This window comes from Streptomyces flavochromogenes (genome assembly GCF_000717595.1).
Classification (GTDB): domain Bacteria; phylum Actinomycetota; class Actinomycetes; order Streptomycetales; family Streptomycetaceae; genus Streptomyces; species Streptomyces flavochromogenes.
The window spans coordinates 57,282-112,380 of record NZ_JNZO01000010.1; the positions used below are offsets into that span (position 1 = coordinate 57,282).

A 55,099-nucleotide genomic window follows, 5' to 3' on the forward strand; every position below is an offset into this window, starting at 1 on the left:
GCCGGTGGGCGCGCCGGCCCGCTGCGACGGGGGCTGCGGCGTCAGGCGCTCCGGCGCCGCCCTCGCACGATGCGACAGCCAGTCGGGTAGTAGGGCGCGAGGTCTTCCCGTTACCGACCGTCGGCCCGGTGCCGGTCGGGGAGGAACTGCGCGGCGTCCTCGACCTGGTCCCTGGTCGGGGGTCGTGGGCCGCTTCGGCGGCCCAGAGCGGGGTGGTGCGACATACGGACGGCAGGCATCCGTCACGGTCGGCGTCGTCCCGGCCTCCGGTGCTCCTCCGCGGCCGATGCCTCGGCCCGGCCCTCCTGCTGGAGGCGACGGCCTTCCCCCCGAAGCCGCGGATCGCCCAGCGCCTTGCCGTCGGACTCCTTCATGAGTCCCCGTATCCGCGTGAGGGTGGCTTTCACGATGCCCATGCGATGAGCCCTCTTCCTCTTGCCGTGCGCCGCCGTGGCCGGACGAGTCGGTGGCCGGGTCAGTCGGTGGCGAGAATGATCGCGTACACGAGGAAGAACAGGGCGAACAGGACGACCATCGCCCAGATGATCACGAGGGGGCCTGTCGCCCAGCCGCGCCGCGGTGGGCGGTAGGGGCCGGTACCCGTGCTCGTGCCCGATTCCGCGGGCGGTGTCGTGCCCGGCCGGTTCTCACTCTCGGAGAGGTCACGGGGGTCCGGGTCGGGGTTGCTGGGTCTGCTCATGACGCTCATCTCCCGGCAGTCGCAGGAGGAACGTACGAACGGCACGCGGTCGACGGTGCTCGTCCATACGCACCATGCCCTGCGCCTAGCCGCCACCGAGGTGTCCCAAACGGTCCTTCGGGGTGTTTGCCGGAGGGGCTCCTCCGGCGCCGCCACGGGCTTGTGGCCCACCACGCCCGGCGCGTCGGCACCGACACGTCACGTTTCCGCCGCCAGGACATGGGCAAACCGTACAAAACAACCAATTGGTGAAACTCCCGAGGGCAAGCACGTCCCGGGAGCCGAGCCCGAAAGGCAGCAACCGATGGGTGTCGTAAAGGCCGCGTACATGCAGGTCAGGGGACTCATGAAGGAGTCCGACGGCAAGGCTCTGCAGGATGCCTCCCTGCGAGCGGAAGGGCGCCGAATGCGCGACGCGGGCCGATCGGCGCGCGAGCGCCGTCTGCCGCGGCCCCCCGGCTAGGCGCTGACCGGACGGATCCTCGCACCTCCCGGCCCACGCACGGGTCGGGCCGCTCTCTGCGCCGTTCGGCGGACAAGCGGGACTCGCGGCGAGGAAGACGGGGGAGTCGGGGAAGTCGGGGAAGGAGACGACGGACAGCAGGTGCCCCCACCGCCGTCGTGGAAGGAGCGAGCACCGTGGACGATGCCGGAGCGACCAGCGGGAGCCGGACATTCCGTGAAGGCGGAACAGAGGAGAGACACCCCGACCCCACGTCGTTCGTCTCGCTCCGGATCAACGGGAACACGCACGAACTGCGGCTCGACAACCGCACGACCCTCCTGGACACCCTGCGCGAGCACCTCGACCTCACGGGCGCGAAGAAGGGCTGCGACCACGGCCAGTGCGGCGCCTGCACCGTCCTCGTGGGTGGTCGGCGGATCAACAGCTGCCTGGTGCTCGCCGTCACCTGCGACGAGCCGGTCACCACGATCGAGGGCCTCGCGGACCACGACCGCCTCCACCCCCTTCAGGAGGCGTTCGTGGCCCGCGACGCCCTGCAGTGCGGCTACTGCACACCCGGCCAGATCTGCTCCGCCGTGGCGATGCTGGACGAGGCAGCCGCCGGGCACCCCTCACACGTCACACCGCCGGGCCGCCCGGGCGCCGGCGACCCCGAGCTCCTCACACCGGAGGAGATCCGCGAGCGGATGAGCGGCAACATCTGCCGCTGCGGTGCCTACGCGAACATCGTGGACGCCATCCAGGAGGCCGCCCGGTGAAGCCGTTCGGATACCTCCGCGCCGACCGCACCGACCAGGCGCTCGCCGCGTACGCGGCGCACCCCGGCGCCCAGTACGTCGCCGGCGGAACCAACCTCGTCGACCTCATGAAGCTGGGAGTGGCCACCCCGCCGTTCCTCGTCGACATCAGCCGGCTGCCGCTGGACGGCGTCGACGAGACCGCGGACGGCGGCCTGCGCATCGGGGCGACCGTCCGCAACAGCGACCTGGCCGCCCATCCGCTCGTACGGACCCGCTACACCGCGCTGTCGCAGGCACTCCTCGCGGGAGCCTCCGCGCAACTGCGCAACGCCGCCACCACCGGCGGCAACCTGCTCCAGCGCACCCGCTGCCCGTACTTCCAGGACACCTCGAAACCCTGCAACAAACGCGCGCCGGGCACGGGCTGCCCCGCTCGCGAGGGCGTCCACCGGGACCTGGCGGTGCTCGGCCATTCCGCGCGGTGTGTCGCGACCCACCCCTCGGACATGGCGGTCGCGCTCGCAGCCCTCGACGCCCAAGTGCACCTCCTCGGCCTCGACGGCGAGCGCACCGTCCCCCTCACCGAGTTCCACCGCCTGCCCGGAGACACGCCGGAGCACGACACCGTGGTCCGGCCCGGTGAACTCGTCACGGCGGTGACGCTTCCGCCGCCCGCCGGAGCCCACAGCGCCTACCGGAAGGCCCGCGACCGCGCCTCGTACGCCTTCGCGCTCGTCTCCGTCGCCGCGGCCCTCACCGTCGAGGAGGGAGCCGTCCGCCACGCCGCCCTCGCCTTCGGCGGGGTCGCGCACGCACCGTGGCGGGCCCGTGCCGCCGAGGAGGTCCTCCGGGGAGAGCCCGCCACGGAGGAGACGTACGCACGCGCCGTCGATGCCGAGCTCGCCGCGGCCGACCCGTTGCGCGACAACGCCTTCAAGGTGCCGCTCGCGCGCGGTCTCGCCGTCCGCGTACTCACCGATCTCGCGTTCCGCCCCTGAGGAGCCGGCCACCGCCATGCCCACGAACTCCCCGCCCCAGGTCCCTGCCGCGCCCGAGGAAGACACCGCGGAGCGACGTGACGCCGCCGACCGTCGTGACCCCGATGCCCGTCGGGACGCCGGGCAGAAGGTGACCGGCACGGCGCGCTACGCCGCCGAGCACACCCCGCCCGGCTGCCTCCACGCCGTCCCCGTGCCCGCCACCGTCGCGCGGGGCGAGGTGACCGCCGTCCACGCCGACGAGCTTCTGCGACGGCCGGGCGTCCAGGCCGTGCTCAGCCACACGAACGCGCCCCGTCTCGGCGAGGCCGAGGACCCGACGCTGGCGCTGCTCCAGACCGCTCGCGTCCCGCACCGGGGCTGGTACGTCGCCCTCGTGGTCGCCGACACCCTGGAGAACGCCCGCGCCGCCGCCGACGACCTGCGGATCGAGTACGCCACCGAGGAGCACGACCCGGGCCCGCCCGCCGGCCACCCCGGCCTCTACGCACCCGAGGAGGCCAACGGCGGCCATCCGGGCCTGCGCGAGCGCGGGGACTTCGACGCGGCCTTCGCCACGTCGGCCGTGCGCGTCGACGCCACGTACACCATGACCGCCCAGCACAACCATCCGATGGAGCCGCACGCCGCTACCGCGTGGTGGGAGGACGACGCGCTGACCGTGTACGACTCCAGCCAGGGGGCGACGAAGGTACGAGACGTCCTCGCGCAGCTGTTCCAGATGCCCCGGCACCGCGTCACGGTCGTCTCCGCGTACGTCGGCGGCGGCTTCGGCTCCAAAGGCACCCCGAGGCCCCAGGCCGTCCTCGCCTCGATGGCCGCCCTGCACCTCGGACGGCCCGTGAAGCTGGCACTCCCGCGCCGCGAACTCGCCGCCGTCGTCGGCCACCGCGCCCCCACGGTCCAGCGCGTCCGCATCGGCGCCGACAGCGACGGCGTGATCAGCGCCCTCGCCCACGAGGTCGTCACCCAGACCTCCACGGTCAAGGAGTTCGTCGAGCAGGCGGCCGTCCCCGCGCGCACCATGTACACCTCGCCGCACAGCCGGACGAGCCACCACGTGGTGGCCCTGGACGTGCCGACGCCCTCGTGGATGCGTGCCCCGGGCGAGGCCTCCGGCATGTACGCCCTCGAAGCGGCCATGGACGAGCTCGCCGTCGCCACGGGCGTCGACCCGGTCGAACTCCGGCTGCGCAACGAACCCGACACCGAACCCGACAGCGGCAGGCCGTTCAGCAGCAGGGGCCTCCCGGAATGCCTTCGGCAGGGCGCACGGCTCTTCGGCTGGGAGGGCCGCGACCCCCGGCCCGGAGTACGACGGGCGGGCGACCGACTGACCGGCACCGGAGTGGCCGCGTCGACCTACCCGTACCTCCTGAGCCCCTCGTCGGCCTCCGCGCACGCCGCGCCGGACGGAACGCACCTCGTACGGCTCGCCGCCACCGACATCGGGACCGGGGCACGGACCGTCCTCGCCCGGATCGCCGCCGAGGCGCTCGACGTCCCGCCGGCCTCGGTACGCGTGGAGCTCGGGAGCAGCGCGCTGCCGAGGGCCCCGCTGGCGGGCGGCTCGTCGGGCACCTCATCCTGGGGCTGGGCCGTCCACAAGGCCTGCACGGCGCTGGCCGGCATGGTGCGCGCACACTCCGGCCCGCTCCCGCCCGAAGGTCTCACCGCCCGGGCGGACACCGCCGAGGAGGCAGGCCGGGAATCCCCGTACGCACGGCACGCGTTCGGTGCGCAGTTCGCGGAGGTCGACGTGGACACCGTGACGGGGGAGGTACGGGTCCGCCGCCTGCTCGGGGTCTTCGCGACGGGCCGGGTACTCAGCCGACGCACCGCGCGCTCCCAGTTCATCGGCGGTATGACCATGGGGCTGGGCATGGCGCTGACCGAGAGCAGCACGCTCGACCCCGCGTTCGGCGACTTCGCGGAACGGGACCTGGCCTCGTACCACGTCCCCGTCTGCGCCGACGTGCCGGCGCTCGAAGCACACTGGATCGACGAGGAGGATCCCCACCTCAACGCCATGGGCAGCAAGGGGATCGGGGAGATCGGCATCGTGGGGACGGCGGCCGCGATCGCGAACGCCGTGCACCACGCGGTGGGCGTACGGCTGCGGGACCTGCCCCTGACCCCGGACCGGCTTCTTCCGCATCTGCGCGCCTGATCAGATAGGCGTTCCGTCGATCGGCGTGGCCGCGTCGATGGCGGCCCGGGATGCCTACGCTCGTCGTATGACCGAGAGTGAGATCCAGCTCAAGGCAATCGCGGCGCTCACGGCCCTGCGTGGGGGAGTCGCCCAGGACTACGTCTCCGACCTGCTCGGTGAGGTCATTCCGACGCGGTTCCTGGTTCCCGACACCGACGATGCGGTGGAAGTCGGAGCGGCGGTTCTGACCCAGCTCACGGGCCCGGTCAGCGCTCTGGTCCGCGGGTTCATCCTCGCCTTCGAGACAGTGGCAGACGCGTACGACCAGACGGAGTCCGGAGAGCCCACCGAACAGATCTTGCAGGCCCTGGCCCTGGAAATCGCCAGTGAGGCCGACTGATCGACCTCGGCCCACGGAGGCCTCGGGGCCACGGAGGCGGCGCGCGGCTACCTGCCGCTGTTCGTCTCCGGGTGGGCCCCCGGGCCTTGATGGCGCGGGGCCAGGGGTGTGGGGGAGAGGCTGGACGTCTCCTCGCCGGCTTCGAGGAGGGTGTCCGCGGCGCCGACGACGAGAGGGTCGGGTTCCCCCACCGCCTCGGGGTCCTTGCTCGTGTAGTCGAGGCGCCAGAGGAGGCTGCGCATGGCCTCCAGACGTCCGCGGCGCTTGTCGTTGCTCTTGACGACCGTCCAGGGAGCGTGCTCCGTGTCCGTCGTCCTGAACATGTCGACCTTGGCGGTGGTGTAGTCGTCCCAGCGGTCCAGCGACGCCAGGTCGGTGGGGGAGAGCTTCCACTGCCGCACCGGGTCGACCTGCCGGATCGCGAACCGGGTGCGCTGCTCGGATCGCGACACCGAGAACCAGAACTTCACCAGGTGGATGCCGTCGTCGACCAGCATGCGCTCGAACACCGGGCACTGGCGAAGGAACAGCGCGTACTCGTCGTCCGAGCAGAACCCCATGACGCGCTCGACACCTGCCCGGTTGTACCAGGAGCGATCGAAGAAGACGATCTCGCCGGGGCCGGGGAGGTGGGCGACGTAGCGCTGGAAATACCATTGCCCGGCTTCCCGCTCCGTCGGCTTGTCCAGAGCGACGATCCGGGCGCCCCGAGGGTTCAGGCGCTCCGTGAACCGCCGGATGGTGCCGCCCTTGCCGGCGGCGTCGCGGCCCTCACACACGACGACCACCCGCGCGCCGGTGTCCTTGGCCCACCGCTGCAGTTTCAGCAGCTCGATCTGCAGGATCCGCTTGGCCCGCTCGTACTCGCCCCGCCGCAGCTTGCGGTCGTAGGGGTAGTTCTCCCGCCAGGTACGGATCGGGGCGCCCTCGGCGCTGAGGAGAACGGGCTGCTCGGGATTGGTGTCGTCCACGCTCAGGCCACTGAGCAGATCCGCCCGGTCCCCGTCCCGGTCTTCGGCGCCGCTGATTCCCGTCACACCATTCACCTCGTCGTCCTGTCGTCGGCTGCGGACCGGGCGCCCTGTCGCCAGGACCGGCCTTCTCCACAGTGCTCCTGCCCCCGATCATGAAGGAGCGTCGGCCGAGTCGGCGGTGTTCGCCGAGTCCCCGCCGCGAGTCCACCCGCTCGTCGGTGAGCGACGGCGCCGCGGCAGCGGGAAGAGGACGCTCCTGAGGACACCGGCGACCGTCGCCACCGAGACCCGGACCGACGGCGAGCCGGGTTGCGAACGGGTGGTCTGCCGGTGACGGGGTAGGCGCGTAAGCGGACGGCACTCGCCCCGGACCTCCGGGTCGCGAAGTTCGGACGAACCCGTGAACGGACCTCATCCTCCCGAACAAGCCATCGGCAGCGCCAAGGCCGATGCGTGTGAGATCAAGGAGAAGGCACACCGATGAATCATCAGCCCCGAGGCGACGAACCCACGCCGCGACCCGAGGAACTGCGCAAGAGGGTCGCGCACACCCGTGAGAAGCTCGGACAGACCGTGGACGCGCTGGCCGCCAAGGCCGACGTGAAGTCCCAGGCCATGGAGAAGGCGGCCGATCTCAGGACCCATGCCGTCGCGAAGACCGCCACCGTCACCGGTCACCTCCGCGAGACCGCGGAGCACGCCGCCCAGCTCGCGAAGGACAAGACACCCGACCCGGCTGTGGAGAAGGCGGCTCACGCCGCCGCGCAGCTGAAGAGTACGGCCGCCCGTGCGGGGCAGCTCGCCGCCGAGCGGACACCCGACCTCGTCACCGACAAGGTCGGCCAGGGGGCGGCCGCAGCGCGGGCCTACCGGACCCCGCTGCTCGTGGGGGCCGCCGTGCTCGGCGTCCTCCTGCTCGTGCGCCGGAGCCGGAGGCACCGGTGAAGACCGCCACACTCGCTTACCGCCCGATAGGCCTGGCGTTCGGATTCGCCGGCGGCCTCCTGGCCCGTGCCGCCTTCAACCAGATGTGGAAGTGGGCCGGGCACGAGGACGACGCCCCGGGCGCGATGGACGAGGAACGCACGTGGCGAGAGATTCTGCTCGCGGCAGCCCTGCAAGGAGCGATCTTCGCCGTGGTCAAGGCCGCAGTCGACCGCGCCGGAGCCACCTCGGTCCGGCGCCTGACCGGGACCTGGCCCAGCTGATGTCCGGGTGCTGCCGTCAGGCCCGACGACGACGGCACCCGTCCCGATGGACCGTGGTCTCGCAGCTCTCCCGCGAGAGACGGGCACGCGCGGCATGGCGCCGGCCCAGACGGCTGCGTCGGGCGGTAACCGCCACCAGAGGAAGGTGAGCCCGTATGAACACCCAGCAGGATCCCGGTCGGACGGATCGGCGCGACGAGGCAGACGGGCGCTACGACCCGGACGAGCCGGAAGAGGCGGACGAGCCACTTCCCCGCGACCCGCAGAACCAGCAGGCGGAGCAGGGAGAGGATCCTCTGGCCATACCCGTACCGGACTGGCCCGACTCCGCGGCGCCCGAGACCGACGTGGCGGGAACCGGACACCGGGGCGACGCCGACGAGGCGACGCACGAGAACGCCGACGTCGACGAACCAGTGGACTGACGCGGTCGAGTGTTCCCGCTTCCGTCCTCGGCCCCTCCCGTACCTCGCCCGCTTTCGACCCCGCGTGGACCCGCCCCCGGCGACCCGGCCCGTTCAGGCCGGGTCGCCGGGCAGAGAGAGGGAAGCCGTCGGCTCCGTCGCGGGTGCTTCCCAGGGCGCGGGCGTGATCTGGTCCGTCCACGCGGCCAGCGCCTCGCCGTCCACGCAGATGATCCCGCACGTGGCGGCGTAGTCGACGGCCGGCGCGGTGAAGGAGCTCGTGGTCACGACGACGGCCACGTCCGCCTCGTGGATGGTGAAGCAGGTGCCGCCGAACCGTTGGAGATCCTGGGAACCGACGTGGTTGTCCGGTGCGTAGTGCTTGCACTGCAGGACGACCCGTCGGCCGTCCACGGTGACCGCGATGACATCGGCGCCCAGATCGCCCGCTCCGCCCACCACTTCCACGGGGGTACAGCCGTCCCGGGCGCAGAGCGCCGCCACCGTGTGCTCGAAGCCGTCGGCGTCGACTGCCGTGTGGTCCAGGGCCCCGCCGTCGATGTCGGGTGCGGCCGGGGCGGGGATCAGGTCGTCCCGACGGCCGTGAAGCCCGCGCCCGCGGACGCGTACGGACGCCATGCCCCGCTTGGCGGTCGACAGTCCGACGGACAGTACTCCCAGGGCGCCGAGTGCAACGAGAACGGCGGCGGCGACCCCCGACCCGCGGCTTTCCGCCGTCTGGGCCGCTTTGAAGAAGAGCGTCAGACCGGCGACGCATATCGCCACGAGCCCCACGGCCAGCACCAGATCGCGCCAGACACCCCTGGTGCCTCTGCCGACGGCACCTCTGTCCACACTGGTCGCCTTCATTCGAACCCCTCCCTCGCTCACATGCCGACGGACCGTTTGTCCCGGCGCGAGGCCTCGAAACGTGGCTGACGTGGGAAGGCCGTCGTCCGCGCTCGTTCAGAGGCAGGTATCCGTGGGACCGGACGCCCGAGGAGGGCGAGGCGTACGTCTTCGTCCGGACCCCGGCCCCGTCCGGCCGTCGGCCGTGTCACGTGTGAAGGTGCCCGTCACCATCGAAGGCGGGTTGGGGTCCCGCGAACCCGGGGGTGACGTGCGGGCGTGGCCTGCTTGACCGGCCCCTCTCCCACCTGCAAAGTCGGGATGCGGCACCTGTACCGGCGCCGCCCGATCCTGTCGGCCGACCCACCCGTCCACCGGCACACCCTCACGTCCGGGAGCGGCTGATTCGATGGTCCTCGACCTGATTGTGATCGGCACGGCCATCAGCCTGGGTCCCCTGCACAACAGCGCCTTCATTCTGCTGCTGTCGTCGCGGCGCGGTGTGCGCAAGGGGCTGGCGTTCCTGTTGTCGTGGCTGGCCAACCTCGTCGCGGTGATCGCCTGTGTGGTGTTGCTGACCGGTGGTCAGCCCCCCGCTCACAACAGCGCGCCGTCGAATGGTGTGATCGTCGCGAAACTCGTCATCGGCGTCGCCATGGTGCTGTACGGCGCGCACCGGCACCGCCGACCGCGCCCTCCGCACGGCCCGCCACGCTGGGCCGCCCGGATCGACGACGCGTCCGTGGTCACCGCGGCCGCCCTCGCCTGGCTGCTGCAGCCGTGGGGGCTGGTCGGCCTCGGCGCCGCGACCGCCGTCGACGCGAACCTCTCCACCCTCGACGACTGGCTCGCCCTGAGTGGCTACTGCCTGCTGGCCACGCTCAGCCTCGTCGTGATGGAGATGTACGCGGTCTGGGCGCCCGAGGCCGCGAACGCCCGGCTGAACGCCCTGCGGAGCTGGCTGGAGCAGCACCAGGAGCAGCTGATCGTCACCCTCTCCCTGCTCGTCGGCCTGTGGGTCGTGGCCCGGAGCATCTACGAGCTGGTCGCCTGACACGTACGACCGCGGCGGTGAAGCGGTACGCCACGCAGGGGGCAGGCGAGGACGCGCACCGGAGGGAAGCCGGGGGGTCTCAGCGAGCCGCTCGGCGTGCGGCGTTCGCCTGCCACTCGCGGCCGATCGATCGCATCAGGGCCGGGTACACGCCCAGGTATCGGAAGGGCTTGATGCCGAGCATGTACAGGGAGCCGAGGCGGCCGTTGGGCTTGACCAGGACGGCCATCTGGCCGCGGTAGCCGCCGTTCCCGTCGGGGACCCAGCCGATGTGCATCACCCCGTGCATGGTCGAGTTGGCGTACTCGGCGGCCCACTCGTCGTGGGTCTGGAAGACCGAGGTGAACGGGGCCGAATCGAGGTCGGGCCCCCGAGGCCCCTCGCGGAGGTCGTCCGGCAGCCGGTCGCACAGCGTCGCCACCCGGCCGCCGACGCCCGAGTCCGGCTTGTCCCAGCCGAGCAGTGCGCCGAGCTTCCAGCGCACCGCGAACAGGAAGCGGCCCACGGGGTTTCCACCGTCCGGACCCTCCGTGCCGCCGGCCATCTGCTCGACCAGGTGGTGCAGGTCGTCGGCGCCTCCCGGCGTCGGCAGCGCCCACAGGTCCTCGAGCCGGAAGTCGGGGGCGATCTCGTGGATCCGCCAGGGGCGGGAGGTGTGGTCGGTCGAGGGCAGGCGCAGAGCGTTCATCACGGACCCCTGTCTATACGGTGGCGTATAGATCGAGCATAGCGCCATGTGTACGGCGCCGTATACTCGGCTCGAAGCGACAAGAGGAGAGGTGCGGCATGGGCGCGATTCGTACGCCGCGGGGCAAGTGGATCGAGGAGGGGCTGCGAATGCTCGCCGCCGGCGGGCCCGACGCCGTCCGGGTCGAGGTCCTCGCCCAGGCACTCGGAGTCAGCAAGGGCGGCTTCTACGGCTACTTCCGCAATCGCGCCGCCCTCCTCGACGAGATGCTCGACGCCTGGGAGCGCGGGGTCACCGAGGACGTCATCGATCAGGTCGAGAGCGATGGGGGTGACGCCCGGGAACGGCTCGGGCGGCTCTTCGCCGTCGTGGGAGCGGCCGAGGCGCCCGTGACCAGCGCGGGCGTCGAGCTCGCCATCCGGGACTGGGCCCGGCGCGACGAAGGCGTCGCGGACCGTCTCCGCCGCGCCGACAACCGGCGCATGGACTATCTCCGCAAGCTCTACGGGGCCTTCTGTCCCGACGAGGCCGATGTCGAGGCCCGCTGCCTGATCACCTTCTCCCTCCGTGTCGGTGACCACCTCATTGCCGCCGACGACGGCCCGCGCACCCGCGCGGAGGTCCTCGCCGCGGTCAGGGAGCGTTTGCTGGCCCCGCCCGGCCTTCCCGGGGGTGCGTCCGCCGAGCGGTGAGCCGCCGGCGCCCCACCGAGAGCCTCGGCTCGCCCGCCGTGGGAGCGCCGAGGTGACGTCGTCGGCCCCGGGTCACGCCGAGGAGGTGCGTCCACCACCGCCTCGGGTTCAAGGCGATGGCGAATCGTGGCGGGAATCAGTCCAGTGTGTGGCCGGCCGGACGCGGCGCCCTGCCGGCGTGTCCTGGCAGCATGGCTCCATGACCGAGGGGAATTCCGGAGATGTCGTGGTGCGCCGTGCGCACGAGTCGGATTCGGACGCGCTGATCGCGATCGACTCGGTGGCATCCGAAGGCGACACCGGACGGCGGGCGAGTATCAGAAGGTGGTGCCCGCCAGGGTCTGCTCGTCGTGGCGGAGGACGCCTCCGGCCCGCTCGGCTACTGCGTGGTGGAGTACACGTTCTTCGATCAGGGATTCGTCACCATGCTGATGGTCGTTCCGTCGGCCCGAGGCAAGGGTGTCGGGTACCGCTTGCTGGAGTCCGCCGCTGTCTCCTGCACGACGTCGAAGTTGTTCACGTCGACCAATGTCACCAACCAGCCGATGCAGCGTCTGCTCCAGCGGGCCGGATGGAGCCCGATGGGGCTACTGCACGGTCTGGACGAGGGCGATCCCGAGCTGTTCTACCTCTGTCGTACGCCGGTCGGGGAATGATTCCCGCGGCGAGGGCACCGGCTGCCGTATCGACGGGCCGACGACCGGCGCGGTCCCCATGCCGGCCATGCTGGGACAGGATGCCCCCGCCAACGACGGCTTCGGAAAAGAAGACTTGAAGGAATATGTAGATCGGTCTACTGTTCGCGGCATGGGGTTGAAGGGTGCAGAGACGCGCGTCCGCATGCTCGATGCGACGCAGACGCTGATCGAGGCCGGGGGGTACCACGCTGCCGGACTCAACCAGGTGATCGCGGCCAGTGGTGCGCCCCGCGGTTCGTTGTACTTCCACTTCCCCGGAGGCAAGGACCAGTTGGTCGGCGCGTCCGTCCGGCGGGCCGGAGGCATGATCGGTGAAGCCCTGGAGGGTCTGGCCGACTCCAGCGCGTCGGTGGCGGAGTTCGCCGACGCGGTGCTGCGGCATCTGGGGGACCGTCTGGAGGAGTCCGGGTGGCGCAAGGGGTGCCCCGTGGCCACGGTCGCGCTGGAGATCGCCGCCACCAGCGACCCGCTGCAGGAGGTGTGCTCGGAGGTGTACGCCTCTTGGGAGGATGCCCTGCGTGCACGGCTGGCCGGCCGCCCTGACGCCGACGACCTCGCGGTCGTGATCCTGGCCCTCGTGGAGGGTGCGCTCCTGCTGGCCCGGACACATCGCAGCAGGGAGCCGCTGGACCGGGTCGCCCGCCGGATCGGCGTCCTACTGGGCTGACATGCACGGCCCGCCGCCGATCGGCGGGCCTTTCCTTGGCCCAAAAATATGTAGACCGATCTATTAAGGATGCTCATGGACGCGATCGTCTTCGGCGCGACCGGCTTTGTCGGCCGCTCCCTCGTCGCCGAGCTGCTCAGGCGCGGGCAGCGGGTGGCAGCAGCCGTACGCAACGACTCACTCACCCCCTGGCTGATCTCCCAGGGCGTCGACATCGGCGGCCTCGACATCGTCGCCGCCGACATCACCCGACCGCTGACGGAGCTGCCCGAGGCCCGAGACGTCTACAACGCCGCGGCGCGCTTCGCCTTCGGGCTCGGGGAGGCGGAGGCGCGGGCGACCAACGTCACCGGGGCGCTCAACGTGCTGGAATGGGCTGCCGCCCTGCCCGGGCTGCGTCGGCTGGTGCACATCAGCGGATACCGGGTGAGCGCGGCCGAAGGCCACCCCGACTACGCCCGCCTGGGAGCATACGAGGCGTCGAAGATCGAGGGCGACCTCGCGGTGCGCGCCCGCGCCGCGGCCCTGTCGGTCCCGCTGAGCATCGCCAATCCGAGCACCGTGATCGGCCCGGGCCAGTACATCGGCCTGGCCACCCTCGTCGAAGACCTGTGGAAGGGGCGGCTCCCGGCGCTGCCCGGTGGTCCCGACACGTTCCTGCCGATCACCACGATCGACTACCTCGTACGGTTCCTGGCGGAGATCCCCGCATCACCCGCGGGCGAGCACTACTGGGTGCTCGACGACGAGACACCCCTCCTGCCCGAGCTGATCGGCACGATGGCCGACCACATGGGCGTACGAGCACCGCGCCGGTCCATTCCCGCCGGCCTCCTGCGACGTCTGCCACGCACACTGACCGGCGCCGACCCCGAGACGCTGTCCTTCCTGTCGGCCGACCGCTACCCGACGGCCTCCGCCCGGACCTTCGCCGCGAACGCGGCCCTGAAGACGCCCCCGGCCGCCGATGCCCTGCGTGCCTGGGCCGACGACCTGGTGGCCGCCCGCTTCGGCACCACAACGCCCTGGCTCAGGCCGTACGGCTTCCGCCGCACCGAGGCCGGGACCACGACCTGGGTCGCCGGAGAGAGGCGCAACCCTGAGCACGTCCTACTGCACGGACTGCCGATGAACGCCGACCTCTGGGCGCCCGTCGCCGCCCACCTCCCCGGCCCCGTGCTCGCTCCCGACCTGCCGGGGCTCGGACGCTCGGCCGCCACCTACGAGCCGGTCGACGCGTGGCTGGCCGATCTGCTGAGCACGGTGCAGACCCGTCCGGCCTTGGTCGCCCATTCCCTGGCCTGCGGACCTGCGCTCCGCTTCGCCGTGGACCACCCGGACCGCATCAGCCGCCTCGTCCTCGTCTCGCCCTCGTTCCTCCAGGCGCCCGCGTCCGGGCCGACCCGCTCGCGCCTGGCCGCACCGATACTGCGCGGCATGTCCGCCACCCGGCTGGCGCGGGCACTCGGCGTCCCCGAAGGACCGGAAGTGGCCAGCGCGGCAGCGGACTTGCGTCGTCCCGGAGCTGCCCGCCGGGTGACCGTGGCCGTGCGCGCGGACATCGCCGAGCGCCAGCGGTCCCGAGCCCTGCTGGAGCGCCTGACCACTCCGGTCCAGATCGTCGTGGGCTCGGCCGACGCACTGACCGTGGCCGTCGACTGCCCGGTGGCCGAGATCAGCGGCGCGGGGCACTACCCCCAGCTGACTCACGCTCCCCAAGTCGCCCACCACCTGAGCACTCTCTCCGCTACGGCCGGAGGGTGACCATGCCGGTGGGGTGCGGGGGAGCGGCTGAGGGCGCGGGCGATGCCGGCACAGGCGGGAAAATGGCCGGCCGCGCCCACTTCGAACTCCTCCGCGACCGCGTCCTGCTCTCCTCCTGAACAGGCTGCTCAGGACTCATCGTCGATCAGTCCGAAATTCTCCGGGAACTCCTCCAGGAACTCACGACGGACCGGGTCGGTCTCGGCGGCTGCCAACTCACCGACGAGCTCGCTCAGTTCCAGTCGCTGATCAAGAGGAAGGGCACCGACCACATGAGCGACGCCCTCCATCAGCCTGACCGCGTCGTCCTGATCCATCTGCTCGTCTTCGCTGCCGTCGATGAACCACAGGACATCGATCAAAGCCTCGGCCAAGGAACGGGTCAGGGACGAGTACGAGGACGTCATGAAGGGCTCTCCCAGAGAGGCAACGGCGCAGTCCGGCCATCTCACCACACACCACTGACACCGCTGACATCACTGTCCGGAGTCACCACAAGAAGTGGACCAAGGCCACCCCGGACCACAAATCGGGGATCTCCCTGATGGTGCAGCCGGGCGCGGCCGACGACGATGCACCTCATGGTCCTCCCCACCCTGCCGACGCCGACCGGGTCGCATCCGGTCGGCACCACGTCGGTGTACCTCGAGGACGTCTCCCGCCCGGACCCGTGGGTCGAGGACGTGCCGACGCGCGAGCTGATGATCTCGCTCTGGTACCCGACCGCACGTGTGTCCGGTCCGCGCGCCCGCTATCTGACCCGGACCGAGTCGGAGGAAATCCTGGCCGGCAAGCAGGTGGCCATCGCGGCGGACGCGCTGAGTACGGTGCGCACCCATGCCTTCCCTGACGCTCCGCTCGACCCCGGGCTGCGGGAACTGCCGCTGATCATTCTCTCGCCCGGGTTCACGAGGCCCCGCGCCACGCTCACTTCGGTCGGAGAGGACCTGGCCAGCCACGGCTATGTCGCGGCCGTGATCGACCACACCTACGAGACGGCGGCCACCACCTTTCCGGACGGTCGGGTGGCCGCCTTCGCCCTCGGCGGGTTTCCTCGCACGCCCGAGTTCTGGCGCAAGGTGAAGACCGGCCGTGCCCGCGACGCCTCCTTCGTGCTGGACCGGCTGCTCGACAGCAACCCGCCGTGGGCAGGCGCCGCCCGGCTGGCCGCGGACCGGATCGGCATGGCCGGGCACTCCGCGGGCGGCGCGGCCACCATCGCGGCGATGCTCGCGGACGAACGCATCCGGGCGGGCAGCAACGTGGACGGCAGCACCGACCCTCTGATTCCGGACACCGGCCTCGACCGCCCGTTCCTGTTCCTCGGCCGAGACGGCCAGTACGCTCCCGGCGACGGACCTGCCGCCGCCACCTGGGCCCGGGACTGGCCGCTCCTGACCGGCTGGAAGCGGTGGCTGGTCGTGGCGGGCGCCAAGCACCACTCGTTCACCGATCTCGGCCTGCTGGCCGACCAGTTCGGTATGCCGCTCGGCTCGGCCACCCCGGGACTGCGCACGATGGCGATCACCCGCGCGTACCTGCGCGCCTTCTTCGACCAGCACCTGCGCGACGCCGGGCGAGCGCCGGTCGACGACCTGAGCGCGGACCACCCCGAGGTGCGAATCTGCCTGCCGCTCGACCAGCCGGCCGACGGGGGCAGGGTGACGCCCGGAGGCGCGTAGCGACAGCCCAGCGCCGTGCGAAGCGCCTGCCGGCAGAGGCGCCGGAAGAGACCGCCGACGGAGGCGCGGCAAGGGAGGAGAAGAAAGGAGCGGGTCCGAGGGCGTAGCCTGCCCCCGGACCCTGTGGATGCCGCTCACATCACACGCCGGCACACTTGAGGACCCGGGTCATTCGTCATTGCGTCGCGTCCTGCCTTTGGACCACCGCCGATCGAGCTCGGCGGACCAGATTCGAACTGGCATTTCGACGCACCAGGGCCCGGGCCCGGTCGATCCGGCGATGAGCGGCGCATGCTGAGTCTGGAGCAATAGTCTGAGATTGACCGCGGCCTGCCTCTGCCTGGTTGGGCCATCCCGGCAGGAAGTGCCGGGAGGAGGACTCGAACCTCCACTGGAACCGCGGATGTCACGACAAGGCTCAGCTTCAGCTTTGCGCTCCTCGCGCACCCCGACCGCTGTCTGCGGCCGGGGAGTCTGTGGTGCCCCGGCTATCCGAAGAGGTAGCCGAAGACGGCGTCGCCGACCCGCTGGTCGGTGACCTCGGAGCTGTTCGCCTCCTCGCGGGCGAACTTCACCGCCTGCTGGAGCCTTTCCACCCGCTCCAGCAGTTCGTTGACACGACGGGCCGGGAGCGCGCCCGAGAACTTCACGGTGGTCCAGTACCCGACCGGCACGTCCTCGTAGTAGACCTCCACCTGCGCCGGGTGCTTGTCGGTGGCCTCGGCCTTGACGTGGTTGCGCGGCACCTTCTTCGTACGGACGGTACGGACGACCTCGGTCTTCCACGCGTCGGTCGACGGGTCCTGCGTCCAGGACTCGGCGGCGTCCAGCACCGGAAGCTTGCGGACGAAGGTGTTGATGTCCGTCAGCTGCTTCTCCAGGAAGAGCAGATAGGCGACGGGCACCTGTTCCACCAACACCCGGCCGTCGACCGTGACGTCGGCGCGCGCCTCGCAGTTCGCCCAGTCCTTGGTGGCCGTCACATCGAAGAGCCGGGTCAGCGCCCGCGCGGTGTCGCGCAGCGCGTCCTCGGCCTTCACCTGCACCAGCGTCGACTCGGGCGGCAGCTGCTCGCCCTCCTCGTCCTTGGGCTGGTAGGTACGGGAGATGCCGGCGAGCAACGCGGGCTTCTGCAGGCCGTGGTGGGCCGCCGTCAGGTCCTGGTGCGCCCTGGACTTGACGCCCTTCTCCACTGCGATGATCTGATTGAGTTTCGTCGCCACGTCGACGACCCTAGAACGAGCACCGAGGGTCGATCGAACGATTTTCCCCTTCGAGGTTCCGGAAGCCGGGCGCCGTCCCGCCGAAATCGCCGGATTGTCAGCCCTCGTCCGTAGGCTGGGCCCACGCGCACACGCGGCGGCTGGGTCCGGCCCGGTCGCGCGGACCGTGGTGGCGCGTGACAGTGGAGTGGGGATGCGACAAGGTTCCGGAGACCCGGGGAAGCCGGGGGACGACGCCGACGGGTTGTTCAGCATGGGCGACCTCGCCGCCGCCGCGACGCCGACCGAAGCCGCGGACGATCGGCGGTTCCATGACGGGCCACAGGCGCGCAGGCTGCTCGACGTCAAGGAGATCCACGCCGAGCCGGCCGCCGCGGACTCGTTGCGAGGGCGGCAGATCATCGCGCGCTTTCCCGAGGCCCGTCTCATCGAGACGGACTCCCACTGGCGCATTCCGCACCTGCACGGAAACGAAGGAAACGTGGACCGATGGGTCAGGGTCAAGCGCGAGACCCTCGTCCTGGGCGAGCGGAAGTCCTTCGGCATCCGGCCCAACGGACGCTCCGCCGACTGGATCGCCCCGGGACTTTCCAACGGCTGCGCCATGGCTTGTGCGTACTGCTATGTCCCGAGGCGCAAGGGGTTCGCGAACCCGATCACCGTTTTCACCAATGTCGAGCGCGTCCTGGGCGGCCTGGGCCGCCACATCGCGGGGATGGGGCGCAAGGAGGAACCCAACCAATGCGATGCGCACGCCTGGGTGTACGACATCGGGGAGAACGGCGACTGCTCGGTCGACGACCTCATCAGTGACAACACCGCCGACCTGATCCGCGCCTTCCGACGCTGGCCCACGGCCAAGGCGTCGTTCGCCACCAAGTTCGTCAACCCCGACCTGCTACGGCTCGATCCCCAGGGCCGTACCCGGATCCGGTTCTCCGTCATGCCGCCCGACGACTCCCGGCTCCTCGACATCCGGACGAGCCCGGTCCCGGACCGTCTCGCCGCCGCTGCGGATTTCCTCGACGCCGGGTACGAGGTGCACTTCAACCTCTCGCCGGTCGTGATCCGCCCCGGCTGGGAACAGGCCTGGGCCGACCTGCTCCGGGCCATGGACGACGTACTCCCGCAGCGGGTGAAGGACCAGGCGGCGGCGGAGATCATCCTGCTGACCCACAACGAGGACCTTCACCAGGTCAATCTCGGCTGGCACCCGCGCGCGGAGGACGTCCTGTGGCGTCAGGACATCCAGCAGCCGAAGCGCTCCGAGAACGGCAGCTGGAACGTGCGCTACCGCAATGCCACCAAGGCGCAGGCCGTCGACGCGCTCTCCCGCTTGATCGAGGAGCGAGCCCCCTGGATGCGGGTGCGCTACGCCTTCTGACCTTCGGCTCACCCTCCGCGCGATCTGAGGGAGGGCCGACGCCCGCGCCGTGTGTCCGCGGCGCTCGACCCGGGATCGCCGCGGATTCGCGACCGGATCTGTGCGGGGGAGAGCGGCGCGGGCCGCAGGCTGGCTCGGCGTGCGCGGAGCCCGGACGGCTGCTGCCACGCAAGTCGGGCGTCTCCGCTGCGGGAGGTGCATCGTGTCGAATGCGTCGACGGAATCGCTGCAGCCGCTCCCGCGGGCACCGACGGCGAGAGCGTCGGCCGCGTCCGCCTACGGGTGCGAGCCGCCCCAGGGGTCGGCCCCTGAGGCATCGACTCCCGTAACAGCGGAGCCCGTCGTAATCCCCCCCCGCATCCCTCCGCCACGCCACCCGTACGGCGGACCCGCCGCGCGGTGGGGGCGGCTCTCGTAGCGTCGGGCCTGGACCTGAACGCCGTAGCACCTGGGAGAAGTCGTTGGCGAATGAGTCGATGGAGAAGCCGCCACGGAGGCATGGCTCTATGGCTACCCGCTGGTGACGGCGGCCATGACGAAGGGCACCATGACGGCGGTTCCTGCCCGGGACGACGCTCGCCGCGAGGCACCGGTCAACCACCGTCGTCGGGCAGCGCAAGAACGGCCGCTCCGCCGGCCCGTTCCTGATCGCCGGCCCTTCCTGGTCGGGACCCGCACCCTCCGGCCTGACCCTGCTGAAATCGCCCACCGCGGTGAACTGGTCCTCCCGCGGTACGCGACCGGCGGCCCCTCGGACTTCGCGGCCGTCAACCGGCTCCAAGACGGCACGCGGCTGATCCCCCTGTCCGAGTGGACTTGCAACCCTGACGACTACTCCCCGCCCGCCGACGCCGACACCACCACCGCGCCCGTCGACAAGGTGCACGCGCTGAGCGGCCGCGAGTACTTCACCCTCCTCAACCGGATGATGGTGGACAACCCTCCCGACCCCGCCGATGCCCCATACCTCGGCAGACTCGCCAAACTCGGCATCGCACCCGGAGCCGTCCTGGACGATTTGTCCTCCGATGAGCTCGCCGCTTGTCCTCCGATGAGCTCGCCGCACTGGACGAGGGGGCGCGGCAGGGACCGGAGACCCTGCGCGGTCTGCTTGCCGAAGCGGAGTCCGCGAAGGACGGCGGGTGGGCCGTGCACCGAGGCCTGAGCGACTACGGAACCGACTTCGCCAAGCGGGCTGTCATCACCCGGTTCGGTTACGGAGCCGACCTCGACGCCGACGCCCTGTAGCCGCACGCCACCACCGACGCCGACGGCCGGCCTCTCGACGGTGCCCAGACCTACGTACTGCACTTCGACGCCGGGAACACCCCGCCGGTGGACGGCTTCTGGTCGCTCACGATGATGAACGAGCGTCAGTTCTTCGTCGACAATCCGCTGAACCGGTACGCGATCGGCGACCGCAGCGACATGCGCACCAATCCGGACGGCTCACTGGACATCTACGTCCAGCATGCCGATCCCGGACCCGACCGCCAGGCCAACCGGCTCCCCGCGCCCGAGGGCGGCTTCAACGTCTTCCTGCGCCTCTACTGGCCCCATCAGTCCGCCCTCACCCGGCGACTGGACCCCGCCGGGACTGCAACGCACCAGCTGAGACCCCGGTCGAGATCAGCTCAGCAAGGCATCCGCAGAGCCCGGGTGCCGTGAATCCGCGTCCGGATGACTGCTCTGCGTCCCTCCTGCGTGGGGCTTGTCAGTGAGCGCGCCGTGTTCCGGGATGCGGGGGACTGCGCCGGAGCCGAAGGTGGTGGCATGGAGATCATCGTGGTGCAGGAACTGCGCAAGGAGATGTCTGATGGCGACGGGTCTGGCGATCCGATCGCACGCATCGAGGCGGTCCATGCCGTGCCTGTAGACCCGGGCGACCGCACCCTGTGCGGAAGGCCGGCAGAAGACATGGAACGCCTGTCCGACCAGCCCAGTGGCCCGGATGCGCCGTGGGTGCCGTCCAGCAAACAGGACTTGCGCTGCCCCGGCTGCGCCGACGCGCTCCGTAACGGGTGATCGCCCGCATCGCGGCGTAGCCGACGCTTTCTGAGGCCGACCGGGGCCGGCCCAGGCGGCGACGCGGACCGGAGCGCGACGACCGAGCCCGTATCGCACCGTCCTCGGCACGGGCAAGAGGAAGCCGTCCCTGGCTCAAGCAGGGGGAAGCCCCGCCGATCACCTCGGCGGGGCCCCCACGGCCTGGAGCACCGTGGTCGGCAGCAGTGAAGAGCGGCATGGCGTTATGGGCGCCGCCCGCGAACGCGGCGCCGGCACAGCCGCCCTGCACCCCCAGCTCGTCTTCCCGCCTGTCCCCGGCACCCGTACGCCCCGAGACGTCCGTCAAGGGGCTCTTCCTCGCGTCGGCGTCCCCGTACCCGGTCGGTGGGGGTGCCGGAGCCCCGGGATGCCGATCGGCCTGGCCGGCCCAGCGTCGCCATCTGCCGACCGTGCTGCCCCCTTGTTCCCGTGCGTCCGTCGGCGACTCCCACCGGCTGTGCAACGCCACCGCGGACCACGGGCCGCGCAGCACCACCGCACCACGGGCCGCGTACGCCGAGGCGCTCGCCGTCGTCACGCCCTACGGTGGGACGCATGCGGCTCCTGCTCACGTCGGACACCCACCTCCCCATCCGCGCCGCGGCACTCCCGGAAGCCCTCATGACCGCCGTCGACGACGCCGAGGCCGTCATCCACGCCGGGGACTGGATCGACGAGGCCACACTCGACCTGCTGGAGTCCAGGTCCCGCCGGCTGATCGGCGTGTACGGCAACAACGACGGCCCGGGACTGCGCCGCAGACTTCCGGAGGTCGCCTACGCCGACCTGGGAGGCGTGCGCTTCGGGGTCGTGCACGAGACGGGAGCGGCTGCCGGACGGGAGCGGCGCTGCGCGGCACGGTTTCCCGACGTGGACGTCCTGGTCTTCGGTCACAGTCACATCCCGTGGGACACCACCTTCGGGAGTCTGCGCCTGCTCAACCCAGGCTCGCCCACGGACCGCAGACGCCAGCCCTTCTGCACGTTCATGACGCTGACGGTTGAGGATGGGAGGGCGTACGACGTGACACTCCACCGTCTGCCCCGACGGCCCTGACCGTTCCCCGGCGGCCGTCCGCGAGGACGTGAAGGGCTGGCCGACCGCTGCAGGCACGGTGAGCGGCCCGGTCCGGGCACCCTTCGTCGCCATTGCGGGATCGTTCCCGCGGGCAGGCGCCGGGCTCCGCGCAGCGCACGTCGCTGATGCGCACTCGCAATCGGTCGGCCGACCTCCGGGTCACCCGTTCACCCGGCCGGACATCAGACGGGTGAACGCCCTTGCGTCGACCACGGCGGCACCACCCGGGTCGTTGTTGAAGTACGCATGGACGTCCGCGCTCCGCGGCCACGTGTCCGCTATGCGGTCCGCCCAGCTGCGCAGGGCTGTCCGGCCGTATCGGGGGGCCGGCCTGGCCCGGCCCTCGTGGAAGCGCACGTACGCCCAGTCGGCTGTCCGCCACATCGGTGTGACGGGGCGCGAGCCCCGGTCGGCCCAGCAAAGGGCCGCGCCGCGGCCCACGAGCACCGTGCGCACCTCATCGGTCCACCAGGACGGATGGCGCGGTTCGACGGCGACGCGCGTGCCGACGGGGAAGCAGGCGAGGCAGGCGTCCAGTGCGGCCGCATCGGCCCGCAGCGTCGGCGGCAGCTGGAGGAGGACAGGACCCAGCCGGTCGCCCAGGAAGGCGGCATGGGTCATGAGGCGTTGCACCGGCTCCGCCGGCTCGCGCAGACGCTTGACGTGGGTCAGGAAGCGGCTCGCCTTGACGGCCATGACGAAGCCTGGCGGGGTTCGGGTTCGCCACCGGGTGAAGGTCTCGGGCGTGGGCAGCCGATAGAAGGCGTTGTTGACCTCCACCGTGGGAAAGTGCTGCGTGTACTCCTCCAGCCACAGCCGTTGCGGCCGGTCCGGCGGGTAGAGGACGCCCGACCAGTCTCGGTACTGCCATCCCGAGGTGCCGACGAAGAGGGCCATACGGGGCGACTGCCCTGGCCGGCCCGGCCGTACCCCCGTCCATGGCCGGGCACGCCGAAAGAGCAGGAGTCGCGACCCGGCAGGGCGTCCGGGTGCGTCGAGGGCCCGCTGTCGCGCAGGTCCTGCCACGATCCTGCCACGTCGGTCCCGAGACGGGTCCCTGCCACGTCCAGCGGCCCCGCCGCCACAGCGCGTGAGGGTCCCGATGCCCGGGCTCCAGGAGGTTCGCCACGGTCCGTCGGCGTCGCCCTTGTGCGGCCGCTGGGGCCGATGGGGCCGCGGCGGATGCCGTCGGTGGGTTCGGCGAGGCAGGCGCCCTGCGGCAGCCGGACCGCAGCGGGTGATGTCCTGTCCGGTCGCAGAGGGAGGCTGTGAGCGGCCAAGTGCCGGGTCCCCGCCGCGTGCGCGTCAAAGGCCCGTCGCGTCGGTGACGCCGGGGTGGGACGGCCTTCACCCCACTGGACTGCCGTCCGCATCGCCGGGAGGCCGTCTGCCGCCGGCCGGAGGGCCGGGACTCGGCGCGTGTCGGCCCGCATGCGGCGACGACGCGTCGTCGCCGGCGGGCCCGCGGGCTGCGCCGAGTCGCGGAGCGGCCGCAGAATGGATGCCGGCACGTGCCCGACGGGAAAGGCGGGGGCGGCGAGGTGGCGTGAGAGGAACGGCAGTGAACGAGCCGGATGCGGGCCCCCTGCTGGTGTTCGCCAACATCCTCTCGGACTTGGCCGTGGACCTGGCGGAAGGCCGGGTACTGGCGCAGTGGGCCCAGCAGGCGCCGCGCGAGGCGTGGCTGTTGCGGGGCGGCGACGCACTGGTGACCCCACGATCGCTGAGCGGTGAGTTCCGGCGGTATGTGAGCGAGTTGACGGGGGTGCCCTGCGAGCAGACGGCGATCATCGAGGTGCCGCCGGCCGGGGCCGTCCCCCTTGCCCAGGCGGTCCGTGAGGCCGGGCTGGTGGATCGGGTCGCCGCCCACGTGCGTCAGGCGGGTACGGCGTTGCTGCCGACCGCCCTCGACGCATCCACCGTGGCGTTCGCGCGTGATCTCGGGTTGGCCGTCCACCCGTACGGGACGGTCGACGAAGCGGCCGCTGCCCTACCGGTGACGATGCTGTTGAACACCAAGGCCGGATTCCGCCGAGCGGCCGAGCGACTGGGCATGCGACTGCCGGCGGGACGGGTGTGTCGACGACCGGAAGTCGAAGGTGTCGTACGGCAGCTTCTGGCGCAGTACGAGCAGGTGGTGGTCAAGCCGGACCGCTCGGCAGGGGGCCATGGGATGCGCTTCCTCTCACGGAAAGACGTAGGAGGATCGCGCCTGGTGCTGGATGAGGTCGGCGGCCCGCAGGGCACGTGGGTGGTGGAGGAGCACGTGGCCGCGGTCGCGTCGGTGAGCATCCAGATGGAGAACACGACCTCCGGGTCCCGAGCCCTGTTCAGCGGTGCGATGCACACGGAACGGGGCTCCTTCACGGGGTACGTATCACCCCTGCCAACGTCGTGCGCGCCCGTGGCCGGCGAACTGGAGAAGTGGGGGCTGGAACTGGGCCGCCACCTGGCCGACCACGGCTACCTCGGCCCGTTCGGACTCGACGCGCTGGTCGACGCGGACGGAGTGCCGTACGCCGGTGAAAGCAACGTCCGCAGGACCGCCACCACAACGCCCCACGCCATGGTCACCCGGCTCACGGCTGCCGCGTCCGGCACAGCCCGCCCGGCGTGGGCGGTGGCGAGGAGGAACAGCCGGGCGGCCTTCGGCCTGGCCGAAGCTCTCGACCGGCTGCGTTCCCACCGACTCGCGTTCGACCCGGAGCGAGGGGAGGGTGTGGTGTTCTACGCGGGTGCCCCGCCGGACGGCCGCTCATGGCGCTACGCGGTCGTCGCGGCACACGCCGACGGGGTGGGCGAGCGGGAACGACTGCTGGTGGAAGCCCTTGAACTCGTGTGAACCGTCGCCCAGGCCCCCGTCCCGCTCGTTATCGGCCGAGTTGCACGGGCCCGGCGGCTCCGGCTTCGCCGGGAGGGTCCTGCGCACCGATTGGGCCCCTGATTGGCACGGATGAGTTGATGGCAGACTGGCGGGTATGGATATCCGCAGCAGGAACAACGTCACCGTCACCGGCCGTGCGGAGGGGCCGGTGCTCCTGTTGGCGCACGGGTTCGGCTGCGATCAGAACATGTGGCGTCTGGTCCTCCCCGCCTTGGCTGAGACATACCAGGTGGTGCTCTTCGACTACGTGGGCTCGGGCCGGGCGGACGCTGCGGCTTGGGACGAGCGGCGCTACAGCTCGCTGGAGGGCTACGCGCTGGATGTGCTGGAGGTCTGCGAGGAGTTGGACCTGCGGGATGTGGCCTTTGTGGGGCATTCGGTCAGCGCGATGGTCGGGGTGCTCGCCGCAGCGAAGGCGCCGCAGCGGTTCTCCCGTCTCGTGATGGTGGCCCCCTCTCCCCGCTACATCGACGATGAGGGGTACCGAGGCGGGTTCAGCGCGGACGACATCGACGAGCTGCTGGAGTTCCTGGAGTCGAACTACCTGGGCTGGTCGGCCGCCATGGCCCCGGTCATCATGGGTAACGAAGACCGGCCGGAGCTCGGCGAGGAGCTGACCGCCTCGTTCTGCGCGAGCGATCCGGACATGGCGCGGGTCTTCGCCCGTACGACGTTCCTGTCCGACAGTCGCGAGGACCTGAAGACGGTCGCGGTGCCGACGCTGATTCTGGATTGTCAGCAGGACATGATCGCTCCTCCTCAGGTCGGCGCCTTCGTCCACGCCGCGATCCCCGGAAGCCGCTTGGTGACGCTGGAGGCGACCGGGCACTGCCCGCAGCTGAGCGCACCCGGGGCCACCGCCGCGGCGATCACCAGCTTCCTCGGATCGACCGGATGATGTGCCGCACCGCGCAGAACCCGGACGCGGAGCCCGACTTGAATGCGGCGGACGCGGCGTTCACCTCCATGCTGGAGGACAGCGCCGAGGATCTGTACGAGCAGGCTCCGTGCGGGTATCTGTCGACGCTGATGGACGGCACCATCGCGAAGATCAACAGCACCCTGCTGGAGTGGCTGGGTCTGGAGCGGCCCCAGGTGGTGGGGCGGATGCGGTTCCCCGACCTGCTGACCGTGGGCGGCAAGCTGTACCACGAAACGCACTTCGCCCCGACACTGCAGATGGAGGGCGAGGCCAGCGGTGTCGCCCTGGACATCAAGATCGCAGGCGGACAGCGGATGCCGGTGCTGGTCACCTCAAGGGTGAAGACCGGCGAGAGCGGTGAGCCCATGCTCATCCGCACCACCGTCTTCGACGCCCGCGACCGCCGAGCGTACGAGAAAGAACTGCTGCGCAGCCGCCAAGCGGCCGAGGAAGCACGCCGACAGGCCGAAGCCGACCGTGACCGGCTCCAGGAAGCCCTCGCTGTCCTCCAGCAGAGCCTGCTGCCGGCCCAACTGCCCTGCATCCCGGGCCTGGAGGCCGCCGCCCACTACCACACGGCCTCCCCGGATCTGCTCGGCGGAGACTTCTACGACCTGTTCTCCCTCGAAACCGGCCGATGGGCGTTCTTCCTCGGCGACGTGTGCGGCAAAGGCCCCCAAGCCGCGGCCGTCACGTCCCTGACCCGCTACACCCTGCGCGCGGCCGCCCTGCACGACGCCGACCCGGTCACCGTGCTGACCACCCTGAACACCGTGCTGCACGAGCGGTACACCAGCGGCGACACCCGCTACTGCACCGCCATCTTCGGAACCCTGCACCCCGGCGACGGCCACGTCGAGGTGCACCTGGCCTCCGGCGGACACCCCTCGGCACTGATCCAGCGGGCGGACGGCAGCGCCGACTACCTGCCCACCCCCGGCGGCATGCTCGTCGGCGTCCTGCCGAAGGTCCAGTTCACCGCCGCACGCACCCGGCTGTCCCCCGGCGACACCCTGCTCCTCTACACCGACGGCCTCACCGAAGCCCGCACGGGGCCCCATCGCGAGCTGTACGGCGAGGACGCCCTGCGCGCCTTCGCCGCCGGTCGGCCCCCGGCCGGCCCGCAGGCTCTCATCAGCGCCCTGACCGGGCTGATCGCCGGATTCGGCGACGGACTCGACGACGACACCGCTCTGCTCGCCCTCGGCGTGCCCGCTCTGCTCCCCACCACCCTTCCCACCCGCGCGAGCGAAGACTTGAGATGAGCCCGCTGACGATCACCGCCCGCGAGGCGGCCACCGGTCCGGTACTGGAGATCACCGGGGACCTCGACCACACGACGGCACCCCAACTCCGCAAGGCCATGGACCACTTGCCCCTTGCCGCCGGGCAGCTGCTGGTCCTGGACCTCGGCGGCCTGGAATTCTGCGACTCCAGCGGCATCACTGCTCTGCTGGCCACCCGGAACCTGGCCATCGAACAGAGTGGCGACATCGCCCTCGCCGCAGTTCCCGCCAACACCGCCCGCATCCTGGCCCTCGTCGGCCTGGACCGGGTCTTCACCATCCACCCGGACACCTCGACGGCCACCGCCCCCCGTTGCGCGACGTCCTGATCCAGCCCAGGAGAGGACGTCAGCCACGGGTCCGGGCGTGCCCCGGTTCGATCCGCGCGGCTGCGGCGCGCCGACGTGGGTGCGGCCCGAGGTGTCGCTCCCAGCAGCACGCGGGGAGCCGGCGGGTCGCGAAGACGATCTTCTCAGCCCGCCCGACGTCCAGCATGACCGCGGAGGACTCACGGACGACGGCTGCTCGGCACACCGGCGGTGCGACACGGGCCGCGAGATCTCGCGGACCTCCCACCCACGCCCGCCGGGTGAAACTACGTATGCGATTACGTAGTTCTACTGGCGCCTGCGGAAGGCGGCGTTGGAAGACTCGCCCCATGAGCTTCCTGACACAGCAGTGGTGTCACGCCGGGGAGCTTGCCGCCTCCTTGGGCCACCTTCGCCGGCGGTCCGACGGGTAGCGAACGCCGTCTGGTCGGTAGAGCCCAGCTGAGCATTGGAGAGTCTTCCGTTGGTTTCCAAGATTCGTGTCCTTCTGGGCATGCTCTTGCTCCTGGCGCTGGCCATCGGCGCCATCGCCCTGCTCGCGTCCGCGAAAGCCGGTGCCGTCTGGTTCACGATCGTTCCTCTCGGCATCCTCTTCATCGGCGCGTCCGTCATGCAGTCGCTCGGCTGGTTCGTCAAAAAGGGCCGGTGACTGCCTTGGCGGCTCGCAGGCCGAGGTGAATGGTCACCGAGTGGATGACCAGCGGGTCCGCTCGCGGCAGTCGCCCTCGCCCCTCGCTGTCAGCAGACCCCACCGTGAGCCGCCATCTCGCCCGAGGCGAGTCACACCGGGGTCGGCAGGTCCATGAGCGCGAGTTTGGCCGGGTCGATCACAGCGGTGATCGCGGTGATGCGGCCGCAGGCGACGGTGAAGGCGAGGAGGGAGAGCGGCGCGCCGTCTTCGCTCCAGGAGACGACACCGGGGTGGCCGTTGACAGTCACCGCATGCCCTCGTGCCGCGCTGCCGGCCACTTGCGCGCGGGTGGCGACTTCAGTGGCTCCGAGCGTGACGAACGGGCCGTTCGGGGTGTGCACGGTGAACTTCACTTCGGGGTGGAGAACCTGCAGCAACTCCTCGAACCGCCCGTCGCGGGCCGCGCCCAGGAAGGCATGAACCACCTCGCGCTGTCGCCGTCCGTCGCATTCCGGCAGCTGGGCGGCTTGTACTTTCCTGCGGGCGCGGCTGGTGAGCATTTTGGTCGAGTCGGCGGACTTCCCGAGAATCGTGCCGATCTCCGCGAAGGGCACGGCGAACACGTCGTGCAGCACGAACGCCAGTCGCTCGTCCGGGCGCAGCGAATCGAGGACCGTCAGGAGCGCGAGGCCGACGGAGTCCCCGAGTAGCACGAGTTCTTCCGGAGCGGGAGCATCGTCCAGCGTCACGGTGAATGCGGTCAGTTCGTCGTCCAAGGAGACCTCTCGCCGGGTCCGGCCTGACCGCAGGGCATCGAGGCTGATACGGCCGACCACGGTGGTCAGCCAGCCACCGAGGTTGTGGATGGTGTCGGTGTCCTGGCGGGAGAGGCGCAGCCACGCTTCTTGGACCACGTCCTCCGCGTCGGCCTGTGATCCGAGCACGCGGTGGGCGACGGCTCGGAGCCGGTCGCGGTGGGACTCGAAGGCATCGGCGATCGGGTCCGTGGGATGGGGGCCGGGCATGGTGTTACCTCCCTGAAAGCTGCTTCGTCATAGGGGTGACGGGCGCAAGCCTCGCAACGTAACCCGATGATGGAGAGCACTTCACATGGAGAACCGACTCAAGAACAAGAACACGAACAACCCCGATGTGTGGAGGGCGATCCAGCACCTCCAGAAGGCGATCGCCGCTGGAGGCGCCGACCCGAGGCTGCTGGCGCTGGTCCACCTGCGCGTCAGCCAGATCAACAGCTGCTCGGCCTGCGTCTACGCCGGCGTCGCCGGCGGGAAGAGGGCCGGTGACACCGATGAGCGGCTGCACAGCGTGGCGGCGTGGCGCGAGGCGCCGTTCTACACGGACGCGGAGCGTGCGGCACTGGCCCTGGCCGAGGCCGCCACCCGGCTGCAGGACGGCGCCGAGGGCGTCACCGACGCGATCTGGGAAGAGGCCAACGCCCATTTCACCGAGGAGGAGATCGGCGCGATCAACCTGGAGATCGCGCTGACCAACTTCTTCAACCGGATCAACCGCACCATCAAGGAACCGGCCGGCCAGACCTGGGGCTGAACCCGACGGCTCATACCCACTGATGGGGCAGTGGCGACTGAGCGCCCAGCGGTCGCGGAATTCGGATCCGGTTCAGGACCTCGATCATCTGCGGGGCGTGACCGCGGCGGTCGCTCCACCGGCCTCCCCGACCGCCTGACGGCGGCAGACGCGGCTCCAGAAGCGATCACTCGCGATGCGTCAGATCCCCCGGCCCATGCCGAAAGAACGAGCAACCGGCCCTGTCCTGCGGATCACGTGACTTTCATGCTGCCGTGATGCGGGCTGCGGCGCCGAGGCTGTCGGCGTCCTTGCCGAGTGCTCCACGCAGTACGGAGATAAGTGCACCAGTGTCGACCCTTGGGTTCTTGATCCTGGTTGGACGAGGGAGACATCTGGGATGCTCCATCCGGGGCAATCCGCTGGGGGCAGGAGTGATTCATGGGTGACTGGCTGAGCTTGATCGGGGGAGGCGTCGTGGGCGTTGGCGCGACGGTCATCGCGCTCGACTACCGGAGCATCGGGCTGCGTGCGTATGACCTGATGGCGCGGCAGTCACCGGGTGGCGGGGTCGATCCAAGGTTTTCGCCCGACGTCATGAGAGTCATCGCCGGTGTGCTCGGTGTCGTCTTCCTCGCGGCAACGGGTGTGAGGGCGTTCGGGATGTCCTGAGTCCCTTCGGTAGCAGGCTCTTTGCCTGTGGCCGGACCAGGCGCCTGGCTCAGGACGCGTCGTCTCGGTCTCGTTCGATGGCGATGAGGCGGTTCTTGAGCCGTGGCTGTTGCCGGTGATCGGGACGACCTCGCAATGGTGGAGGCCAGGACCTCGTCGCCGAAGATCCGGCCCTACTCGCGCAAGGATCTGTTCGAGGTCAGGATGATCGAGCCCTTTTCGTAAGCTTGGAGATCACCTGGAAGACCAGGTTCGCCTCGACTCGTTCGAGGTGCTGGTCCCACTTCATCGACCACGAGGACGCGGGGGCGGAGATAGCTGGTGAGCTTGCTGATCAGCCGACTTTGAGATCGAGTAGCCGGCCTGGCGGGCCGAGACGGCCAGGGCGGCGACGGCGATGTGCGTCGTGCCGACCCCGGGCGGCCCGAGTAGAGGACGTTGGCCTTGTCCTCGACGAAGGAGAGGGTGGCAACGTACTCGACCTTGCGCGTCGAGTTCGGGTTGGAAGGCCCGAAGGACCAGCGGGCCAACCGCAGGCGCCGAGGGAGCCGAGGAGGCCGGCCAGCGGGCTTCGACAAGGAGACATACAAGCGCCGCAAAGAGGTCGAGCGCACGATCAACCGGCTCAAGCACTTCCGCGCAGTAGCTACGCGCTACGACAAGCGTGCCTTCGTCTTCCACGGCACTGTCACCGTGGCCTCCCCCCCCGCCTGTGGCTCAGCCCGTGAGCGGGCGGATAATACGGTGGCCGCCTGATTCGCTTCCCTGTCACGATCTGGGGGTGAATACGTTGTTCCTGATGGTCGGCCTGCCAGGGGCCGGGAAGACCACTCGGGCTCGGCAGCTCGCCGCGAAGCACGGCGCGCTGCGTCTGACACCCGACGACTGGATGATTCCCCTGTTCGGTGAGGCGGAGGCCGACGGGAAGCGCGACGTGCTGGAAGGGCGCATGCTCTGGCTCGCCCTTGAGGCGGTCAGACTCGGCACGAACGTCGTCGTGGACTACGGCTGCTGGTCACGGGACGAACGGTCCGCGATCCGCTGGCTCGTGGAGGCCGAGGGAGCGTGCTTCCACATGGTCTACCTGCCGGTGGACGAGGAGACCCAACGCGCCCGTATCGCCCACCGCTGGGCGACCAACCCCGAAGAGACACTGCCGATGTCCGAGACAGACATCATGCACGGGCGCGCGCATTTCGAGGAGCCCGACGCGGCAGAGTTCGAGGGCCACAGGGCCGCCGGCCCGCCGCCCGGGTGGGTCGACTGGCGGGAGTGGGCCGCCGACCGGTGGCCCTCGTTCGCGTGACTGCTGCGGCCCACGACGACTCACCCGTACCAGGCGTGCCCTGCACCAGCCCGAAATGATCCGTCGGACAGGCCCTAGTGGTGCGGCAGTCTCGACAGCCGCAGGCCGATGCGGAATCGGCGGTCGTCTCGGACGGCGGGTTCCTCGGACCGCACCAGGCCGAGCGTGCCGAGGTAGCCCATCTTGGTCTCGGCCGCCGCTGGACGTACTGGTTCAGGGCCTCGACCAGGTGCGGCAGCCGAGTTCGGCGGTGGTGGTGGTGCTCCGGATGCGGGCGCTGGTCAGCTCGCTCAACGGGCGCCTTAGCTGGGGGAGTTCGCGGTGGACGAACGGGTGCCGGTCAGCTCGTCATAACTGACAGTGGATGGCGACCGACCTCGACACTTGCTGCGGCAGTCCGGTTCAGCAGGTCTTTGTAGTGGTCCGGCCTGCACTCCCGAGAGGCTGACCGCGGTGTGGCGAAGGCGGAGTGTCGCCGGTGGTGACGCGGCGGCCTGCGCCGGTGGGCAGACCGTTCCAGTGCGTCTCGTCCACGATTTCGGCTCCGTGGCCGACCGCCCGCGGATGGACGGCCGGCAGCGTCAGGCCGTTCGTCGCGTCGGGGCCGGTGGAATGGAGGCTGACCTGGGTCTTCGTGGCCCTGATCCCGCCCAGCCGGCGCGGGCGGGCTCGCCGGGTTGGCACTGAGTAGTGGTTCGCGTCGAATGCGACCGGACAGCCCTGCCCGACGTGGCACAGATGCTCCTGGGCGACGATGTGGGGGACCTTCGGCAGTGGGCGGAGAGCCATGTGATCACGCGCTGCCCGCCTGCCGCTGCTGGACGCCGTCCCGCCTATTCGGGGTCGGGCGGGGACGTTCCCGCCGCAAGCCCCGACGTCTGTACGCGGACCGGGGCTACGACGTCGACAAGTACCGCCGCCTACTGTGGAAGCGCGGCATTAAGCCGTGCATCGCACGACGCGGCGTCGCCCACGGTTCCTGACCGGGTACGGTGCGCTGGGTCGTCGAGCGCGCCTTCGCCTGGCTGTATCAGTTCAAGCGGCTCCGCGTCCGCTACGAAGGACGCGCGAATCTGCGTCAAGGCCTGCTCGAACTGGCCTGCAGTCTCAGATGCCTTCGCCGTCTGCGAACTTCATTCCGAAAGATCAGCGAGAGACAACCGGTCGGAGCCGTCAGTAGGGCGGCAAAGTCCGTTCGTGCCCTTGGGGGCTGAGCTCAGGTGAGGTCGAAGGTGATGTTCACCGAAGGGTGCCCGTTCGGCACCTCCATGAGCGTGAGGGTTCCATCCTCTGTTTCGAAGACTCTCACCAAGATCCCGCTGTTGTCCTCGACGGGACACACAACGGAGAAGTGGGGGTCCATCTCCATCAGGAAGTCCCAGCCCTCCCGCTGGGTCGTGTCGAGGAGATTGGCATGCCGACCGGTTGCCTGCCACGTGCCGACTTCATCGGCAGTGACGGTGATGTCGATGCCGTACTTCTCAAGGCAGATCTCGCGATTGGCCCACCATTCGAGGCTGGCCTGACCCACGCATCGATCCATGAGCACACTATGCACGGCGCCCAGGCCGGACGGTCAAGTTTGTGTGGCTGCCGGCCGTCGTAGGGCGGCCCGTGAGACAGAGCTGCATGGGCAGGCCGGACAGGCCCCCCCAGGGCACCCACAGGCACGACGCCTGGCGTATCGCCACCATCAGCGTCCTCGCAGCAGTGCGCAGTTCGTCCCCCGGGTGGTGGGAGGCGAGGACGTCCGCGATGGTCAACCGGCGGCGACTGTGAAAATCGCTGTCCGATCACCGGAGCACGGTGATAGACACAGCGGCGTGGAAAAGAATCTTGACTTCCCCGACATGTTGCGACTGATCGATGAGCGGTCGACCGCCTTCCGCGCCGTGGTCGCCGCCGCGCCCGGTCTCGACGCACAGGTGCCGACCTGCCCTGGGTGGACGCTGTTCGATCTGGTGAAGCACCTGGGTGGGGGAGACCGTTTCTGGGCCGCCATCGTCGGCGCGGGGTCCGCCGACGCGCCCCCGGCCGAGGCCGTCGCCGCGCGCGCCGCGCTGGAAGTGCCGCGGGAGCGTGAGGCCCTGCTGGCCTGGCTGGACGCGTCGACGCAGCTTCTGCTGGGCGCCTTGCGCGCGGCGGGAGCGGAGAGCGGTTGCTGGACGTGGTGGCCCGCGTCGCAGTCACCGCAGACCGCCGGCGGCACCGCCCGGCACCGGGTCCAGGAGACGGCGGTCCACACCTACGACGCCCAGCTCGCCGGGGGCGCCCCGCAGCCGCTGCCGGTCGAGCTGGCACTCGACGGAGTGGAGGAGTTCCTGTTCACGGTCTGCGCAACGCCGAGTGCCTGGCCGCACAAGCCGACGGCCTTCGACTTCCACGCCGCCGAGGGCCGCTCCTGGCGCCTCACCGTCGACGGCGACGGCGCACGCATCACCCGTATCCCCGCGCCCACCGCCGCGACCGGCGAGGACTCGGACGCAGCCGGCGCCTCCGTCCACGGCACGGCCAGTGAGCTGGTCCTCTACCTGTACGACCGGATCCAGGCCGAGTCCTTGCACGTGGACGGAGACGCAGGGCTTCTCGACCTGCTCCGCGCCTGGGAGCCGGAGGAGAAGTAGGACCTGGCGTGGGCGGTTGGCCGCGCCTCGAGCGGTAAGACACGACGCTTCGCGAGGTTCGTCAGTCGCGGCACCGGGCCCGCACCCGCGAGGCGGCCGGGGCGTCACCAAGCCGGCCCTCGACCTGGAGGGCAGTGCGCATTCGGCCGTCCCGGCGATCACGAGACGTGACGCGACTGCCGTCGTCCCGGTCTCGTCGAGAAGCCAGTCGGCCGGGTGACTGCGGCGGCCGCCGTGCATGAGAGCAGGGCCTCTTGGTAGCTCGAAGGGTGCCGAAGGCAACGTGTGCTCCAGGAGGCCCTGTTGTCGCATTTGCACGGCAACGCGGGAGTGGGGTTCACTTCGGCCACTCTCGCGTGTGATTGGCTGGCTCACAGGTTCGGGAACACCCGAGGCCACGGGGTGCGCGAGCGTCGGTATCCCACCGACATGTCGGACGCGAGTGGGCGGTGGTCCGGCCGCTGCTGCCGGTGCCGGGCTGGCTGCGGGGCCGGGGCGGGCAACCGGAGGCCTATTGCCACCGCGTGATGCTGAACGCGATCCGCTACCTGGTCGACAACGGCCCGAAGCGGCGGGCCACGCCTGCCGACTTCCCCTGTGGGACCGGGTCTACGCGTCCTTCCGGCGCTGGCGCAACCAAGATCTGGTCCGCGAGTTCCACGACCGGCTCCGCCGCCTGGTCCGCGAGCGGGCCGGGCGGGACTCGGAGCCGGGCGCGGGCGTGATCGACTCGCAGTCGGTCAAGCGGACGCGGTCGTCGGCTCTGACAGCCGCGGCTTCGACGACGGCAAGCTGATCAACGGCCGCAAGCGGCACGTCGTCGACACCCTTGGCCTGCTGCTCGCGGTGATGGTCACCGCAGCAGATGTGGGCGCTGAGGGCCTGCAGGATGCGCTGGTAGTCCACCGACAGCGCCGACGAGGCCAGCCCCGCGCGCCACTCCGGCGCCACGGTTTTCCACTCCCGCTCAGCCACGGCCAGCTCCGCCTGGAGGCGGTCGGCCTCCTCCCGCAGATCGCGACACGACGGCGAGTGGTGAGCCCACTGTTCCAGCAGCCCCACGACCGACGGCACCCTCGACCTCCACCAAGCCACGACACGACACCACACCACTGCCACGTGACCGTCGACCCTATGCCTGACCAGCGGGAACGCAGTCCTCAAGCCCCTAAAGACAGCAACCTCCAAGAGACATGCCCTAGCTGCTGCTGGCCATGACGTTGGTGACGCTCGTGTGGAGGCGTGAGGCTGGAGGACGGTTTCCGGCGGCGGTGTGAGGCCGGTGGTAGTTGTAGTGGACGTTCCAGACCGCGATCGCCCGAGCTCGTTCTGCTTCAGAAGTCCACTGCCTGGCGTAGAGGAGTTCTTCGGCGAGGATGCGCTGGTAGCGCTCGACCTTGCCGTTGTGCCGGGGCGTGTAGGGCTTGGTCCGCTGGTGGCGGGAGGCCCACGAGATCAGGGAGCGTACGAAGACCGTGGCGCGGTAGTTGGCGCCGTTGTCGGTGACCACGCGCACGACCCGGTGGATACCGTGGGCGGCGAAGAACGCGCGGGCGCGGCTGAGGAACCCCACGGTGGTGGCGGCCTTCTCGTCGGGAAGGGGCTCGGTGTAGGCCAAGCGGGAGAATCCGTCGACGGCAGAGTGCAGGTAGACGTACCCGCCCTTGGCGCCAGCGGTCTTCGCGCGCTGTGCGGCCCTGGCCTGCTCGGAGCCGCGTCCGTGGGCCCGCCACCCGCCGCCGTCGGGGATCCGTCCGACCTTCTTGACGTCCAGGTGGACCATGTGGCCCGGATACCGGGCCACGATCCGTTTCGACGGGCGCCTGTTGGCCGAGCCGTCGGGGTCGAGGAACCGGCGGTGGTTGATGCCCAGGCGGGCCAGCCACGGGCCTACGGTGCGCTCGCTGATCCGCACGCCTTGGTTCGCGAGTTCGAGGGTGATCCGGCGGGCGGACCACTTGTTGTCCCGCCGCAACCGCTCGATCCGTTCGACGACATCGGGTGGGGTCTGGGTCGGTGAGGATCGCGGGACGCTTGGGCGGTCCTGCAGCCCGAGTTCCCCGTACTGGTCGTACCGGTTCTTCCATTTGGACAGGCAGGCGCGGGAGACGCCGGCCTCGGCGGCGACGTGCGCGATCGGACGGGTGCGGCAGCGCTCCACGAGCCTTCGGCGTCCCTCGATGTTCAAGGGGGCGTTCGCATGTGTCACTGGAGCACCTCGGTGCTCCGGCCGGCGGTGATGGCGGTGAGGAGGGGGAACGCGATGAGCAGCGCGACCGCGACGAGGAGTCCACTCGCCCAGAGCGGACCGAGGTCCCCGGCTTCGGTGCTGAGGGTGGCCGCAGCGATGACGGGGCCGACGGCGGCGCCCACGTTGAGCGCCGCGGTCGCATACGAGCCGGCCATGGTGGGGGCTCCCGCGGCCTCGTAGAGGACTCGGGTAATCAGTGTGCTGCCCAGCGCGAACGACAGTGCGCCCTGCACGAAGACGAGGATGAACAGGGCGACCGGCTCGTTGGCCAGCATTGCCAGGGCCGGCCAGCCGATGAGCAGCAGTGGGCCGCCGACTGCGATGACTGGACCGGGACGCCGGTCGGACAGTCGGCCGGCGACGGTGACGCCCACGAAGGAACCGGCGCCGAAGAGCACCAGAGCGACAGAGATCCACAACTCGCCCAGCCCGGCGCTGTCGGTCACCACGGGGGCGAGGAAGGTGAGGCTTCCGAAGGTTGCCGAGTTCACCAGCGCACCGAGCAGCATCACCAGGATCAACCGCGGCCGTGTGAGCTGGCCGAGCTCCGCTCGCAACGCCGGCCTGCCAGTCGCCCTATCCTCATCACGTCCTGCTGGAATTCCCTTCAGGATGCTGAGAGCTGCAGGCAGGCAGAGAGCGGCGACAGCCCAGAATGTGGCCCGCCAGCCGAGCACCGCGCCGAGCACCGAGCCGCCAGGGACACCGGCGATCGTGGCCACCGTCGTGCCTGACAGCAGCACGGCCAGCGCACGTCCCTTCTTGTCGGGTGAGACAAGCGTGGCGGCAGCTGTCAGAGCGACGGCAAGGAACCCTGCGTTCGCGAGCGCGGCGACGACCCGGGTGGCGAACAGGACCGGGAAGCTGGGGGTGATGGCGCCCACGGCATGAGCTGCCGCGAAAGTGAGGATGAACCCGAGAAGGCTGGAGCGCCTGGGCCAGTTGCGGGCAAGCGCAGCCACGAAGGGGGCACCGACGATCATGCCGACCGCGAAGGCCGAGGTGAGCGTTCCGGCTGTCCCGACCGTGACATCGAGGTCTGAGGCGATGTCCGGCAAGAGGCCAGCGAGCATGAATTCCGAGGTGCCCATGGCGAAGACCGCCATGGCAAGCAGGTACAGCGGGAGAGGCATCGAGTGGCTCCGAGGTGAGGAGAAGCACGAGAAGGTCATCTCGTCACCGCGGCCAGCCCCAAGGGCACCCTCGCCCGGCCGCAGAATGCGGCGCGACGACGGGGCTACGAGCTCAGTGGTTCAGGGGGCTGACGGCGTGACCGAAAGCCCCCACCTTGTCTGACTCAGGACTCGACATGGCCGGCACGCTACCCGACCGATGCCCGTCGAAGCATCTTGGTTTCCTGACATCGGCCTGTGTCACCAACGTCATGTCCCGCAACACCAGCCGTTGCCTCCCGCGGCACCTCGGACGCGCATCAGCGGACCGCGCGCACCTTGCGGCCGGGTCGTCGCTGTCTGCGACGAGGCCGACAGCGTGCGACCGCGTTGCGCTGCCCGTACTTCTCGGCGCAGCAAGGACAAGGTGCTGACCCTGCTGGCGCCCCTCATCGACCTCTGGCAGAAGCCCTCCGGAGAGCGGCCTCCCGGCTGCGCCCCGGAGGGCTTGCCCCGCTCGAAGAATCGCGCGCTCGCGCAGACCATGTTGGGCTTGTCTCGGTGTGTTCATGAGGTGCATGTCCTGAGCGAGAGGGATGTGGATGGCCGAGGAGGCGCACGTAGAAGGCGTGCAAGGCGGGTACGGACCGGAATCCGGCGATCGCGGGACACCCGAGGTCGATCTGCGCCGCGTCGGGATCGACCCCGACTTCTGGTACCCCGTCGCCCGGTCCGCCGCTCTGCGCAGGAACAAGGTCCGCGCGGTTGCCTTCGCAGGGCGGCGTATGGCGCTCTACCGGGGCGCCGGCGGGACCGTGTACGCCCTGGAGGACCGCTGCGCCCACCGCCAGGTGCCCCTGAGCCTCGGGGTGGTCGACGGCGAGGCCCTCCGCTGCTGCTACCACGCCTGGGCCTACCGAGGGAACGGGCACATCTCGCAGATCCCCTATCTCCCCAAGGGCACCGCACGACCGCCCCGAGGGGTGCGCTCCTACCCCGTCCGTGAGCGCTACGGGCTCGTCTTCGTCTTCCCCGGCGACCCCGCCCGGGCGGAGCACACCCCGCTGCCCTTGCTCCCCGAGGCGGACTCGAGCCGGCACCGGACCATGATGTTCTCCCGCACGGTGCGCTGCCACTACTCGTTCCTGCACGAGAACCTGCTCGACATGAACCACCAGTTCCTCCACAGAGGCGTTCTGGGCCGGATCCAGCCGAAGCTGCTCGGATACGACACGGGACCGCGTTCCGTGGAGGCCAGGTACCTGTTCGTTCCCTCCGGTGGGAGGAAGGACCGGGGCGCGGGGCTGCTGTCCGCCGAAGGCATGGGCGGCGCTTCGACACCCGACGTCGTCACCATCCGCACCGAGTACCCGTACCAGACCCTCCAGACGGTCCCCGAGTCGTCGGAGAGTGCGGCGTTCTGCCTCTGGGTGGCCTACGTGCCGGAGGACATCGAGCAGCGCGTCAGCCGTGTCTTCGGGCTGCTCATGATCGCGAAGCCTCCGATCCCCGGTGCCCTTCACCTGGCCTGGCCTCTGATCCGGCGCTTCACCGAGCGTGTGTTCGCGCAGGACAGGATGGCCGTGGAGGCCGAGCAACGCGCCTGGGACGAGCAGGGAGCGGACTGGAACCAGGAAGTGTTCCCGCTCATCCTCGACGTCAGGCAGGTGTTGCGCGCGAACGGTGCCCCGATCACCCATTCGGCTGCCTCCTCGGGCTGCCCGGAAGCGGACCTGTGCGCCGACGGCCGCCGGAGCACGCCCCGGTGAAGCGGGCCACCGCCCCCGTGCTGCGGCTGACACCTTCGTTCACCCGGAGGTGGGCCCGGGGCCTCGGCCTGGACGGCCCGCAGGATTCTCTCCCACGTGCCGTCCGACGACCCCCTTCGATGACGGTCGTGAACCGCCTTCCAGCTACCGGAGCAGGAGGACAGGTCCCGGCAGGGGAGGCCGACCGCCGCCGGAACAGAACTCCGTCGATCACACGACGGTGGCATTGCCGGCGGCGTCTACCCCCGCCCCCGATTCGCCGGCAAGTGCGGCTCGAGCCGAGCTCACTCTTCATCCGCGAGATCTCCCCGCCCCATGTCTCACGGAACGCGTTCTCAGCCGTCGCGTCACACGGCCCATCGGACAACCCCTCATCCTCGCGGCCCACACCCAACTGCGACTGGGCTCAGCCACTGGCAGCAGACCGGTGCCGCCCATGGGAGAGGACCGTCTCCTCAGCCAGGCTGACCCCGGCACGTGTCAGCCGCGACTTCCGGCACAGCCGCCCCGAGCTCGTCTGCCTGGCCGAGGCACCGAAACCACCCTCCCCGGACCCGGTCGACGCACCGACGGAAGAGGACCCGGCTCACCGCACGCCACGCGTCGCGGCCAGGCCGGAGACCCGCCGGCTCCCCTCAACTGTCAAACCCCACGCATACAGGGCTGGATCGATTGCCACCGAACCTGGACCGGTTTCCTGGGCGGGCGCGGCCGTGGCCGTGGCCGGGAGGCTTCATTCGTTCATGCGAAAGGTCATGAACCAGTGGGTGTCGAAGTAGTGGGCCATCGTGAAGGGATGGTCCCTCTCCAGGAGGATGCGGCAGACGAACTCTGCGGTCGAACATTCGAAGGGAACGTTCTCGTCGTCGAATGTCCGCACGGTGACGGGCCAGTGGTCAGGGTCTCCGTCGTCGATCTGCCAGCCGTACAGATTCTGGTGCTCGGTGCCTGCCCAGACGAGCAGGCCGTCATCCTTCCAGTCGGTCCATGGCTCCTGGTTCAGACGGAGGTATGCGTCGAAGGCGCCCTCCCCGAACGTCTCCACCATGCGCTTGTAGTCGCGCGGAAGGCGCGTGCCCATGCGAGCCTCGATCTGCGCCCAGTCGACGTCCGGTCGCCGGGGCGGCAGGGTCCAGCTGGTGATGCCGGTGAGCTGCTCGACCCAGTCTTCGTCCTGACTGGCGATCCCCGCGGGCAGCAGGTGTACCTGCCGCGGGGTGAGCGCCAGCACCGGCACGATGTCGCCCTGCGCATCCAGTGCGGTCCCCGCGCCGAGCCAATGCCCTGCATGGGCCCAGGCCACTACCGTCTCGGCACGGCCGTCGAGGAGGCCGAGGAGACCAGCGCCATGAACCTCGCCTACGCCCGGGGCGGTGATGCCGTCCAGGACCAGGGTCCGTGGTTCCCCGTGCCGGGAAGCCAGGTTCTCGACCAGCGCGTGGGGGTCGATGTCCTGCGAGAGATACAGAACCCCGCTCGGCCGGGGGATCCGGTCCAGCATGTTGTTGAGCATCGAATGAGTGAACTCCATGGAGGACAGGAAAGCGCACACCACTGACAAGAACCCGAGATCCGGCTTCGTTGACGATCAGTGCGTTCACCGTCTGAGGTCGGTTACCGCGCGACGCCATTCGGGCAGGGCCGGTTCCGCCCGCGACCCCAATCCCCGCAGGTGGGGCTACCTGGTGAGGGCGACATCGCGCAGGCGGGCGATGTCGTGCATCGCCTCCCGGCACCCGGGTAGCGGCCATCAGGGGTGGTCATCGAGTTGCCGACGGCGGCCTGCGCGACGGACCAGCGCCCGACAGACGTTGCGATTGCCGAGCAACGGTCGACCGGCCACCAGGACCCGGGGTGTCGGCGTCGATGACCACCTGATTGGTGGTGGTGGAGGAGCGAGGGTTCAACGACTGCTCGGCCACCTTGTGACCACAGGATGGGCACCGGGTCCCGCTCACGGTCTCCGGCCGATCACTTACAGGACTGCCCTTGGGGCCATTTCTCCTGAGTCGGACCGTTGTTCTGCGCCTCCGGCGAGGAGGTCGACAGTTGGCACACCGGAGAGCTCTGCGGTTCGCAGAGGCCAACATCCCAGCCGATAGCCAAATTTGACGGCCCATAGGCATGCACGCACGAGATTGTGGACCCCGGCCGATCTTGTCCGCGGCGCGGCGCGGCGGGGCCCGGCGTCCCGGCAGGTGGGAAGGCGGCGGTGTGCCAATCCGCTGGAGGGGGTTGGAGGAGTTCACAGCGCGAGCGGATCGTTCCCAAGGCGCCGTCGCCCAACCGCTCGGGTGACTGGCCGCTGCCGTGGTGGCCGGCGAAGAGACGGAACGGCTGGGCGACCACGTACGGATCGAGCTCGTACAAGGTGGTGTGGAAATGTCAGGCGCTCTAGGGCCTGTTCTGGGTTCAGATCATGGTGTGCTGATTCGCCGCGCGAGGCATTCGTGGCCTTGTAGAAGTCCGGTGTGGCGCGTGGTGATCTGACTGATGGCTAATGGGAGTTGATCGAACCGTCCCTTCCGGTGGGTGAGCGTTGGGCCGGATCCCGGCCTGCGCCGGCAGTTCGCCAGTCGGCCGGGGCCGCTGAGGCCGGTGCGTCTGCGCGGGCCGTCTCGGTGGGTGGGGCCTCCGAGGTCGCCGCGGTGGCGCAGACGGGGCGGGTCCGGGCGGAGTAGGAGCGTGCGGCCGCGAGGAGGGCGAAGCCCAGGCCGCCGAAGGCCATTCCACCGAAAGCTGCCAGCCAGAGAGTCCCGGAGAGGGTGGCGCCGAGATCCGTGTCGAGTTTGGGGGCCGGCAACACTCCGAGGGCGGCGAGCGGAGCGTAGATCACCAGGAGGACCCCGTACACCGACAGACCGAACGCGGTCAGCCAGGCCGGGATCAAGGGCAGCAGACGCGGTACACGGCGCCCGGACAGGATAAGCGTCCAGCGGGGAAACACCTGCCCCCACGGGTACATCAGCCCGGTCAGGAGAAAGAATCCGAGTCCCGCGGCCAGCACAGTGACATCGATGCCTACCTCGGCGAGCGCCTTCGCTACCTCCGACCCGCCGGAGTTCGACTCCTTCCACTTCTCGGCCGTGATGCCGAGCGCGTCACCGCCCAGCGTCCAGATGGTCTTTACGCCGGCCCACGGCAGCATCCCGCACATCAGCAGGTAGGCCAGCCTCCTGGTACGCGGGGAGGCGGTCGAGGCACTGGGATGGACGAGCGGGGCATCATGGCCGCCCGTGTGCTTCTGCCCGCAGCGCGGGCAGGCACCAGCCAGCCGTCGGCGGTACGACAGAGCGACGAGGACGAGGAGAGCAGTGAGGGCCGAACTCAGCAGCACATGGGCCAGGCCGGTGGCGCTCTCCAGCCCTGAACCGGAGGCCAGGGTAACGAAGTAGCCCGGCAGGCCCGTCGCGCCCATCGCCAACACCGGGGTGGCCAGGACGAGCGCACCCCCGATCGCTATCCGGCCAGGCTGGGCCACCCGTCGCCTGGTGGCCCAGCAGGCGACACCGGCGGCAATGGCCAGGCCGGCCAGGATCAGCTGGGCGATCGGCGAGTAGGGGGTGTGCAGGGTGAAGGGCACCGTGGTTCCCGTCACGGCCCAGGTGGCCTCGACGATGGCGTACACCGCGCAACAGGTCACAGCGGCGGCAGGCGCCCACTCAGGCCAACGCCGCGACCAGCCGGTCCAGCCGGGTGTTGGGGCGAGGGGTGCTGTCCCCTCATGTGTCTGTGTCCTTGCGGGGATAGCCACCGTGACCTCCGGCTTCCGTGATCCTGACAATTCATGCTCTGCCGGGTCGGTTTCCGGTCGCGTCAGCACTACGGACCATTCCCCTCCCCCGCGCGGGGGAGGGGCGGCTCGGTGGTCTACATACTGGACAGGTGGCGCGATTCCCCTGGATCACGAGGTGGGTTGGAGGCTGCGGAGCCAGATCACAACCCCCGCGCAGGTGGAGCCCGGCGAGGTAGCTCTCGGGAGACTTGTCGTAGGGGGTGGCGAGCCCGAGCCACGCCTTGATCTTGTTGATGCAGCGTTCCACGCTGTTGCGACCTTTATAGAGCTCGGTGTCGTGCGAGATGGGACGCCCCCCCCCGCGGCCCTTCTTCTTGCGGTTGGCGGCCTGGTCGCTCTTCTCCGGGATGACGGCCCGGATGTTCCGTTTACGCAGGTGGGCACGGTTGGCGCGAGAGGAGTACGCCCTATCGCCGGCGATCGCGTCGGGCCGGGTACGCGGGCGGCCGACGGGGCCGCGGACCTTGATCTTGTTCAGGACGGGGACGAAGCGGGGACTGTCGGCCGCCTGGCCCTCGGTCAGATCGAAGCAGAGCGGGCGGCAGCGCGGGTCAGAGGCGAGATGGACCTTGCTGGAAAGGCCGCCGCGCGAGCGGCCCAGCCGGGCCGCCTTCAGGCGGGCCTGGTGCCTGCGCCGGATCCTCCGACGCTCCTCGCAGTCCGGATCAGGATCACCCTCCATGGCTACGACCTGCAGCTTCTGTTCCTTCCGGCGGCCCCCCTTTGCCTTCCCGGCCGTCTCCTCCAGGGAGGCGACGTCGACGCGACCCTCGACGGGTACGACGGGAGGCGCCGGGTGTTCCGTGGGTACGTGGAACGCAACACGCTCCACGTACCCACGCACAGGGACCTATCCCACGGGGGACAGGAAGACGGTCATCCGACGCGCAGGGACGCGACCTCGTAGTGCACCGCCGAGCCGAGGGACAGGCCGCGGCAGGTCAGTTGGTGCGGCGGTGCTCGGTGGGCGTGGATCTCGACCTCGAAGGCGGACAGCCCGGCGAGGCGGCCGGTGACGCGGATCCGCCACCGGTCGCCGTCCCGGACCGTCTCCTCGATGGCGTAGTCGTGCCGCCCCGACGGGCCCGCGTGGCGGAGCACAGCCGACAGGGCGGCCTGCTGGGGTGGGACGAGGTCGGTGTACCCGCGCAGGTGGTCCGCGTGGATGCGGTCCGCCAGGTGCTCCTCGACCACGGCGACCGCCGAGGGGGCGTCGAGGTTGCCGTAGTACACGCCGTCGGGCGCGACGACCACATTGGCGGCGAACCGGTCCCCTCCCACGTGCGTGCACTCCCACACCAGGTGCTGCCAGCCGTCACTCAGCGCACGCGCCACCGGACGGCCGCGGACGGCGCAACAGGGGTCGTGCAGGCCGTGGGCGCAGACGAGGACGACGGGCGGCAGGCCCCGTTCCCCGGGCGCGTTCAGGGCGTCGACGATCTGCGCCAGATCCCTGTCGTCGTGCCAGGTGCCCCACTCCTGACGGTGGGCTCCGTCCTTCTCGTACCGCAGAACGGCCCACTGCGGCGGTTCGTCCGGCCGGCCGCGACCGTGGCGTCTGACGAGCAGCACGCGGGCGCGTACCGCTCGCGCGGCGGCGTACACCTGCGCCTTGACCTCGGGTTCGAGAGCGAGGCCGTCGAAGCCGTTGGTCGGCCAGCCGGCCCGGTACTCGATGAGGATCCAGACCGAGCCGTACGGCGCCGTGCCCGCGAGCGGGTCGCCGCGCAGGCGGGCGGCATCGGCGCAGAAGAAACGTGCCGGAGTCGTCATTCCGCTCGTCTCATGGCTCGGCAGGCACCAGAACGCCCGCGCGCAGCAGCCGCTCGACGAAGGGCAGACCGAGCTCGCCGGCAAGACGTGTGCCTCCGTCGAGGATCCGGACCACCGACGGCAGGTCCGTCTCCGGGAATTCGAGCCACCCGACGCGGGTGGCGAGGCGCCGGCCCTCCAGGCGTGCTTCCAACGCCTCACGAAGCCGCACCACCGTGCCGGGGCCGAGTCCGTCCAGTGCCCCGAGCTGTGCCAACGGCCCGAGGGGTGCGGGGCGTGCTTGGCCCCGGCGGGTCCGGTGGAACAGGGGAGTGGGGTCGGACTCCGCGATCGCGGCGGCGAGACGTCGGCGCACGACGGCGAGTTCGGCGCCCGGTCCGTCCGCACCGAGGGGGAGGGATCGGCGCATCTCGGGGTCCTCGCGCAGCAGCTCCAGGGCGGACTGCGCGAGTTGCTCGGCCAACGCGTGCCGCGTCCATGTGTGGACGCCGAGCGTCAAATGGATCGACACCGCTCCCTGGGCTTCCGCGGCGTGCAGCCAGCCACGCGGCAGATAGAGGACATCGCCGGGCTCGAGCACGGTGTCGATGTACGCCTCACCCCGGGCGGCGGATGCGACCGCGGCGCGGTGCTCGGTCCAGGGCTCGTCGCGCAGCGGGTCCGGGTGCACGGGCTCATGGAGGATCCACCGCTTCGTACCGGTGATCTGTAGGACGAAGACGTCGTGCACGTCGTAGTGGTCGTCGAAACCGCGGTTCTGCGGCGGCGTGATGTAGGCGTTGGCCTGGACGGGGTGGCCCAGTTCCGTGCCGAGCCGCGTCGCGAATTCCGAGATCGGCTCCCAGGTCCGCTGCAGCGCTTGCAGTACCAGGGTGCTGCCTTCGGCGAAGCTCCGCCACAACGCGGTGTCGTCGAGCTGGTCCGCGACCGACGCGCCGACACCACCCGATGAGGTGAACGACGACTCGGGTGCGGTGGCGCCGTCCTTGGCGACGCGGAGGAACGGCGTGCGCAGACCGCGTCGGGAGATCAGCTCGTCAACCGAGGCCGCCGAGAACAGGTCGGAGAAGTCACCGGCTCCGCGCGTGAGCAGCGGAGTCCGCCCCCAGACGTCCCGAGCGAAGTCCTCGCGGCCGAGGCTGATCAGACGTGTCTCCAGGACACGGCCGTCGATGTCGTCGGCCGTGTCCCGGAGTGGCGTGGGAACGGTGCTCAAAGGCGGCCGCCGGCCTCGTCGGCTCCGCCGTCGGCACCTCCGTCGTGGACGCCGGGTGTGCCGGCCGCGCCACCGTCCGCAGGGCCTTCCGCACCACTGTCGGCTCCGCCGTCCGCGCCGCTGTCGGCACCTCCGTCCGCACCTCCGTCGGCGCCGCTGTCGGCTCCGCCGTCCGCGCCGCTGTCGGCACCCCCGTCAGCTCCGCCGTCCGCACCTCCGTCGTGGACGCCGGGTGTGCCGGCGGCGCCACCGTCCGCCGGACCTTCCTGCTGGTTCGGGTCCTGCTCGGGGTGCGCCATGTCTCCTCCTGGGAACAAGGACGATCGGTGAGGGGCGGTCCCGGTCGGGGCCCCCTATACAAGCTCACCCACGTGGGTAAGAGGGGCAACCGGAGCAGCCGCGTACGTGAACGCAGCGTCCTGATTCCTCCGAACCGCGACACCGACCGTCTGTCTCCGCGCGGCAGGGCGGCCCGCGTGTGTACGAGCCTGTGAGGGGCGGCGCGCACGTTGCGGCAGCGGCCGCAAGCGTCGGTCGCGCCCGGGTACGGCCTGCACTCCGGGCCAGGAGCGAGCGCCGACTGCGTGGGTCGAGGCCGGGGTGGGGGTGGGTTACGGGCGGGCTGTGGCGGGATCCGGGGCGGTGTCGGTCCGTATGTGTGGCGGGGTTTCCGGGGCAGGTGGCCACGGGCCGGACAAGGGAGGGGTAGGGGTGGGGGACGGTTGGGCGCACGGGTTTCTGGGCTCGACCGTTCAGCCCGATCTCGTGTCCGTCCGTGGTGGGGCGGCGTCCGTTCGCGCTGGGGCGGCGCGGCCCGGCATCAGTATGACCAGCGGATACGGGCTGGTGTACTCCGACGGCCCGGGTTCGGCCAGGGATGTCGAGTTCGTCGAGTACAACCGCGCGAAAGGCTTTGAGCTCACTGATCGCCCGCTCGACGGTTGCTGTAGCCCTTGTCGGCGCTGACGCCGTTCGGCTCTGTCGCATCAGCGACTCAACCGAGCAGCGGCCACGAACAGCAGCGCGAGGGGAATGATCCCCCTCCCTTTTCACTCTCTGCCAACCGCCCAGCAAAGACAAGACTGCAATGTCTGAGATCAATCCAGGACACTTTTCCCAGGCGGAGGTCTGCACCGCTTTCCAACGGGAGGACAGGACACTCATGTCAGACGTCTGGGATCCGCACGGCACCTTGCGGCGCACACTGTGGATCGGGGGCGCACAGTGGTCCGGCAAGACCACCGTTGCCGAACTCATCGCCGGGGAGTACGGATTGACGGTGTACCACTACGACTATCACGACGCTCGTGGCCACCAGGATCGCCGGATCGCGCGTCGGGTCGCCCTGGGTGAGCCTGTGGGAGAACCCAGTCCCGACCGTGTCTGGTTGGATCAGGGTCCTGAGGCGATGGCCGCCGAGACGCTGGCCGGCTTCCCGGTCCGCTTCGAGTGGGCGCTGGACGACCTGCGGGGACTGTTCACCGGCCGGCCGGCGATCGCTGAGGGTTGGGGGCTGCGACCGGAGCTGGTCGCGCCGCTGCTCGACTCACTCCGGCGCATGGTCGTCCTCGTTCCCACCGAGGACTTCCGGCAGCACCAAATCCGGACTCTCCCGCGCGCTGGAAGCCTTGCCGTCCCCGTCAGTGACCCGGTCCGCTCCCAGGCGAACCGTATCGCCCGTGACCGGCTGGTCGCCGAGGACGCAGCGCAGAATGCACGCCGCCTCGGCATTCGCGTCATCGAGGTCGACGGGACGCTCGACGCGGGGGCGGTGGCAGCAGAAGTCGCCGGGCATTTCGCCCCGTACCTTCGCGGGGCGAGTGCTGCGTGATCGCTCGGTCCGAGGGGTTTCGCTGTTGATCGCCAGGACACTGCCCGGCCCGGATCCGCCTGATCATCTGCGCCGGCTTCTGTGGTAAGAGGGTCGCGCCTACAAGGACCCCCTGGTCGGATGTGCCCACCTGCACGCGATCCAGTGCCGCGCCATCCGGCGCGTCCGCGGCGCCGACGATCGCATGCGGCGTGCCGCCGTCGGCAGGGCCGTCCGAACCGGCCGGTCAGCAACGACGGTCAGTCGTGGAATCCAGGGAAACGTGGAGACTGGAGAGGTGACTGGAACCGGGAGAGAGACGGTTCGGCGCCTGGAGGAGACGATCCTGAAGCTTCTGGAGCGCCGCGCTCCCGGTGCGTCGATCTGCCCGTCCGACGCTGCACGCGCCGCGTATCAAGGGGACGGCGACGGCTGGCGGGCCCTGATGGAACCTGCCCGCCTCGCGGCCCGCCACCTGGTCGACAAGGGCGAGGTGGAGATCACCCAGCGCGGCGACCCCGTCGCACCAGGCAAGACCCGAGGCCCGATCCGCATCCGACGGGCCGGATGATCCACCCCCATCAGACGGCTGGGAGGCGTGCATCGTCGTCCGCTCCGACAGCGTGCGCACCGCCCAGGCTCCCGCGGTGGACGCCTCACGCCGACCATCAAGTATCGACCGGCTCCTGGCCACCCTCGTCCACCTCCGCCATGGAGCCACTCACGACGTGCTGGCCTGCTGGTTCGGCGTCGACCGCTCCACGATCACTCGCGCCATCGGCGAGGTGCGGCCCTTGCTCGCAGCCCGCGGCTGCACCGTCGCGGCCGGCATCCGGCTCCGCACCCTCGCCGAGGTCATCGGCCACCTCGGCGCCAGCGGGAAGACCGGGATCATCGACGGCACCGAGATCCGGGTCCGGCGTCCGGCCGCCGGCCGCAAGGGCCGGGAGAAGTTCATCTCCGGCAAGAACAAGCAGAACGCGGTCAAAACCATGGTCCTCACCGACGCCAGCGGCAGGCTCCTGTTCTGCAGTCCAGCCCAGCCGGCAAGTTGTGCCGACATCACCCACGCCCGACAGTTAGGCCTGGTCAGACACCTGAGCGATGGCCCGGCCGTGGAGATTCTCGCCGACGCTGGCTACCAGTGCCTGGGCGCCCAGACCGGCGGCCGCGTTGTGACACCACCGCACCGCAAGTTCAAGAAGAACCCACCGGACTGGTACGAGGAGATCTACGAACGCCAGCGCAAGGCACACTCCTCACGCAGGATCCGGGTCGAGCACGGCATCGCACACCTCAAGAACTGGCGGGCACTCGCTCGCCACCATGGGCGACGCGAGCACCTCAGCGACACAGTCCAAGCCATCGCCGGACTGCTTTCACACCAGCAGACCGCCACCCGCGACGCCCGTCAGCCACAGTGACCACGGAGCCGACCTGCACTCTTCGACGCATCACGGCCAACCATGCACGAGCTCGTTAGGCTGTTTCAGAAATCGATCAAGGAGCAGGGCAGTGCGAATAGAGCGTCACCAGGTGGGCGGGGCGGCCGTGTCGGCAGCGCGAGAGGACTTCACGAACCGTATCGGGCGTCTGGTGCACTCCATGTCGAGGGCCGGCCGGATGGCCACCTACGAATGGCAGTCGATCGCCGATGAGTTCCTCGACTACCTCGGCGCTCTCTCCGTCGAGACGCCCGACCTCGACAGCCCGGAGGCCAAGGCCGCCCTCAAGGACGCCTCAGAAGCGGCGGCCGGCGGCGTCGCCTACGCCGCGTACAACCCGCACTGCACGTTCAACGTCTTCCTGGAGTACGTGAACTTCGGCATGAGCTACGACCCGGGTGATGACGCCCCCGAGGAGACGGTCTCTCCGAGGACGTGGATCGACGCGCTGTGCCTGGCGGTGCTCCGGGACAAGGCGAAGTGGTACGGGGAGGAATTCACCTTCGCCCGGCACAAGTTCGCCGAGCAGGCGAAGGGAACACCCGTCGGCGAGCTCGCCACGGGGTTGACGGCCGTGGCCCTGGACGACGCCGGCGACGGGGAGTACCCGCCTAGCCCGCGGGCCAGGCTGGCTGCCATCGACGCTGCTCTGGACCGGATCCGTGCCCACGCCGCAGAGACCGGCAAGCCCCTTCTGAACCGGCCCGACACCCTGGCGCTGCGCACGCTGCGCGCCCTGGCGGCGGAGGACCGGGAGGGGTTCGATGCCGGGCTCGCCGACCTCCTGACCAGGCACGCCGCTCTGCACGGCCCGACGGCCTCTCCGAGCACTCTGCTCCCTCTCGTCCCCATAGCCGTTGCCGCGCTTGCGTACCGGACATTGGGCTGGTCACCGGCCGTCCATACGGACTATCTCCCGCACGCGCTGGTCACCGGCTTCGAGACGCGGGGACCCCGGGTCGCGGGGTGCGGCCGGGACCGGCGGCCGGACGCTGTCGCCGCGCTTGCCGCCGGGCCGCTCGTCGTGGAACGGCCGGCCTGCGAGCGGGATGGGATCGACCGGATCGAGGCCATGTACGAGGAGCACCTCCAGGAGGCGTTCACTCCCACCGACGGCAAGCCCCTTCCTGTCTGGCGTCTGGGCAGCGTCCTGGGCGATCAGAGGCGCCTGTTCCAGTGGCGGGCCGGGAACCCCGGCGACATCACGGATGCCCAGCTCACCACTCTTCGGCTGGCCTCTCAGATCGGAGCGGCCCTGTTCCGTATCGCGCTGGCGGAGCCGGACACCGAGGTCGAGGTGTCCATCGGCGGGCACACCCTGCGCTACGCGGCCGAGCGGGACGAGGAAGCCGGCGCCGGGTACTGGCAGACGGCCGTTGCCTTCGCCCTGATCACCGGCGTGCGCGAGGACCTCGCACCGCTGGTCCTCACCGGCCCCACCTTCGCCCGCCCGGACCGCTCCGCGTCCACCGCGTACCGCGAAGCCCTCCACGCCTACCTGAAGGGGGCAGAGCCCGAGGCGGCCGCGCAGCGGGCACTGCAAGAGGCCGAGAAGGCCAAGGACTGGGGCTTGGCGATGCCGCCGGCCGTGCTGCTGTCGCAGCTCGTGGACGGTGACGAGGAGAGCTTCAACCTCGCTCTGGCCGACGCACTCGAAGCGCACCGCGCCTACTACCAGGTCGCGGACCGCGCCGACGGCCCCGAGGCGTCCGTCAACCTCGACGTCCTCGCCCTGGCCTGCCACGCCCGTCGCCGCGGCTGGGCTGTCCGCGTGGAGTCCCCCTACCTGCCGCAGGACCTCCTGCGGGCTGCTGAACCCTTCTAGGCGGAGCCTTACGAACGCTTCTCCGGCGCCGGAAGCCTTCGAAACCCTTCGGGACGGCTTGGCGGGACGTGCCAGGGCGGTACGGTCCGTGGGCGTCGCTGCCCACCCGCTTCCGCAGGTGGGCGCTGGACGGCATCTTCGAAGGCATGCTGCGAGCTGCCCAGGCTCAGGCCGCCGTGGCTGGGGACATCAGCTGGTTGGTGTCGGTCGACTCCACCATCGTGCGCGCCCACCAGCATGCCGCCGGGGCGCGAAAAGAGGGGGCCCACGACCCCGGCCTTGGACGTTCCCGGGGCGGCCTGACCAGCAAGATCCACCTGTGACGGTGCCGGCCGACCGCTCGCTTTCACGCTGACAAGGGCTACAGCTCCCGGGCCATCCGCACCTGGCTGCGACGACGCAGCATCGGTCACACCACCCCCGAGCGGGCCGACCAGGTCCGAAACCGGCTCCGGCGCGGCAGCCGCGGCGGGCGCCCACCGGCCTTCGACAAGCAGCGCTACAAGCAGCGCAATGTGGTGGGACGCCGCTTCAATCGGCTGAAGCAGTGGCGCGGCATCGCTACTCGCTATGACAAGACCGCCGAGTCCTTCCAGGCAGCCGTCACTCTCGCGTCGCTCTTGATGTGGGCGTGATGTTCCGACGGTGAGCGGCGGGTCATCAAAGATGGAGCTCCGTCTCCCAGTCCTCGAAGGGTGGCTCGACCCGATAGCCCGGGTCGCAGCACGCTCGAATCCACTGCGCGACCCGGTACTGCGCATCCCCGTCGTTCAGCACCATGCCTTCGGCGTCGATGCGCAGCACATTGCTATAGATCGCGAAGACCTGCTCCAAGGAGGAGCCGGAGTGGAAAACGGTCGAGCGATAGTCGAACCCGTCGAGCAGGTCCAGGTCGAGGGTGCCGTTCGCCAAGTAGAAAGCGAAGAGCCGGAGCGAAGCGCGCACGTCGACAGAAAGATGTTCCACCAAGGCATCATGCGCAGCTTCCGCACCATCCTGGCAAGATCTTTTGAAGACGCTGCCTAATGGGGGGCTGAGGTGCCTTCTCGGTGATGAGTTCAGCGGGGAGGGGAGTCGAGCTGCTGCGTCGGCACGGACCGCACACCCGTTCGGACCCTTCTCGATGTCCCGGCAGGTGGCTGTCTGACGCAATCCGCTGCTGTGAGCCCCTTGTCCCGACCGGGGAGTTCCGTGACACAGTGGCTTCATGTGCGGCCGCTACACCTCTACACGTGCCCCTGAAGACCTGACCCAGATCTTCCAGGTCACCGACTGGAACCCTGCTGAGACGCTTGCGCCCAGCTGGAACGTCGCGCCGACCGACGAGGTCTACGCGGTCCTCGACCGTCCCGCGCGGGACGACGGCGAGGAGTGCCGCCGTGAGCTGCGTGCACTGCGGTGGGGTCTGGTGCCGTCGTGGGCGAAGGACCCGAAGGTCGGTTCCCGGATGATCAACGCGCGGGTCGAGACCGTGCACGAGAAACCCGCGTACCGACGCGCTTTCGCCAAGCGTCGGTGCCTGCTGCCGGCCGACGGGTTCTACGAATGGGATCCGGTGAAGGACGAGGCGACGGGCAAGACCCGCAAGCAGCCCTACTTCATCCACCCCGCCGACGGTCAGGTGATGGCCATGGCGGGCCTGTACGAGTATTGGCGGAACCCCGACATCACCAGCGACGACGACCCGGATGCCTGGCTGACGACCTGCACGATCATCACCACCGAGGCCACCGATGAGGCCGGCCGTGTACACCCGCGCATGCCGCTCGCCCTCACCCCCGACCACTACGACACGTGGCTCGACCCCCAACACCACGACACCGACGACCTCCGTGCCCTACTCACCCGCCCTGCGGACGGCCGGCTCAACTCCCGGCTCGTCTCCATGGCGGTGAACAACGTCCGCAACAACGGAGCCCACCTCCTCGACGGCGCCACCTGATCGACTACCCATGCCATGCGGGGAGCCACGAGCCGACCACCCACCCCGCCGCCGAGCCGACGGAACCTGGTGCCGAGAGGTTTCGAGCCCGTGCTGGGGAAGGTTTTTGTGCCTCGCAGCGGGCCGGGCCGGCCGCGCGTCCGCACCAATCGGGTGCGGGCCGACAAAGACGTACGCCTCCCGCACGAACCGCTCCCGCCTGCGCCGCCGCGGGATCCGCTGCACCGGCCGCGACAAGGTCGACCAGGCGCGCAACCACCGGAAGCTCGCCTCCCGCAGCGGCCGGCCACCGCGCTTCGGCCCGGCCGACCACCGCGAGCGTCACGCGGTCGAGTGCGGGATCAACCGGCTCAGGAGGCATCGCGCCGTCGTGACGCGATGTGACAAGCTCGCCGTCCGCTACGAGGCGACCGGCCTCGTCGCGGACATCAAGCGAGTGGCTGTGACCCGCGGCTCTCATGCGGTGGGATCCACGTTCCACGCCGCGGGCAGATTACCGCCGCAGAAGACGCAGACAAAGATCACGCTCGCCGTCGCCGGACTCGTCCCCGGCCTCGCCGGAGCCATGCCCGACGTACCCTTCCTCTGCCACATCCGCCGAGGAGCCGAGATCTCCGCCGAGCCCCCTACACCGAGATCGCCCAGTACCTCGCCCTCCACCGCGACCGTGTCGACCAGGTCTTCTCGACGCTGTCGTACTTCGACGGAGTGCACGTCGCCGCCCGGGCCGACGCCCCCGCTCTCTTCTCGATCGCCTTGATGGACCCGATCTGCCCTCCTTCCACCTGCTTCACGGCCTGCCACCACCACGCCGGGAACAAGTCCGTCGAGGTATACCCCTTCAACAGCCATGAGGGCGGCGGCCACCCGCATCAGCGGTTGCAGCTCGATTTCGTCCGCGAACGCATCGGCTGACCTGCGACATCCCGGGGATGGCATCGGAGGCAAGGCTCGGAGGGGATCTTCCGAGCGGTCGCCGATCGGAAGACGGCCGGGGGAGGGATTCCGATTGATGGCCTTGCCGGGCCGAAGGAGTACGGCCTGCCGGGGCATGCGCCGACAGGCGCGCACGGGGAGGAACACGTCGTGCTTCACGCGGGCGACGGCGTGCTCGACGCGGGATTCGGATGCGGCTCCGCATCGAGAAGGACGTTCCGCCGGCCTTCTCTGACAGCCCCCGACTGCGGAACGCTCAGGCCCGGAGGGCGTTCCGAAGGCTCTCGCCGAACTCGGTGGGGTGCGTGGTCATCCCGGTGTGCCCGCCTGGGAAGTGCAGGAGTTCCGAGCCGAGGTGCTCGGCCAGGAAGGCGGCCGGGCGGTAGGGCAGCTCGCCCCGAGAGTCCTGGCCGCCCGCGAGCACGAGCCGGTCCGACAGGGTTTCCAACCGGTGGACGTCCGGCGTGTAGGACATGAAGCCGGGCACGATGCGGCCGATGAAGTACGGCAGACCGGCCATGGTCTGCTCGGCCCGTGCCGCTGCCTGCGGTGGAAGCTTGATCTCGGCCTGCGGCTCGGTGGTGGCTCCGTCCTTCGTCAGACCCGCAGCGAACGCCGCCATCGCCGGCATGAGCCCCTGGGTGCGGAAGGTCTCCTGCACGCGCGCGATGAGGGCGCGATGTTCGGAGGAGTCCGGCAGGACCTCCACGACGGGCGGCTCGTGTGCCACGAGGCGTTCGACGCGCTCGGGATGGACGGTGAGCAGGTGCAGGGCGGCGATCGCGCCCGAACTGGCGCCGAACACGCGGGCGGGCGTATCGGGCGACAGCAGTTCCAGTATGCGGAACGCGTCGTCGGCGTGCTCGGCCACCCGCTGCTCGGCCTCGGGGTCGTCCAGCGGGCTTCGGGACATGCCGCGCGGGTCGTAGGTCGCGACGGTGTATTCGGCGGCCATGTCGTCGATGATGCCGTCGAAGGAGGCCGCGCCGCCCGTCCCTCCGGGGATCAGCAAGAGGAACGGCCCCTGGCCACGTACCTCGTAGTGCAGGGTCGCGCCGTTCACCCGCAGGCTGCCGATGCTCGGGTCGGTCATGTGGAGTCTCCTTCTCGGGATGGGGGCCAATGCTCCAGAAGGGTGTGCAGGGCGTCGAGGGCA

At 70.2% G+C, this 55,099-nt stretch carries 57 protein-coding genes and 7 pseudogenes (1 of these 64 running past the window's edge); 39 read left to right on the plus strand and 25 right to left on the minus strand.

Annotated features, from left to right (window positions below; translation table 11 throughout):
• Positions 1-475 precede the first annotated feature (475 nt).
• A complete protein-coding gene (locus tag IF00_RS0113445) occupies positions 476-700 on the minus strand; it encodes a DUF6480 family protein (protein ID WP_030317713.1) in 225 nt (74 codons plus the stop codon).
• A gap of 639 nt (positions 701-1,339) precedes the next feature.
• On the opposite strand from IF00_RS0113445, the gene IF00_RS0113450 reads away from it, so the two are divergent.
• From IF00_RS0113450 to IF00_RS0113465, 4 genes are all read left to right on the plus strand, one after another.
• On the plus strand, positions 1,340-1,924 hold the full coding sequence (locus IF00_RS0113450; protein WP_030317715.1) for a 2Fe-2S iron-sulfur cluster-binding protein: 585 nt from the start codon (positions 1,340-1,342) through the stop codon (positions 1,922-1,924).
• Positions 1,921-2,904 carry an FAD binding domain-containing protein gene (locus IF00_RS0113455; RefSeq protein WP_030317717.1) on the plus strand — a complete coding sequence of 328 codons (984 nt, stop codon included), beginning with the start codon at positions 1,921-1,923 and terminating at the stop codon, positions 2,902-2,904. The genes IF00_RS0113450 and IF00_RS0113455 overlap by 4 nt, the downstream gene beginning before the upstream one ends.
• Before the next feature lie 16 nt (positions 2,905-2,920).
• On the plus strand, positions 2,921-5,074 hold the full coding sequence (locus tag IF00_RS0113460; protein WP_030317720.1) for a xanthine dehydrogenase family protein molybdopterin-binding subunit: 2,154 nt from the start codon (positions 2,921-2,923) through the stop codon (positions 5,072-5,074).
• A 67-nt stretch (positions 5,075-5,141) separates the two neighbouring features.
• Complete coding sequence (locus tag IF00_RS0113465) at positions 5,142-5,456, plus strand: hypothetical protein (RefSeq protein WP_158710459.1); 315 nt, start codon at positions 5,142-5,144, stop codon at positions 5,454-5,456.
• A gap of 47 nt (positions 5,457-5,503) precedes the next feature.
• Here the strand turns inward: IF00_RS0113465 and ppk2 are convergent, their stop codons facing one another.
• The gene (gene ppk2 / locus IF00_RS0113470) at positions 5,504-6,484 is read right to left on the minus strand and encodes a polyphosphate kinase 2 (RefSeq protein ID WP_030317724.1); all 981 of its coding nucleotides are present in this window, start codon (positions 6,482-6,484) and stop codon (positions 5,504-5,506) included.
• A 426-nt stretch (positions 6,485-6,910) separates the two neighbouring features.
• Here ppk2 and IF00_RS0113480 point away from each other — a divergent pair, with 426 nt between their 5' ends.
• From IF00_RS0113480 to IF00_RS0113490, 3 genes are all read left to right on the plus strand, one after another.
• A complete protein-coding gene (locus IF00_RS0113480; RefSeq protein ID WP_030317726.1) occupies positions 6,911-7,375 on the plus strand; it encodes a DUF3618 domain-containing protein in 465 nt (154 codons plus the stop codon).
• Positions 7,372-7,638 carry a DUF4235 domain-containing protein gene (locus tag IF00_RS0113485; RefSeq protein WP_030317728.1) on the plus strand — a complete coding sequence of 89 codons (267 nt, stop codon included), beginning with the start codon at positions 7,372-7,374 and terminating at the stop codon, positions 7,636-7,638. Before IF00_RS0113480 ends, IF00_RS0113485 begins: the two co-directional genes overlap by 4 nt.
• A 155-nt stretch (positions 7,639-7,793) precedes the next feature.
• Positions 7,794-8,063 (plus strand): hypothetical protein, encoded by a 270-nt coding sequence (locus tag IF00_RS0113490; RefSeq protein ID WP_030317729.1) that lies wholly within the window; start codon positions 7,794-7,796, stop codon positions 8,061-8,063.
• A 93-nt stretch (positions 8,064-8,156) separates the two neighbouring features.
• Here the strand turns inward: IF00_RS0113490 and IF00_RS41195 are convergent, their stop codons facing one another.
• Positions 8,157-8,912: a restriction endonuclease gene (locus IF00_RS41195; protein ID WP_078944667.1), complete on the minus strand. Its 756-nt coding sequence runs from the start codon at positions 8,910-8,912 to the stop codon at positions 8,157-8,159.
• Positions 8,913-9,300: 388 nt separating this feature from the next.
• On the opposite strand from IF00_RS41195, the gene IF00_RS0113500 reads away from it, so the two are divergent.
• On the plus strand, positions 9,301-9,945 hold the full coding sequence (locus tag IF00_RS0113500) for a GAP family protein (RefSeq protein WP_030317733.1): 645 nt from the start codon (positions 9,301-9,303) through the stop codon (positions 9,943-9,945).
• Between the two features lie 79 nt (positions 9,946-10,024).
• Here the strand turns inward: IF00_RS0113500 and IF00_RS0113505 are convergent, their stop codons facing one another.
• Positions 10,025-10,633: a DUF2867 domain-containing protein gene (locus IF00_RS0113505; RefSeq protein ID WP_030317735.1), complete on the minus strand. Its 609-nt coding sequence runs from the start codon at positions 10,631-10,633 to the stop codon at positions 10,025-10,027.
• A 98-nt stretch (positions 10,634-10,731) separates the two neighbouring features.
• Here IF00_RS0113505 and IF00_RS0113510 point away from each other — a divergent pair, with 98 nt between their 5' ends.
• From IF00_RS0113510 to IF00_RS0113525, 4 genes are all read left to right on the plus strand, one after another.
• Entirely contained in the window at positions 10,732-11,325 is a 594-nt protein-coding gene (locus tag IF00_RS0113510) for a TetR/AcrR family transcriptional regulator (protein WP_030317738.1), read from the plus strand.
• Positions 11,326-11,675: 350 nt separating this feature from the next.
• Positions 11,676-11,981, plus strand: a complete 306-nt coding sequence (locus IF00_RS41200; RefSeq protein WP_245234515.1) for a GNAT family N-acetyltransferase — start codon at positions 11,676-11,678, stop codon at positions 11,979-11,981.
• 151 nt (positions 11,982-12,132) lie between these two features.
• On the plus strand, positions 12,133-12,690 hold the full coding sequence (locus tag IF00_RS0113520) for a TetR/AcrR family transcriptional regulator (RefSeq protein WP_030317739.1): 558 nt from the start codon (positions 12,133-12,135) through the stop codon (positions 12,688-12,690).
• Between the two features lie 75 nt (positions 12,691-12,765).
• Entirely contained in the window at positions 12,766-14,454 is a 1,689-nt protein-coding gene (locus tag IF00_RS0113525) for an alpha/beta fold hydrolase (protein ID WP_209439756.1), read from the plus strand.
• A 128-nt stretch (positions 14,455-14,582) separates the two neighbouring features.
• On the opposite strand, the gene IF00_RS0113535 is transcribed toward IF00_RS0113525, so the two are convergent.
• Positions 14,583-14,861, minus strand: coding sequence for a hypothetical protein (locus IF00_RS0113535; RefSeq protein ID WP_030317750.1), 279 nt, complete (start codon positions 14,859-14,861; stop codon positions 14,583-14,585).
• 174 nt (positions 14,862-15,035) lie between these two features.
• Here IF00_RS0113535 and IF00_RS0113540 point away from each other — a divergent pair, with 174 nt between their 5' ends.
• Positions 15,036-16,136, plus strand: coding sequence for an alpha/beta hydrolase family protein (locus tag IF00_RS0113540; RefSeq protein ID WP_051820219.1), 1,101 nt, complete (start codon positions 15,036-15,038; stop codon positions 16,134-16,136).
• A gap of 488 nt (positions 16,137-16,624) precedes the next feature.
• Here the strand turns inward: IF00_RS0113540 and IF00_RS0113545 are convergent, their stop codons facing one another.
• A complete protein-coding gene (locus IF00_RS0113545) occupies positions 16,625-17,359 on the minus strand; it encodes a DUF7873 family protein (RefSeq protein ID WP_030317754.1) in 735 nt (244 codons plus the stop codon).
• A 193-nt stretch (positions 17,360-17,552) separates the two neighbouring features.
• Here IF00_RS0113545 and IF00_RS0113550 point away from each other — a divergent pair, with 193 nt between their 5' ends.
• From IF00_RS0113550 to IF00_RS0113565, 6 genes are all read left to right on the plus strand, one after another.
• On the plus strand, positions 17,553-18,743 hold the full coding sequence (locus IF00_RS0113550) for a spore photoproduct lyase family protein (protein ID WP_030317756.1): 1,191 nt from the start codon (positions 17,553-17,555) through the stop codon (positions 18,741-18,743).
• 560 nt (positions 18,744-19,303) lie between these two features.
• Positions 19,304-19,540 (plus strand): DUF1254 domain-containing protein, encoded by a 237-nt coding sequence (locus IF00_RS46900; protein ID WP_245234524.1) that lies wholly within the window; start codon positions 19,304-19,306, stop codon positions 19,538-19,540.
• Between the two features lie 244 nt (positions 19,541-19,784).
• Positions 19,785-19,991, plus strand: coding sequence for a hypothetical protein (locus IF00_RS46905; RefSeq protein ID WP_245234516.1), 207 nt, complete (start codon positions 19,785-19,787; stop codon positions 19,989-19,991).
• 57 nt (positions 19,992-20,048) lie between these two features.
• Positions 20,049-20,411: a DUF1214 domain-containing protein gene (locus tag IF00_RS46910; RefSeq protein WP_245234525.1), complete on the plus strand. Its 363-nt coding sequence runs from the start codon at positions 20,049-20,051 to the stop codon at positions 20,409-20,411.
• Between the two features lie 105 nt (positions 20,412-20,516).
• A complete protein-coding gene (locus tag IF00_RS0113560; RefSeq protein WP_030317758.1) occupies positions 20,517-20,768 on the plus strand; it encodes a hypothetical protein in 252 nt (83 codons plus the stop codon).
• Between the two features lie 576 nt (positions 20,769-21,344).
• The gene (locus IF00_RS0113565) at positions 21,345-21,845 is read left to right on the plus strand and encodes a metallophosphoesterase family protein (RefSeq protein ID WP_030317760.1); all 501 of its coding nucleotides are present in this window, start codon (positions 21,345-21,347) and stop codon (positions 21,843-21,845) included.
• Positions 21,846-22,025: 180 nt separating this feature from the next.
• On the opposite strand, the gene IF00_RS0113570 is transcribed toward IF00_RS0113565, so the two are convergent.
• Positions 22,026-22,763, minus strand: a complete 738-nt coding sequence (locus IF00_RS0113570) for a DUF72 domain-containing protein (RefSeq protein ID WP_030317765.1) — start codon at positions 22,761-22,763, stop codon at positions 22,026-22,028.
• Between the two features lie 664 nt (positions 22,764-23,427).
• Between IF00_RS0113570 and IF00_RS0113575 the strand changes: the two genes are divergently transcribed.
• The 5 genes from IF00_RS0113575 to IF00_RS0113595 all read left to right on the plus strand — a co-directional run bounded on the left by IF00_RS0113575 (position 23,428) and on the right by IF00_RS0113595 (position 27,936).
• Complete coding sequence (locus IF00_RS0113575) at positions 23,428-24,708, plus strand: preATP grasp domain-containing protein (RefSeq protein WP_030317767.1); 1,281 nt, start codon at positions 23,428-23,430, stop codon at positions 24,706-24,708.
• 136 nt (positions 24,709-24,844) lie between these two features.
• Complete coding sequence (locus IF00_RS0113580; RefSeq protein WP_030317769.1) at positions 24,845-25,648, plus strand: alpha/beta fold hydrolase; 804 nt, start codon at positions 24,845-24,847, stop codon at positions 25,646-25,648.
• A complete protein-coding gene (locus tag IF00_RS0113585) occupies positions 25,645-26,937 on the plus strand; it encodes a PP2C family protein-serine/threonine phosphatase (protein ID WP_388310007.1) in 1,293 nt (430 codons plus the stop codon). The genes IF00_RS0113580 and IF00_RS0113585 overlap by 4 nt, the downstream gene beginning before the upstream one ends.
• Positions 26,934-27,287 carry an STAS domain-containing protein gene (locus IF00_RS0113590; RefSeq protein WP_030317772.1) on the plus strand — a complete coding sequence of 118 codons (354 nt, stop codon included), beginning with the start codon at positions 26,934-26,936 and terminating at the stop codon, positions 27,285-27,287. Before IF00_RS0113585 ends, IF00_RS0113590 begins: the two co-directional genes overlap by 4 nt.
• A gap of 493 nt (positions 27,288-27,780) precedes the next feature.
• On the plus strand, positions 27,781-27,936 hold the full coding sequence (locus IF00_RS0113595; RefSeq protein ID WP_245234517.1) for a hypothetical protein: 156 nt from the start codon (positions 27,781-27,783) through the stop codon (positions 27,934-27,936).
• 131 nt (positions 27,937-28,067) lie between these two features.
• Here IF00_RS0113595 and IF00_RS0113600 read toward each other — a convergent pair whose 3' ends face one another.
• On the minus strand, positions 28,068-28,943 hold the full coding sequence (locus IF00_RS0113600) for a sigma-70 family RNA polymerase sigma factor (protein ID WP_030317776.1): 876 nt from the start codon (positions 28,941-28,943) through the stop codon (positions 28,068-28,070).
• Positions 28,944-29,028: 85 nt separating this feature from the next.
• Between IF00_RS0113600 and IF00_RS0113605 the strand changes: the two genes are divergently transcribed.
• Positions 29,029-29,487, plus strand: a complete 459-nt coding sequence (locus IF00_RS0113605) for a carboxymuconolactone decarboxylase family protein (protein WP_030317778.1) — start codon at positions 29,029-29,031, stop codon at positions 29,485-29,487.
• A gap of 420 nt (positions 29,488-29,907) precedes the next feature.
• Entirely contained in the window at positions 29,908-30,138 is a 231-nt protein-coding gene (locus IF00_RS0113610) for a hypothetical protein (RefSeq protein ID WP_030317780.1), read from the plus strand.
• 173 nt (positions 30,139-30,311) lie between these two features.
• Here the strand turns inward: IF00_RS0113610 and IF00_RS47810 are convergent, their stop codons facing one another.
• Positions 30,312-30,752, minus strand: a complete 441-nt coding sequence (locus IF00_RS47810) for an ATP-binding protein (protein ID WP_425338317.1) — start codon at positions 30,750-30,752, stop codon at positions 30,312-30,314.
• Here IF00_RS47810 and IF00_RS43670 point away from each other — a divergent pair.
• Positions 30,649-30,866 (plus strand): annotated as a pseudogene (locus IF00_RS43670) (IS5/IS1182 family transposase); the annotation flags it as partial. The gene IF00_RS47810 and the pseudogene IF00_RS43670 overlap by 104 nt on opposite strands.
• Before the next feature lie 53 nt (positions 30,867-30,919).
• Entirely contained in the window at positions 30,920-31,444 is a 525-nt protein-coding gene (locus IF00_RS0113620; protein WP_030317782.1) for a P-loop nucleotide/nucleoside kinase family protein, read from the plus strand.
• A 77-nt stretch (positions 31,445-31,521) separates the two neighbouring features.
• Here the strand turns inward: IF00_RS0113620 and IF00_RS48005 are convergent.
• Positions 31,522-31,738 (minus strand): annotated as a pseudogene (locus IF00_RS48005) (ATP-binding protein); the annotation flags it as partial.
• A 108-nt stretch (positions 31,739-31,846) separates the two neighbouring features.
• Positions 31,847-32,233: a Mu transposase domain-containing protein gene (locus tag IF00_RS48010; protein WP_388310019.1), complete on the minus strand. Its 387-nt coding sequence runs from the start codon at positions 32,231-32,233 to the stop codon at positions 31,847-31,849.
• A gap of 19 nt (positions 32,234-32,252) precedes the next feature.
• Here IF00_RS48010 and IF00_RS43675 point away from each other — a divergent pair.
• A pseudogene (locus tag IF00_RS43675) lies at positions 32,253-32,577 on the plus strand (transposase); the annotation flags it as partial.
• Between the two features lie 83 nt (positions 32,578-32,660).
• On the opposite strand, the gene IF00_RS0113630 reads toward IF00_RS43675, so the two are convergent.
• On the minus strand, positions 32,661-32,975 hold the full coding sequence (locus IF00_RS0113630; protein WP_245234518.1) for a hypothetical protein: 315 nt from the start codon (positions 32,973-32,975) through the stop codon (positions 32,661-32,663).
• Between the two features lie 292 nt (positions 32,976-33,267).
• Between IF00_RS0113630 and IF00_RS0113635 the strand changes: the two genes are divergently transcribed.
• Positions 33,268-34,068: a maleylpyruvate isomerase family mycothiol-dependent enzyme gene (locus IF00_RS0113635; protein WP_030317785.1), complete on the plus strand. Its 801-nt coding sequence runs from the start codon at positions 33,268-33,270 to the stop codon at positions 34,066-34,068.
• 470 nt (positions 34,069-34,538) lie between these two features.
• Positions 34,539-34,793, plus strand: coding sequence for a transposase (locus IF00_RS46915; RefSeq protein ID WP_245234526.1), 255 nt, complete (start codon positions 34,539-34,541; stop codon positions 34,791-34,793).
• Here IF00_RS46915 and IF00_RS48015 read toward each other — a convergent pair.
• The 3 genes from IF00_RS48015 to IF00_RS0113650 are packed head-to-tail and all read right to left on the minus strand — an operon-like array spanning position 34,678 to position 37,452.
• Complete coding sequence (locus tag IF00_RS48015) at positions 34,678-35,256, minus strand: hypothetical protein (RefSeq protein ID WP_388310027.1); 579 nt, start codon at positions 35,254-35,256, stop codon at positions 34,678-34,680. The genes IF00_RS46915 and IF00_RS48015 overlap by 116 nt on opposite strands.
• Positions 35,257-35,266: 10 nt before the next feature.
• Positions 35,267-36,277 (minus strand): IS481 family transposase, encoded by a 1,011-nt coding sequence (locus IF00_RS0113645; RefSeq protein ID WP_030317787.1) that lies wholly within the window; start codon positions 36,275-36,277, stop codon positions 35,267-35,269.
• The gene (locus IF00_RS0113650) at positions 36,274-37,452 is read right to left on the minus strand and encodes a Cmx/CmrA family chloramphenicol efflux MFS transporter (protein ID WP_030317788.1); all 1,179 of its coding nucleotides are present in this window, start codon (positions 37,450-37,452) and stop codon (positions 36,274-36,276) included. Before IF00_RS0113650 ends, IF00_RS0113645 begins: the two co-directional genes overlap by 4 nt.
• Before the next feature lie 581 nt (positions 37,453-38,033).
• Here IF00_RS0113650 and IF00_RS0113655 point away from each other — a divergent pair.
• Positions 38,034-39,200: an aromatic ring-hydroxylating oxygenase subunit alpha gene (locus IF00_RS0113655; protein ID WP_078944677.1), complete on the plus strand. Its 1,167-nt coding sequence runs from the start codon at positions 38,034-38,036 to the stop codon at positions 39,198-39,200.
• Positions 39,201-39,259: 59 nt separating this feature from the next.
• Here IF00_RS0113655 and IF00_RS46425 read toward each other — a convergent pair.
• From IF00_RS46425 to IF00_RS43700, 7 genes and pseudogenes are all read right to left on the minus strand, one after another.
• A pseudogene (locus tag IF00_RS46425) lies at positions 39,260-39,466 on the minus strand (transposase); the annotation flags it as partial.
• Positions 39,467-39,933: 467 nt separating this feature from the next.
• Positions 39,934-40,731: a hypothetical protein gene (locus tag IF00_RS0113660; protein ID WP_030317792.1), complete on the minus strand. Its 798-nt coding sequence runs from the start codon at positions 40,729-40,731 to the stop codon at positions 39,934-39,936.
• A 966-nt stretch (positions 40,732-41,697) separates the two neighbouring features.
• Complete coding sequence (locus IF00_RS0113665; protein WP_209439757.1) at positions 41,698-42,828, minus strand: hypothetical protein; 1,131 nt, start codon at positions 42,826-42,828, stop codon at positions 41,698-41,700.
• 319 nt (positions 42,829-43,147) lie between these two features.
• Positions 43,148-43,756: pseudogene (locus IF00_RS43695) on the minus strand (IS5 family transposase); the annotation flags it as partial.
• Between the two features lie 116 nt (positions 43,757-43,872).
• On the minus strand, positions 43,873-44,769 hold the full coding sequence (locus IF00_RS0113675; RefSeq protein ID WP_030317797.1) for a sucrase ferredoxin: 897 nt from the start codon (positions 44,767-44,769) through the stop codon (positions 43,873-43,875).
• A gap of 10 nt (positions 44,770-44,779) precedes the next feature.
• Positions 44,780-45,985: a cupin domain-containing protein gene (locus IF00_RS0113680; RefSeq protein ID WP_051820225.1), complete on the minus strand. Its 1,206-nt coding sequence runs from the start codon at positions 45,983-45,985 to the stop codon at positions 44,780-44,782.
• Positions 45,982-46,284, minus strand: coding sequence for a BatC protein (locus IF00_RS43700; protein ID WP_078944671.1), 303 nt, complete (start codon positions 46,282-46,284; stop codon positions 45,982-45,984). Before IF00_RS43700 ends, IF00_RS0113680 begins: the two co-directional genes overlap by 4 nt.
• Before the next feature lie 863 nt (positions 46,285-47,147).
• Here IF00_RS43700 and IF00_RS0113690 point away from each other — a divergent pair.
• The 5 genes and pseudogenes from IF00_RS0113690 to IF00_RS46930 form a co-directional block, all read left to right on the plus strand.
• Complete coding sequence (locus IF00_RS0113690; protein WP_030317801.1) at positions 47,148-47,816, plus strand: hypothetical protein; 669 nt, start codon at positions 47,148-47,150, stop codon at positions 47,814-47,816.
• A 277-nt stretch (positions 47,817-48,093) separates the two neighbouring features.
• Positions 48,094-48,366, plus strand: a complete 273-nt coding sequence (locus tag IF00_RS0113695; RefSeq protein ID WP_030317803.1) for a DUF3253 domain-containing protein — start codon at positions 48,094-48,096, stop codon at positions 48,364-48,366.
• A 52-nt stretch (positions 48,367-48,418) separates the two neighbouring features.
• Positions 48,419-49,219 (plus strand): transposase, encoded by an 801-nt coding sequence (locus tag IF00_RS0113700; protein WP_245234519.1) that lies wholly within the window; start codon positions 48,419-48,421, stop codon positions 49,217-49,219.
• A gap of 199 nt (positions 49,220-49,418) precedes the next feature.
• Entirely contained in the window at positions 49,419-51,065 is a 1,647-nt protein-coding gene (locus IF00_RS0113705; RefSeq protein WP_425338319.1) for an immunity 49 family protein, read from the plus strand.
• 50 nt (positions 51,066-51,115) lie between these two features.
• Positions 51,116-51,700: pseudogene (locus IF00_RS46930) on the plus strand (transposase); the annotation flags it as partial.
• Positions 51,701-51,725: 25 nt separating this feature from the next.
• On the opposite strand, the gene IF00_RS0113715 reads toward IF00_RS46930, so the two are convergent.
• A complete protein-coding gene (locus IF00_RS0113715) occupies positions 51,726-52,031 on the minus strand; it encodes a DUF7677 family protein (RefSeq protein WP_030317815.1) in 306 nt (101 codons plus the stop codon).
• Between the two features lie 241 nt (positions 52,032-52,272).
• Between IF00_RS0113715 and IF00_RS0113720 the strand changes: the two genes are divergently transcribed.
• Both IF00_RS0113720 and IF00_RS41215 read left to right on the plus strand, forming a co-directional pair.
• On the plus strand, positions 52,273-53,007 hold the full coding sequence (locus IF00_RS0113720) for an SOS response-associated peptidase (RefSeq protein WP_030317816.1): 735 nt from the start codon (positions 52,273-52,275) through the stop codon (positions 53,005-53,007).
• Positions 53,008-53,527: 520 nt separating this feature from the next.
• Positions 53,528-53,922 (plus strand): annotated as a pseudogene (locus tag IF00_RS41215) (acetylxylan esterase); the annotation flags it as partial.
• Positions 53,923-54,199: 277 nt separating this feature from the next.
• On the opposite strand, the gene IF00_RS0113730 reads toward IF00_RS41215, so the two are convergent.
• Positions 54,200-55,036, minus strand: a complete 837-nt coding sequence (locus IF00_RS0113730) for an alpha/beta fold hydrolase (protein ID WP_030317820.1) — start codon at positions 55,034-55,036, stop codon at positions 54,200-54,202.
• On the minus strand, positions 55,033-55,099 hold the end of the coding sequence (locus tag IF00_RS0113735) for a TetR/AcrR family transcriptional regulator (RefSeq protein WP_030317822.1). The gene runs 527 nt beyond the window's last position; 67 of the gene's 594 nt are visible here — the last part of the coding sequence; its start codon lies beyond the right edge, outside the window; the stop codon is at positions 55,033-55,035. Before IF00_RS0113735 ends, IF00_RS0113730 begins: the two co-directional genes overlap by 4 nt.

What these genes read in the sequence shown, in the direction of transcription:
- IF00_RS0113445 (WP_030317713.1), bottom strand. Translation starts at nt 700, where the DNA reads ATGAGCAGACCCAGCAACCCCGACCCGGACCCCCGTGACCTCTCCGAG.
- IF00_RS0113460 (WP_030317720.1), top strand. Translation starts at nt 2,921, where the DNA reads ATGCCCACGAACTCCCCGCCCCAGGTCCCTGCCGCGCCCGAGGAAGAC.
- IF00_RS0113465 (WP_158710459.1), top strand. Translation starts at nt 5,142, where the DNA reads ATGACCGAGAGTGAGATCCAGCTCAAGGCAATCGCGGCGCTCACGGCC.
- IF00_RS0113480 (WP_030317726.1), top strand. Translation starts at nt 6,911, where the DNA reads ATGAATCATCAGCCCCGAGGCGACGAACCCACGCCGCGACCCGAGGAA.
- IF00_RS0113490 (WP_030317729.1), top strand. Translation starts at nt 7,794, where the DNA reads ATGAACACCCAGCAGGATCCCGGTCGGACGGATCGGCGCGACGAGGCA.
- IF00_RS41195 (WP_078944667.1), bottom strand. Translation starts at nt 8,912, where the DNA reads ATGAAGGCGACCAGTGTGGACAGAGGTGCCGTCGGCAGAGGCACCAGG.
- IF00_RS0113500 (WP_030317733.1), top strand. Translation starts at nt 9,301, where the DNA reads ATGGTCCTCGACCTGATTGTGATCGGCACGGCCATCAGCCTGGGTCCC.
- IF00_RS0113505 (WP_030317735.1), bottom strand. Translation starts at nt 10,633, where the DNA reads ATGAACGCTCTGCGCCTGCCCTCGACCGACCACACCTCCCGCCCCTGG.
- IF00_RS0113510 (WP_030317738.1), top strand. Translation starts at nt 10,732, where the DNA reads ATGGGCGCGATTCGTACGCCGCGGGGCAAGTGGATCGAGGAGGGGCTG.
- IF00_RS0113520 (WP_030317739.1), top strand. Translation starts at nt 12,133, where the DNA reads ATGGGGTTGAAGGGTGCAGAGACGCGCGTCCGCATGCTCGATGCGACG.
- IF00_RS0113525 (WP_209439756.1), top strand. Translation starts at nt 12,766, where the DNA reads ATGGACGCGATCGTCTTCGGCGCGACCGGCTTTGTCGGCCGCTCCCTC.
- IF00_RS0113535 (WP_030317750.1), bottom strand. Translation starts at nt 14,861, where the DNA reads ATGACGTCCTCGTACTCGTCCCTGACCCGTTCCTTGGCCGAGGCTTTG.
- IF00_RS0113540 (WP_051820219.1), top strand. Translation starts at nt 15,036, where the DNA reads ATGGTCCTCCCCACCCTGCCGACGCCGACCGGGTCGCATCCGGTCGGC.
- IF00_RS0113550 (WP_030317756.1), top strand. Translation starts at nt 17,553, where the DNA reads ATGCGACAAGGTTCCGGAGACCCGGGGAAGCCGGGGGACGACGCCGAC.
- IF00_RS0113560 (WP_030317758.1), top strand. Translation starts at nt 20,517, where the DNA reads ATGGAGATCATCGTGGTGCAGGAACTGCGCAAGGAGATGTCTGATGGC.
- IF00_RS0113565 (WP_030317760.1), top strand. Translation starts at nt 21,345, where the DNA reads ATGCGGCTCCTGCTCACGTCGGACACCCACCTCCCCATCCGCGCCGCG.
- IF00_RS0113570 (WP_030317765.1), bottom strand. Translation starts at nt 22,763, where the DNA reads ATGGCCCTCTTCGTCGGCACCTCGGGATGGCAGTACCGAGACTGGTCG.
- IF00_RS0113580 (WP_030317769.1), top strand. Translation starts at nt 24,845, where the DNA reads ATGGATATCCGCAGCAGGAACAACGTCACCGTCACCGGCCGTGCGGAG.
- IF00_RS0113585 (WP_388310007.1), top strand. Translation starts at nt 25,645, where the DNA reads ATGATGTGCCGCACCGCGCAGAACCCGGACGCGGAGCCCGACTTGAAT.
- IF00_RS0113590 (WP_030317772.1), top strand. Translation starts at nt 26,934, where the DNA reads ATGAGCCCGCTGACGATCACCGCCCGCGAGGCGGCCACCGGTCCGGTA.
- IF00_RS0113595 (WP_245234517.1), top strand. Translation starts at nt 27,781, where the DNA reads ATGCTCTTGCTCCTGGCGCTGGCCATCGGCGCCATCGCCCTGCTCGCG.
- IF00_RS0113600 (WP_030317776.1), bottom strand. Translation starts at nt 28,943, where the DNA reads ATGCCCGGCCCCCATCCCACGGACCCGATCGCCGATGCCTTCGAGTCC.
- IF00_RS0113605 (WP_030317778.1), top strand. Translation starts at nt 29,029, where the DNA reads ATGGAGAACCGACTCAAGAACAAGAACACGAACAACCCCGATGTGTGG.
- IF00_RS0113610 (WP_030317780.1), top strand. Translation starts at nt 29,908, where the DNA reads ATGGGTGACTGGCTGAGCTTGATCGGGGGAGGCGTCGTGGGCGTTGGC.
- IF00_RS48010 (WP_388310019.1), bottom strand. Translation starts at nt 32,233, where the DNA reads ATGGCTCTCCGCCCACTGCCGAAGGTCCCCCACATCGTCGCCCAGGAG.
- IF00_RS0113650 (WP_030317788.1), bottom strand. Translation starts at nt 37,452, where the DNA reads ATGCCTCTCCCGCTGTACCTGCTTGCCATGGCGGTCTTCGCCATGGGC.
- IF00_RS0113655 (WP_078944677.1), top strand. Translation starts at nt 38,034, where the DNA reads ATGGCCGAGGAGGCGCACGTAGAAGGCGTGCAAGGCGGGTACGGACCG.
- IF00_RS0113660 (WP_030317792.1), bottom strand. Translation starts at nt 40,731, where the DNA reads ATGGAGTTCACTCATTCGATGCTCAACAACATGCTGGACCGGATCCCC.
- IF00_RS0113675 (WP_030317797.1), bottom strand. Translation starts at nt 44,769, where the DNA reads ATGACGACTCCGGCACGTTTCTTCTGCGCCGATGCCGCCCGCCTGCGC.
- IF00_RS43700 (WP_078944671.1), bottom strand. Translation starts at nt 46,284, where the DNA reads ATGGCGCACCCCGAGCAGGACCCGAACCAGCAGGAAGGTCCGGCGGAC.
- IF00_RS0113690 (WP_030317801.1), top strand. Translation starts at nt 47,148, where the DNA reads ATGTCAGACGTCTGGGATCCGCACGGCACCTTGCGGCGCACACTGTGG.
- IF00_RS0113705 (WP_425338319.1), top strand. Translation starts at nt 49,419, where the DNA reads ATGGCCACCTACGAATGGCAGTCGATCGCCGATGAGTTCCTCGACTAC.
- IF00_RS0113720 (WP_030317816.1), top strand. Translation starts at nt 52,273, where the DNA reads ATGTGCGGCCGCTACACCTCTACACGTGCCCCTGAAGACCTGACCCAG.
- IF00_RS0113730 (WP_030317820.1), bottom strand. Translation starts at nt 55,036, where the DNA reads ATGACCGACCCGAGCATCGGCAGCCTGCGGGTGAACGGCGCGACCCTG.